Genomic DNA, 54,880 nt, shown 5'->3' on the forward strand with positions numbered 1-54,880 from the left:
ACCCACACGATCATGGCCCGTGAGATCGCCGAGCAGCCGGAGGCGCTGGCCCGTACCTTCGAGTCGCTGCTGCCGCTGCGCGCGGAGCTGAAGGCGCTGGCCGCGGACCGCCGCGTGGTGCTGTTCGTCGCCCGCGGGTCGTCGGACAACGCCGCGATCTACGGCCGGTACCTGCTCGAGGTGCACGCCGGCGTCCCGGGCGGGCTGGCCGCGCCGAGCGTCGCCACGCACTACCACTCCGACCTCGACCTGTCCGAGGCGCTGGTCGTGTCGGTGTCGCAGTCCGGTGAGACCGAGGAGATCGTCGAGACCCAGGCGTGGGCCGCCGCGCACGGCGCCCGCACCATCGCCGTCACCAATGACGGCGACAGCGCGCTGGCCGGCGCCGCCGACCTCGCGCTGGTGACCCGCGCCGGCGCCGAGAAGGCCGTGCCCGCGACGAAGTCGTACCTCACCCAGCTGGCCGCGATGGTGGTGCTGGCCGACTCGCTCGCCGCGAAGCCCGGCACGCTCGACCCCGAACTCGACCGCGTGCCCGACGAGGTGCAGCGGCTGATCGAGCGACGCGAGGGCATCGACGAGGCGGCCGAGCGGCTCGCGTCCACGCCGGAGACGCTGGTCAGCGGCCGCGGCATCACGTTCGGCACCGCGCTGGAGGCGGCGCTGAAGCTGGAGGAGACCTGCCTGCGGCCGGTGCGCGGGCTGTCCTACGCCGACCTGCGGCACGGCCCGATCGCCGTCGTCGACGCCGAGCACGTCGCGCTGCTGGTGTCGGCCGCCGACGGGCCGATGGTGGCCGGCATGACCGAGCTGGCGCACGACCTGCGCCGCCGTGGCGCCGCCGCGACCATCGGCATCGGCGGCGACATCGGGTTCGCCGACGCCGTCGACGTCTCCGTGCCGGGGCCGGCGCTGCGTGAGCTGGTGGCGCCGCTGGCACTGGTCGTGCCGGCCCAGTTGACCGTCGAGGCGCTGGCGCGCAGGCTCGGGCTCGACCCGGACGCGCCCCGCGGACTCTCGAAGGTCACCCAGACCGACCCGGCCGGCAGCTGAGCCGGCCGCTCGCATCGTCAATCGGAGGGGACACATGGACAAGGCCGAGCAGATCCTGAAAGCGCTGGGCGGCGCCGGCAACATCGTCGAGATCGAGCCGTGCGCCACACGGCTGCGCACCGAGGTCCACGACGCCGCGCTGGTCGACGAGAAGGCACTCAAGGCGGCCGGCGCGTTCGGCGTCATCTCGGCCGGCCAGGTCGTCCAGGTCGTCGTCGGGCCAGAGGCTGACACCATCGCCACCGACATCGAGGATCTGATGTGACGCAGTTCGACGTGCTGTCGCCGGTGCCCGGGCGGGTGATCGAGCTGGCCGACGTGCCGGACCCGGTCTTCGCCCAGGCACTGGTCGGCCCCGGGCTGGCAGTCGACCCCGACCGGTCCGGCCCGGTGACGGCGGTCGCGCCAGTGCCGGGGCGGCTGGTCAAGCTGCACCCGCACGCATTCGTCGTCCAGACCGACGACGGCGCGGGCGTGCTCACCCACCTCGGCATCGACACCGTCCAGCTGGCCGGCGAGGGTTTCCGGCTGCACGTCGCCGAGGGCGACGTCGTGGCCGCCGGTGCCGCCGTCGTCACCTGGGACCCAGCCGCCGTCGAGGCGAGCGGCCGGTCGCCGGTGGTGCCGGTCGTCGCGCTGGAGGCCACGCCCGGCCAGCTCGGCGGGTTGCGCGCCGCCGGCCCGGCCGAGGCGGGCGACGTCCTGTTCACGTGGGCGCGGTGAGCGCCGGGCTCGACGCGGCGCTCATCGGCCGGCGGGCCGCGCTGCTGGACCTCGACGGCACCCTGGTCGACAGCGAGCCGGCCAACCAGGCCGCCTACCGGTCGTACTTCGCCGCCCGCGGCTGGGACGTCGGCCCGGACGTGCTGCGCGCGTTCGCCGGCCGCCGCGGCGCCGAGGTGTTCGCCGAACTCGACGGGCCGTGGACCGGGGAGGACGCCTCCGCTCTGGTCGACGATGTCGTGGCGCGGCTGGACCACCAGTCGCACCCGCCGCGGCCGGTGCCCGGCGCGGCCGAACTGATCCGCCGCCTGCACGCGGCCGGCATCCCGGTCGCGCTGGTGACGTCGGCCGGACGGGGGTGGGCGGAGCGCGCGGTCGGCGACGTCCTCGGCGTCCGCGACCTCTTCGCCGCGTTCGTCACCGCCGAGACGACGTCCGCGGGCAAACCCGACCCGGCGCCCTACCTCGCCGGCGCCGCCGCCCTCGGCGTCGACCCGTCCGACGCCGTCGCGCTGGAGGACACCGTCGCGGGCGTGCACTCGGCGCTGTCCGCCGGCGTCGGCCTGGTCATCGGCATCGGCACCGGCGCCCCGTCCGGCCTCCTGCTCGACGGCGGCGCGGGGCGGGTGGTCTCCGGACCGGCGGAGCTGCTGCGGTCCTGACCACGCGGTTTGGCCGACGTCCGGGCGGGTATGGGCTCGGGCAGACTACGGAGGAGGTCGGGAGCCATGTTGATCGTGCTCGCACTGCTCTTGTTCGCCGTCGCCGGCGCCGCCGTGTACGTGATCGCGGCGGACGGCACCGGTGACGTGCTGCTGGACTCGCTCGGCCTGAACGCCACCATCCCGGTCTGGGGCGTGTTCGTCGCCGGCGCCGTGACGGTGCTCGTGGTGCTCGTCGCGGTGGCCGCGCTCGCCGCCGGCCTGCGGGCCGCCCGGGCACGGCGGACGGAGATCCGCTACCTGCGTCAGAAGGTGGCCCACCAGGACCTGGCCGACGACCGCTCCGGCGCCGACCGCCCGGCGACGACGATGCCGGCGGCAGGCGCCGAGCTGGGCGGCCCCGGCCGGGCTGGCGTCGGCACTGCCGATGGTGGCGCAGGTGCAGGTGGTGGCGCTGGGACTGGTGCCGCCGACGCGCCGGCCGGCGAGGACGGCAGGACCGGCCGGCTGAGCCGCTGGCGCCGTCGACGGACCGACGACAGCGACACCGGCCAGTCGACGTCGAGTGTCAGTGCCCGCCCGTAGGGTGGGACTCCCTCCCAGCCGGGCGGGCCATGCACCCGGCTCCGAACGTGACCTGGCGCGGCGTCGGTAGCGAGGCGCACGTCGACGCCGGCAGGGCAGGACGAGCGGCGCCTGGGCCGGGGCGGGAGCGGGCGACAGGCCCGGCTTGCGGCGTCAGACCGGCCGAATGGGGCGGGCTGACGCCGCGCGAGATGGCGGTTCTGCGCCCGGGCCTGACACGAGCCGGGCACAGGGGTCCACACCGGCCGATCCACCCGCTAGGCTCCGACGACCATCGGCCGCCGGCAATGGCGCCGGCGGCCGATGCCCGCGACCGTGCCCGAGACCGGTAACGACGCCCGCGGCCGGTGACCACGACCGACGCCCGCGACCGACGTCGACGGCCGATGACCCGCGACCGCGGCTACGGGCGGGGCGCCGGCTGCAGTCCGCCGGGCAGTTCGTAGCCGTCGTCCCAGAGGAAGCGGCCGGCGGAGTCGTCCCAGATGAGCTGGAGGACGGGCACCGGGTCGGCCGGGCCGCGGTGGTAGTAGCGCTGCGCCGACCCGAGTACCGGCGGCTCGTCGCCGTCGTGGAAGGGGAACAGCTGCAGCCGGTGCGACCAGCCGGACAGGCGCAGCGGCCGGCCCGGGCCGAACCGTTCGCCGTCGCGGACGCGGTCGCCGAACTGGTTCAGCACCCAGGCGCTGGCCTGGAGGTCGAGCCCGTACACCAGCAACTCGGGGTGGCCGAACCCGTACAGCCCGACGGTGTAGGCGAACGGCGGAGCGCCGGCCGCGTACTGGACCGCCCAGCCATGCCGGCGTACGGTGTCGCGCAGCCACGCGTCCTCCTGGTCCTGCCACTGCTGCAGCTGAAGCGACGTGCACGCATCCAACGCCATGGTTCGACCTCCGGGGAAAAGACTCACTGGAACAGGAGTTCGAACACTAGCAGCGGCCACCGACAACGTCCGAGTGAATGCCTCGACGAACACAGGCCGCGAAACTGGGCCGCGCCGGCATGTCGAGAACGTCGCGCCGGCTCCGTCCCAGGGGTGAGCGGCCACGACGAGGCCGCGTCACGAGAGGACACCATCATGCAGCCGAACGAGATCGCCGAGATCCTGAACCGCCCGCTCAGCCAGGAGTTGCTGGCCCGCGACATCACCCGGCTGGCCTACGTGGCGGCCGACGGCACACCGCGCACCGTCCCGATCGGGTTCACCTGGAACGGCACCGAGATCGTCATGTGCACGACGACGAACGCGCCGAAGCTGGCCGCCCTGCGGCAGAACCCGGCGGTCGCGCTGACGATCGACACCGAGGTGCACCCGCCGAAGATCCTGCTGCTGCGCGGCCGCGCCGAGCTGGACCTCGTCCAGGGCATCCCGGAGGAGTACCTGGAGATGAACGGCAGCTACGAGATGACGCCCGAGCAGCGGGTCGTGTGGGAGGCCGAGGTCCGCTCGCTCTACGACGCGATGGTGCGCGTCGTCGTGACGCCGACGTGGGCGAAGCTGATCGACTTCGAGACGACCCTGCCGAGCGCCGTCGAGGAGCTGGTGCGGCAGCGGGCCGAGCGCCAAGGAGCCCCCGGCTTCTCCATGATCATCTAAGTTTTGGGGCGTGATAGCGCCGCAAAACTTGGATGATCATGAAGTGCACCTGAGCGCTCACTCCTCGCCGGCCAGCGAGAGCACCCGCAGCCGCTGGCCGGCGTACCAGGTGGCGCCGACGATGACGACGGCCAGCAGGACCCCGGCCACCGCGAGCCGCACGTCGGACGACACGAGGTCGCGGGTGCTGATCGCCTCGGTGAGCGACAGCGACCACTGTTGCACGCTCAGCGTCCGCGCGCCGGGGACGAACGAGCCGAGCAGCCCTTCCCAGATCAGCGCGTACGCCAGCCCGTACACGACCGCGTGCCGGGTGACGACGGACAGCAGCAGGAAGATCGCGCTGTACGCCACCGACGCGACCAGCGCCGCGGCGCCGAAGCCGAGCGCGATACGGCTGGCCGTGCCGGACATCACCAGGCCGGCGACGAACGTCGGCACGGCGGCGAACAGCACCGTCGCGCAGGCGGCGACGAGGAACTTGCTGAGGATGATCCGCGGCCGTGCGATCGGCTTCGACAGCACGTAGACGATGGAGCCGTCGTCGATCTCGGGGCCGATGACGCCGGTGCCGACGATCAGCCCGAACAGCGGCACCAGCGCGGCCACGGCGACGGCGCCGAGGAAGTCGGCGGTGATCTGGTGGTCGACGCCGACGGTGACGCGCAGCAGCACCGCCATGGCGAGCAGCAGCACCGACATCAGCAACAGCAGCCAGGCCCGCCGGCCCCCGAGCAGCGCTCGGTAGGTCAGCCGGACAACGGTCCCGTTCATGCCAGTACCCCTAACTCTTCACCAGGTAGGAGAAGACGCTCTCGAGCGACTCGTCGGTGGGCGAGACCTCGAAGAGCCGGATGCCCGCGGCGCGGGCGACGCGTGGCAGCAGCTCGGTGAACTGCAGGAACGTCACCGTCTCGACGCTCAGCACGTCGCCGTCGAGCTGGACGCCGGCGGTGGAGCCGTCGGCGATGAGCGCGGACGCGAGCGCGCGGTCGTCTGAGGAGCGGATGACGTACAGGTGCGGCCGGTCGGTCATCAGCCGGCGGATCTCGCGGAAGTCGCCGGACGCGGCGTGCCGGCCCGCGACCATGACCTCGATCTGCTGCGCCAGCTGCTCGACCTCTTCGAGGATGTGTGAGCTGAACAGCACCGTCCGGCCCTCGACGCCCATCTGGCGCAGCAGGTCCATGAGGTGCAGCCGCTGCCGCGGGTCCATGCCGTTGAACGGCTCGTCCAGCAGCAGCACGGACGGGTCGTGCACGAGCGCGGAGGCCATCTTGACCCGCTGCTTCATGCCCTTGGAGTACTCGCCGACCTTGCGGCCCTGGGCGAACTCCATCTCGACGGTGGCCAGCGCCCGTTGGGCGGCGGCGCCGGGGTCGGGCAAGCCGTGCAGTTCGGCGTTGGCCAGCACGAACTGCCAGCCGGTGAGAAAGTCGTAGGCGGCCTCGCGCTCGGGCACCAACCCGATGGTGCGGTAGATCTCGGGGTTCTTCCAGACGGTGACACCGTCGAGCGTGACGGTGCCGGCCGACGGCGCCAGGAACCCGCCGAGCAGGTTGATGAGCGTCGACTTGCCGGCGCCGTTGGGGCCGAGCAGCCCGGTGATGCCGGGGCCGATGGTCATGGTGACGTCGTTGACGGCGACGACATTGCCGTACCAGCGCGAGACGGTGTCGACCGACAGGACGCTCATCAGATGGAGACCTTCCGGTAGCGCAGGTTCAGCAGGGCCCAGCAGGCGCCGATGGCGGCGAACGTCACGAGCACGAACACCACGCCGCCGGCGTCGCCCGGTGGCGGCGCGACGGCCCGGCCCGAGGCGTCCAGCACCCAGACCTGGAAGCCGTCGACGAGCGTGACCGGCGACAGCAGCCCCAGCCAGCCGGCCAGGTCGGCGTTGCCGACCTCGTAGCGGATGATCCCCTGCAGGGTGCTGATGGCGGCGAAGCTCAGCGCGAAGACGGTGATGATGGCCGCGACGCCGAGCCCACGACGCGGCGTCAGCGACGCGACGACCAGTCCGACGCCGGCGAACACCACCGCGAACACCACCGTTCCGAGCAGCGCCAGCAGCAGGTCGCCGGTCTCGCGGCCGGCCGGGAACTCGGCCAGCAACGCGCCGACGTACATGATCAGCAGCGGCGCCGTCAGCAGCAGGAACAGCGCCGTCGCCAGTCCGCCGAACTTCGCCAGCACGTAGTCGGAGCGCTCCAGTGGGCGTGAGAAGTACAGCGGCACGGTCCTGAACCGCAGGTCGCGCGAGAGCGACACCGGCGCCTGTGCGGCCACGAAGATGGTCAGGATGGCCTGTGTCGTGAAGGTGTAGGCCGAGTACGGCAGCACGAGCTCACTGGTGATGCCAGCCCCGACGTTCGCGATGACGGCGATGATGAACGCCACGAGGCACATGACGCCCAGCAGCATCATCGGCAGCACCTTCGACCGGCCGGACCGGCCCAGCCCGTACGCGCCGCGCAGGCTGTGCGAGTACAGCGCCCGGGCGACGCGGGCGCGGCCGAGCCGCGGGCCGTCGTACTTGCGGTAGCCGATGTCGTGGATGACGCCCGTGCGGGCGGTGGGCTCAGACATCGGCCTGGTCCTCTCCGAAGACCTCGGAAATGTGGTGCCGGCGTTGCTCCAGCCGGATCAGCCCGACGCCCTGGGCGGCGACGGCGTCGCGGACGAGGTCGTACGTCTCGTCGTCGTCGAGTGACAGCACCAGCTGGTGGCCGTCGCGCTTCACCGTCAGCCCGGCCTCGGTGAGGGTGGCGGCGACGGCGTCGGTCTCGGCCGACACCTCGACGACCAGGAACTGGCTGGTGCGGGTGAAGTCGGACGTCGACGACGACCGGAGCAGCGCGCCCGCGTCGATGACCACCACGTGGTCGGAGATGCGCTCCAGCTCGCCCAGCATGTGCGACGTCACCAGGACCGTGATGCCGAACTCGACCCAGATGCGCCGGATCAGCGCCAGCATCTCGTCGCGGCCGACAGGGTCGAGCCCGTTGGTCGGCTCGTCGAGCATGACGATCTCGGGGTCGTGTACCAGCGCCTGGGCCAACTTGACCCGTTGCTTCATGCCGGTGGAGTAGCCGCCGATGGGGCGGTACCGCTCTTCGTAGAGGCCGACGTGGCGCAGGGTGTCGGCGGTCCGTTCGCGGGCGGCGTCGGCCGGCAGCCCGGACATGCGGGCCATGTGCACGACGAACTCGGTGGCGGAGACGTCGGCGGGGAGGCAGTCGTGCTCGGGCATGTAGCCGACCCGCTCGCGGATCTCCGGGCCGTCCTTGATGACGTCGAGCCCGAAGACGCTGGCCCGTCCCGACGTGGCCGGCGAGAGCCCCAGCAGGATCTTGATCAGCGTCGACTTGCCCGCGCCGTTGGCGCCGACCAGGCCGACGACACCCGGCTCGACGTCGATGGTGAGCCGATCGAGCGCGGTGGTCGCCGGGAACCGCTTCGTGAGTTCCTCGGTCTGGATGACAGGCACGGATCGACGCTACCGCCGCGGCGAGGTATCGCGCGTCGGGCGGTGGTACGACACGCGAGGTCGTCCCCGAGCACGATCATCCCGGAGGCGCCGGGGCGGGCGACCCTGAGACCGTCTCAGGGTCGCGGCGTCAGAGCCGGTCGGCGGCCTTGCGGGCGGCGATCTGGACCGGGTCCCAGACGGACGAGAACGGCGGCGCGTAGGCGAGGTCGGTCATCGCCAGTTCGCCGACGGTCAACTCCGTCCACAGTGCCATGGCGCACACGTCGATGCGCTTGGCCGAACCGTCGCGGCCGACGATCTGGGCGCCCAGCAGCCGGCCGGTCGGCCGTTCGGCGACCATCTTGACGGTGATCGGCTGGGTCCCCGGAAAGTAGCCGGACCGCGTGGTCGACTCGATGGTGACGGCGACGTGGTCCAGCCCGGCCGCGACGGCGTCGCCCTCGGTCAGGCCGGTGCGGGCCAGCTCGAGGTTGCACACCTTCGTCAGCGCGGTGCCGACGACGCCGGGGAACCGCGCCGAGCCGCCGCCGAGATTCGTCCCGAGCACCCGGCCCTGCTTGTTCGCGTGCGTCCCGAGCGGCACGTGCACCCAGTCGCGGCGGACCCGGTCCCACGTCTCGACGCAGTCGCCGGCCGACCACACGCCGTCGGCGACCCGCTGGGTGTCGTCGGTGCGCAGCCCGCCGGACGGGCCGAGTGGCAGCCCGGCGGCCCGGGCGAGGCCGGTGGCCGGACGCACACCGGTGCCGAGCACCACGATGTCGGCGGGGAACGTCCCCGCGTCGGTGACGACGGCCGTGACGGCGCCGTCCGGCCCGGTCTCGAACGCCGTCACCGCGGCCGACGTGACGACGTCGATGCCCATGCCCTCCATGGCGGCGTGCACCTGGGTGCCGAGGTCGGGGTCGAGAGTGTTCATCGGTTCTTCGCCGCGGTCGACGACGGTGACCGCGAGGCCGCGGCGGACCATCGCCTCGGCCATCTCGAGGCCGATGTACCCGGCGCCGACGACGACCGCCCGCTTGGGTGGCCGCGCGAGCGACTCCAGCACCGCGGCGCCGTCGTCGAGCGTCTGCACGCCGTGGATGCCGGCCGCGCCGGCGCCGGGGACGTCCGGCCGCACGGGCGCGGCGCCGGTCGCGATGACCAGCTCGTCGTAGCCGAGCCGCTCGGTCCGCCCGGCCGCATGGTCGACCACCTCGACCCAGCCGGCGTCGGTGTCGACGGCCACCGCCTCGGTAAGCAGCCGGACGTCGATGCCGTTGGCGCGGTGCTCGTCGGGCGAGCGGGCCACCAGCGCGCCTGGCGAGGGGACGTCGCCGGCGATCCAGTACGGGATGCCGCACGCGGAGTACGACGTCCAGTGCCCGCGGTCGACCGCGATGACCTCCAGCGAGCGGCCGGACGCCTTCGCCGTCCGCAACGCCTGCGACGCCGCGCTCATCCCGGCGGCGTCCGCCCCGATCACCAGCACGCGGTCAGACATCGGCACCTCCGGGGACGACGTGCCGGCGGACCCAGGCGTGCATGGCGATGGCCGCCGCCGCGCCGGCGTTGATGGAACGGGTGGACCCGAACTGGGCGATCGAGAGGACGGCGCCGACGTGCTCGCGGGCGGCCTCGGACAGACCCGGACCCTCCTGCCCGAACAGCAGGACGCACGCGCGGGGCAGGTCGAAGGTCTCCAGCGGGACCGCGCCGGGCAGGTTGTCGATCCCGATCACCGGCACCCCCTCGGCGCGCGCCCAGGACGCGAGCGCGGCGAGATCGGTGTGGTGCCGGACGTGCTGGTAGCGGTCGGTGACCATGGCGCCGCGGCGGTTCCAGCGGCGCCGCCCGACGATGTGCACCTCGGCGGCGAGGAACGCGTTGGCGGTGCGGACGACCGAGCCGATGTTGAAGTCGTGCTGCCAGTTCTCGATGGCGACGTGGAACGGGTGCCGGCGGCGGTCGAGCTCGGCGACGATGGCGTCGTTGCTCCAGTAGCGGTAGGCGTCGACGACGTTGCGGCGGTCGCCGTGCTCGAGCAGCTCGGGGTCGTACCGCGGGTCGTCGGGCCATGGTCCCGGCCACGGCCCGACGCCGGGCTGGTGGTCCGGCGTGGACTCCTCCGCCGCCGGGGCCGCCTGGTCGCTCACACCCCCACCGTAGTTCGTGCCGGACAGCGGGCCGGTCAGTCCCGCGCCGCGCGCAGCTTCTCCAGCGCCTTCACCGTCAGCTCGTCGAGGTCGAACGTCGTGGACTCGGGGGTGACGGCGACGAACATGCCCTCGGAACCGTCGATCAGGTAGACGACGTGGTCCAGCGTGTCCGGCGCGCCGGCCGCGCTGGTGGTGCTGTCGAGCGCGATCACGTGGTCGGCGTCGACCGGCGGCCCGCCGGTGACCTGGGTCTTGATCGTCAGGTCGACCGGCTGGCCGGCCATCTCGCCGCTGACGGTGACCTCGCGGCAGCGCTGGTAGTAGTCCTCGATGGCGGTGATGTCGTCGACGGACGCGCCGGTGTACACGGCCTGCACGAAGACGTCGTCGCCGGACACCGCGGCCATGCCCTCGGACTCGATGTCGTGGCGGCGCAGCGGGTCGGCCGGGTCGTCCTGGCAGTCGGCCGGCTCGTAGGTGACGTTCTCGAGCAGTTGCGCCATGCTCTGGATGGTCCCCGTCAGCTCGAGGGCGTCGACAGGCAGCAGCTCGACGCCGTCGGGGAAGTCGTCGGCGGTGAGCAGGGCCGCGTCCAAGTCGACGCCGCCGCTCCCGCAGGCGCTCAGCAGGACGGCGGTGGCGACCAGCGCGGTCCGGGCCGTCGTGCGCATCGCCTGGTCACACTACCGGCCGCGCCGGGCCGCCCGCACGGCGACCCGGCGCGACGCGGCTGGTGTCAGCCCTGCGCCTTGAGCTTGTCCAGGGCGGCGGCGGCCAGCGCGTTCAGGTCGAACGTGGTGGACTCCGGGTTGCCGGCCACGTAGACGCCGCGGTCGCCGTCGATCATGTAGATGATCCGGGTGGGGACCGCCGGCATGGCCGCCGACTCCGTCACCGTCTCGACCGCGATGACCTGGTCGGCGTCGACCTCCGGCGCGTCGACGGTGGTCGTGCGGATGGTCATGTCCAGCGTCTGGCCGCCGGCCTCACCGCTGACGGTGATCTCGCCGCAGCGGTCGTAGTACTCCTGCACGCCCGCGACGTCGTCGGCGCTGGCGTTCGTGTAGACGGCGTTGATCAGCGCGTCCGTGCCCGAGGTGGCGGTCATCCCGGCCGCCTCGGCGCCGTCCTTCTGCAGCGGGTTGGTGTCGTAGGCCTGGCAGTCGGCCGGCTCGTAGGTGACGCCCTCGAGCAGCGCCGCCATGCTCTCGCCGGCGCTGTCCAGCTGCGCGACGTCGAACGCCGACACCGTCGCCCCCTCGGGGAGGTCCTCGGCCGACAGCAGCGCGCCCTCCAGGCCGGAGCCGGCGGCCTCGCCGTCCTCCTCGGCGGCGTCGTCGGCAGGGGTCTCGTCGGCGGCAGGGGTCTCGTCGGCGGCGGCGGTCTCGTCGCTCGCGGCGGTCGCGTCGTCGCCCGCGTCGTCGTCACCGCCACACGCGGCGAGGAACAGGGTGGCGGCCACAAGCGCAGAAATTCCGAGCTTTCGCATGGTTCGTCTGATTCCTTGACAGAAGGGTGTGCGTGTTGTCACGCAGGGGAACGGCGGCAAATGTACCGACCGTCGGGCACCCGCGTGGGCGGTGCGGGAGATTCCCGCCGGACGGACGATGCAGCGGATCGGCCACCCCGCCACGTCTGAGAGACATGGGCGTGGACTTCCACGAGTACGTGGTCACGCGGCGGCAGCCGCTGCTGCGTCTGGCCTACCTGCTCACCGGCGACCCGCACCTCGCCGAGGACGTCGTCCAGACGGCGCTGCTGCGGGCGTTCCGGCAGTGGCGACGGGTGAGCCGGGCCGACCAGCCCGACGCCTACGTGCGGCGCATGGTCGTCAACGCCTACGTCGACGGGAAGCGGCGGCGCAGCTCCACCGAGGCGCCCACCGCGCCGGTCGACCTGCCCGCCGTCGCGACCGGGGCCGACCACAGCGACGCCCACGCCGAACGGACGGTCATGTGGACCGCCCTCGCCGGGCTGCCTCGGGTGCAGCGGGCGGTGCTGGTGCTGCGGTTCTACGAGGACCTCGACGACGCCCGCATCGCCGAGCTACTGGGCAGCACCCCGTCGACGGTCCGGTCGAACGCGTCCCGGGCCCTGGCGACGCTGCGGAAGGAGTGGACCCGTGTCTGACACCGACCTCGAGACCGCGCTGCGGGCCACGCTGGCCGGCCGCGCGGCGGACGCCCCGGCGGGCGACGACCTCGCCGACACCGTCACCCGGGTGGGCACCGCGCGACGACGCCGGCGGCGGCTCGCGGGGGCGGCGGCGGTGATCGCGGTCGGCGCCGCGGCCGGGCTGGCTGGACGGGGCATCGTCCCGGTAGCCGGCGACGCCGAGCCCGTGCCGGCGGACACCCCGGCGGTCGGCAATCTGGTCACCTGCGGAGGCACCTGGCCCGCGTTCGACCCCGCACTGCTCACCGAGCGGCCGGCGCTCGACCCGGAGAGCGACCTCGGCACCGCCGTCCGTACGACGGCGCGGCCGCCCATCGCCGCGCGGCTGATCGACAGCTGGACGCTGGTCGACCACGTGGGATCGACTGCCTACCTGCTGATCTGGCTGGACGAGAGCGCTGAGGCCCGCAACATCGCGCCGAACGGCGTCGTCGAGGCGACCTACGAGCAGGCGGGCGACGGAAGCTGGTCGGCCCGAGGTACCGGTGAATGCCGGCCGGAGCGCTACTTCGACGACGGCCTGGACCCGGTGGAGTGGCGGCTCCCCGGCGACCAGCCCTCGCCCGACGCCACGTCGGTGACGATCCTGGCCCACGAGATCGGCTGTTCCAGCGGCCAGCCCGCCGACGACCGGCTGGCCGAGCCGATCGTCGAGTACCACGAGGACACCGTCGACATCACGCTGAGGATCACGCCGCCCGAGGGCGAGGTCTTCACCTGCATCGGCAACCCGGAGACCGCGGTCACCGTCGAGCTGGACGAGCCGCTCGGCGACCGTGAGCTGCGCGACGGCCTCTGGTATCCGCCGCGACCGGCGACCCCGGAACCCTAGTTTCGCTTGGTCTCCGAAACTCCGACACTCGGACCGAGTTTTGAAGCCGGTGGCGGCGCCTCGCCGGCCCGGCGCAACGGTGTGGGATCACTGTGCTTGCTGGGTGGCGTTGCTGTTGCCAGAGCAACAGTGATCGACCCCACCCGGCGCAGCGGATCCACACGGTGGGGTGGGGATCGTGTAACGGTTCGCCGTTGTCCCGCAGTTCGCCGCTTTGCGGTAGTGGGCGGTCTCCGACGAACGCGGCAGACCCGGGCGCACGGTCGGCCAGCCAACGAGAGCCCGGGCCGACCGGGCTGGTCGGCAGTGCCAGGGCAGCCCGCGGCGATCAGCCCATCCCAACTGTGCAGATCACGAGGACTCGTTGCCCTAGAGACCGAGGTCGGCCTGGGAGTAGGCGGCCCGGTACTCCAGCCCGGCCGCCTCGATGCGCTCCCGCGACCCGGTGTCCCGGTCGACGATCACCGCGACGGCGACGACGTCGGCGCCCGCTTCGCGCAGCGCCTCGACCGCCGTCAGCACGCTGCCACCGGTGGTCGAGGTGTCCTCGACGGCGAGGACGCGGCGCCCGGTGACGTCCGGGCCCTCGATGCGGCGGCGGAGGCCATGCTGCTTGGCGTCCTTGCGCACGACGAACGCGTCGAGCGACTGACCGGCGGCGGAGGCGGCGTGCAGCATGGACGTGGCGACGGGGTCGGCGCCGAGCGTGAGCCCGCCCACGGCGTCGAAGGCGAGGTCGGCCGTGAGGTCGCGCATGACCAGTCCGACCAGTGGCGCGGCGGCCCCGTCGAGCGTGATGCGGCGCAGGTCGACGTAGTAGTCGGCCTCCTTGCCCGACGACAGCACGACCCGGCCGTGCACGACGGCCTTCTCGACGATGTGGCGGCGCAGCTCATCCCAGGCACTCACGAGGCACGAGCGTACGGCAGGCTGTTCGGCGTGCAGCCCGGAGCCGTCGTCGTCGTGTCCGGACCGCTCGGCCCGTGGGCCGGCGGGCCGCGACCCAGCAGCGTCCCCTACCCGGTCGTCGTCGCGGCGCCGGTGGCCGAACGCCGGCCGTACGCGGTCAGCTGGCTGGCCGACGCCGCGCGCCGACTGCTCGCGGCCACGCCCGCGTCGCCGCTGGTCCTGGTCGCGCATGGGACCGCCGGGCCACTGCTGCCGGCGCTGGCCCGGGCGCAGCGGGCGGCCGGACGACGCGTCGGCGGCTACGTGTTCGCCGACGCCACGCTGCCGCGGCCCGGTGCGCCGTCGCATCTGGACCTGCTCCGCGCCGCCGACGGCCCCGCCGCCGACGCCGCCCACGACGCCCTGCACGGGAGCGGCGCGGTCTGGCCGCCGGACGCCGCGCACCCGGGCGACCACGACTTCTGGACCGAGCGGCTGCCGCCGGCGCCGGACTGGCCCGACGCGCCGTGCGGCTACCTGCACACCGGCGCCGCCGTCCCCGGCGTCGGCCCGGGCGGCTTCTGGGCCCGGTCGGCGGCGGCCCGCGGCTGGCCGGTGCACACGATGGCCGGCGGCGACGACGTGACGGCCGCGCTGGCCGGGGTGATCGACGCCCTGCCGGGGTGACCCGATCGCGCGGCGGCGTTCGCGATCTACGGCATGGCGCTGGTGGCGTACACGCTGCTGCCGTGGCCGGAGTCGGACTGGTGCGCCGCGCACGAGGCGCCGCCGGTGCAGTGGCGGCCGTTCCACTCGATCGACGACATCGTCAACGACACCTCCGGGCTGTCGCTGCTGGCCCGGCTGGAGAGCGCGGCCGTCCTGCAGGTCGTCTTCAACGTCGTGCTGTTCGTGCCGTGGGGGCTGTTCCTGCGCCGGTTCTTCGGCCGCGGCATCGGGCTGACGGTGTTCGGCGGGGCCGCGGTGTCGGTGCTGATCGAGGTCACCCAGGGCACCGGCGTGTTCGGGCTGGCCGGCTGCGTCTACCGGGTGGCCGATGTCGACGACGTGCTGACGAACACGGCCGGCGCGGCGATCGGCGCGCTGCTGGCGCCGGTGCTGCTGCGCTGGATGCCCGGCCAGGAGCTGCGGCGGACCCGCGGCGAGCCGCGCCCCGTCACCCGCACCCGGCGGCTGCTCGGCATGGTGGTCGACCTCGCCGCGTACACCGCCGTGGCGGCCGTCGTCGCCACCGCCTACCGGGCCTACGTCCTCTACGGCCGCGGCGACACACTGCCTCCGGACGACGCCTGGGGCGACCACGCGGTGCCATCGATGGTCGCGTTCGTGCTGGTGGTACTGGTCCCGGCGGTGTCCGGGTCGGGCGCATCGCTGGGCCAGCGCGCGCTCTGGCTGGCGCCGCGGTGGCCGGACGGCGCCGTCCACCGGTCCCGGGCGCTGGCGCGGTCGCTGTGCGGGTTCGGCCTCTACGGCCTGCTCGACGTGGTCAGCGCGCTGCCACCGCTCGGCGCCGGCGGGACCGACGTCGCGGCGTCGCTGACGAACGTCGTCATCGTCGTGTCCGGGCTGGCGGTGCTGTTCGGCGGGCCGCGCGGGCTGTCGTTCCGGCTGGCCGGCGCGCGGGTGGCCGACGCCCGCACGGAGGCCGCGGAGGTCGCGGTCGCGCGCTGATCAGCGCCGGCGGGCCGGGTGCCGCTGCCCGAGGCCGAGCACCAGGCTCCGTGGCAGCCGCGGCAGCGCGGCCGCCGCCACCTTGTAGATCGCGCCGGGGACGGACACCACCTTCTGCCGCCGCAGGTCCTTCAGCCCGGCGGCGACCACGGCGTCGGCGTCGAGCCACATCCAGGACGGCAGCCCGGACATGTTCAGCTGGGCGCGGTCGTGGAACTCGGTGCGAACGAACCCCGGCGCCAGCGCCATCACCTGGACGCCGGTGCCGCGCAACTGCGGCGCGAGGCCCTCGCTGAACGCCGTCACCCAGGCCTTCGCCGCGCTGTACGTGCTGCGCGGCACCCAGCCGGCGACGGAGCTGACGTTGACGACGGCGCCCCGGCCGCGCTCGACCATGCCGGGCAGTGCGGCGTGCGTCAGCCGCAGCACCGCACGGACCAGCACATCCAGCAGGTACTCCTCGTCGGCGACGTCGTTGCTGAGGAACCGGCCGCGGGACGCGAAGCCGGCGTTGTTGACCAGCAGGTCGACCGGGCGGCCGGCATCGCGTAGCCGCCGCTCCACCGTCTCGGCGCCGGTCGCGAGGTCGGCCGGCAGCACCTCGGCGCCCACGCCGTAGGCGCCGCGTAGCTCGCCGGCGACGGCCTGCAGCCGGGCCTCGTCACGCGACACGAGAACGACGTCGTGGCCACGTGCCGCGAGCGCCCGGACGAAGGCCAGCCCGATGCCCGCTGTGGGCCCGGTGACGAGTGCCGTTGCCATGCGCGGAACCCTACGCCGCCGACCACGATGCGAGACCGGCGGCCGATTCGGCTTACATCGCGACGATCATGGCCCCACATCGGTCATTGCGGTCGATAAGGTCATGATTCGTGAGCGATCTTCCCCACCCCGCCGTAGCCGACGCCGCCCGCTACTTCGACACGTGGGTCGCCTTCCGGCAGCAGTACGACCGCGTCCCCGGCATCCAGGCCGCGGTGCTCCACGAGGACAAACTGTTGCTGTCCACCGCGCACGGGCTCGCCGACGTCGAGCACCACGCCGCACTGACCCCGCAGCACCTGTTCCGGATCGCGTCGCACTCGAAGACGTTCACGGCCACCGCGGTCCTGCAGCTGGCCGAGCGCGAGCAGTTGCGCCTGGACGACCAGGCGGTGCGGTGGCTGCCGTTCCTGCGCGGCACGCCACTGGCCGCCGTGACGGTACGCGAGTTACTCGGCCACGGCGGCGGCGTGGTCCGCGACAGCCGCGACGGCGACTTCTGGCAACTGGCGCACGCGTTCCCCGACGAGGACCGGCTGCGCGACATCCTGCTCGACGACGGCGCCGGCGTGCTGCCCGCGAACGAGCGGTTCAAGTACTCCAACATCGGCTACTCGATGCTGGGCCTGATCGTCGCGGCGGCGTCAGGACAGCCGTATCACGTGTTCGTCCAGGAGAACATCGTCGAGGCGCTGTCGCTGGAGAACACCGGCCCCGAGTACGACCCGGCCCGCGCGGGCGACTACGCCACCGGCTACACCGCGCTGTCCTACGCCGACCACCGCATCCCGATCGACCACGTCGACACCGCGGCGATGGCGGCGGCCACCGGGTTCTTCAGCACCGCCGAGGACCTCGTCCACTACGTCGCGGCGCACTTCCACGGCGACACCCGGCTGGTGTCCGACGCGACGAAGCGGCTCATGCAGCGCGCGGAGTGGAAGGTCGAGGGCCGCGGCGACGCCGAGTACGGGCTCGGCTTCGGCCGCGTCATGGTCGGCGACCGGCTGGTGTTCGGCCACGGCGGCGGCTACCCGGGGCACATCACCCGGACGTCCTTCGACCCGGCCGGCCGGCTGGCCGTCTCGGTGCTCACCAACGCGATCGACGGGCCCGCGCAGGCGCTCGCCGACGGGCTGATCCGGCTGGTGAACCTAGCGCAGGCCGCGAGCCCGCAGCTGGCGCCGTCGTCGGCCGACCTGACCCGGTTCACCGGGCGGTACGCCAGCATGTGGCGGGTGTTCGACGTCGTCGACCTCGCCGGCCGGCTCTACCTGCTGGACCCGACCGACCGCGATCCCACCGAGGAGCCGATGCGCCTCGCCGTCGTCGACGACCACACACTGCGGATCGCCGGCGGCACCGGCTACGCGCCCGTCGGCGAGACCATCCGGTACCGATTCGGCGTCGACGGCGTCGCCTCGGTGCAGGCCTTCGCCATGACCGCGCACCCGATCGACCGCGTGGCCCAGGCGGTGCGCACGCGCGACCGCGTCTCCCCGGGCACGCCGCTGGTCACGAATGGTGCCGGCGACGCTCCCGCGAGATGAGCTCGCAGACGGCCCACAGCAGGGGCAGGGCAAGGACAACGAGGGTCGAGGTCATCTCACTCACCGGGTTCAGAACCGCGAGTGCGGTTCGGGACGGGTCAGGCCGTCGCTCCACTGGCCGGCCCACGCCGCCGCGGGGCAGGGCCAGCTCTCTCCACACTCGCGGCACGCGCGGTGCAGCATCCAGCGACGGCCCGGAACGTGGTCGTGCAGCAGCCGGGAGGCGTAAGCGTCCACCTCATCAGCGGTCCAGTCGACGAGGCCGTACCCGTGCGCTCGGGCCGTGAAGCGGGCCATCTCTCCTCCGTCGTGCCGGGCCTCGGGGAGGCCCGTGCTCCGGGCTCGTCCGCGCCCGTTCGAGGCGGGCGGCGGACCGGGACGTGGCACGGCTACGCCACGGCTTGGATCAGCCGTATCGCTGCGCCATAGCCCTTGGCGAAGTATCGTGCATGATCTGAGCCACCCGCGGGAACAATCTGGGTGTCACGCCCGCCACCTGTGACGCCGTCCGCGACTTTGTGACATCGCCAGGAGATGCCGTGACAGACCATGATCCGGATTCCGCGGCCGCCTTTTTCGGTGGTGAGCTGGCGCGTGCGCGTCACCGTGCCGGTCTCACCCAAGAACAGTTGGCGGAAAAGCTCAACTACTCGCGCGGGGCCGTCGCTAATGTGGAAACTGCGCAGCGGCCTCCGCAGCGAGAGTTCGCGGAACGTTGCGATGAGATCCTGGGAACCGACGGCCTCCTCGTCCGCGCTTGGAAGATGGTGAGCCGCGAGTCGGTGCCCGCGAAGTATCGAGGGTTCATCGAGGAGGAAGAACGGGCAAAGTCGATCCACACCTACGAGCAGACATTCCCGCCCGGACTCCTGCAGACACAAGCGTATGCACGTGAACTCCTGGCGGGCGTCAGGATGGCCTATGACAACCACGTCGACACCCAGGTCGAAGCCCGGATGCGGCGGCAGGAGATCCTCCGCCGCGATGATCCACCGAGGCTACGAGCGGTCATCGACGAGGCCGCGCTCCGCCGGATGATCGGTGGACCGGACGTCATGAGAGATCAACTGCAATACCTGCTCAAAATGGGCGAGATGCGGCATATCACCATTCAGGTGATCCCATTCGTCGCGGGAGCGCACGCCGCGCTGAACGGGCAAATGACGATCTTCGACCGCCTGAACGGGCAGCCGGTGTTGTATTACGAGGGCCCCACCGGGGGTCACCTCATGACGGACAGCGGGGTCGTGGGAGACGCCGTGGACCGGATGGATGTGCTCCGGGCCCAGGCGTTGTCACCAGATGAATCGGCGGATCTGATCCGCCAAACAATGGAGGAACCATGAACGAGGTGTCGGAGCTGGCCGGCGCCGTGTGGCGCAAGTCCAGCTACAGCAACGGCGATGGTGGACAGTGCGTCGAGATCACGTCGCTGTCGGACGGCGGCATGGCTGTGCGCGACAGCAAGAATCCCAACGGTGGAATTCTGAAGTTCACCGCTGGTGAGTGGTCGGCGTTCGTGATGGGCGCGAAGGCCGGCGAGTTCGGCTGAAACCGAGCGACGTCCGACCGCCCCCGCAGCCAACCGGCCGCGGGGGCGGTCCTACCATGCGGGCATGACCGCCGGATCCGTCCCCGCACGCGGGTCGACCGGCCGGCTCCGGGTCACGGCGGTCGCGCCGCTCACCCCGGCGATGCTCCGGCTGACCGTCGAGGTCGAGGAGCCGCACCTGCCGCTGGACCCGTCCTGCCCGAACCAGGTGCTGCGGCTGTCCCCGCCGGCCGACGACGCCGGCGTGCTGAGCGGGGCGCGTCCGGCCAGCCGCACGTACACGATCCGCCGGGCCGACCCGGCGACCGGCCTGCTCGACCTCGACGTCGTCCTGCACGGTGACGGGCTGTTCGTGCGCTGGGCGCGGTCGGCAGCTCCCGGCGACACCCTGGACTTCACCGGCCCGCGGCCGCACGCCGTGCCGTCGCTGACCGCCGACGCCGTCGTCATGGCGACCGACGAGACCGGACTGCCGGCACTGGCCGCCGTCGCCGCGGCCGCGCCCGCCGGGCTGCCGCTCCACGCCGTCGTCGAGGTGCCCGACGCCGCCGAGGAGCAGCCGCTGCCGTCGGCCGCGGACCTGCAGGTCACCTGGCTGCACCGCGACGGCGCCGCGGCCGGGACGACCGGTGCGCTGGAACGCGCGGTCCGGTCGCTCCCCTGGCCCGGCGGCGCCGTCGACATGTGGGTCGCGGGCGAGGCCGGCGAGGTGCGGGCGATCCGCCGCTTCGCCGCCATCGACCGCGGCGTCGAACGCGAGCGGCTGCACGCGTTCGGATACTGGCGCCTCGGCCGGGCCGGCTCCCCCAGCTGACGAGGAGCCGGCCGGGCGGACGGGGTCAGGCCGGGCGGACGCTGAGCTTGTCGGCGCCCTCGTCGAGGTCGACGACGACGGTGTCGCCGTCGCGCACCTGGCCGGAGAGGATCTCCTTCGCCAGCTGGTCGCCGATGGCCGTCTGCACCAACCGGCGCAGCGGCCGGGCGCCGTAGACCGGGTCGTAGCCGGTGAGCGCCAGCCACTCCTTCGCGCTGTCGGTGACCTGCAGCGCCAGGCGGCGGTCGGCCAGGCGCTGCGCCAACTTCACGACCTGGAGGTCGACGATGCGGGCCAGCTCGTCGGTGCCGAGCGGCTCGAACATGACGATGTCGTCGATGCGGTTGAGGAACTCGGGCTTGAACGACGCCCGCACGACCTCCATGACGGCGTCGCGCTTGGCCTTCTCGTCCAGCGCAGGGTCGGCGAGGAACACCGAGCCGAGGTTCGACGTGAGGATGAGGATGACGTTGCGGAAGTCGACCGTGCGGCCCTGGCCGTCGGTCATCCGGCCGTCGTCGAGCACCTGAAGCAGGATGTCGAAGACCTCGGGGTGCGCCTTCTCGACCTCGTCGAGCAGCACGACGGAGTACGGGCGACGGCGCACCGCCTCGGTGAGCTGGCCGCCCTCCTCGTAGCCGACGTAGCCGGGCGGGGCGCCGACCAGCCGCGCGACGCTGTGCTTCTCGCTGTACTCGCTCATGTCGATGCGGACCATGGCCCGCTCGTCGTCGAAGAGGAACTCCGCGAGCGCCTTGGCCAGCTCGGTCTTGCCGACACCCGTCGGGCCGAGGAAGACGAACGAGCCGGTGGGGCGGTCGGGGTCGGAGATGCCGGCGCGGGACCGGCGGACGGCATCGGAGACGGCGGTCACCGCGGTGCGCTGTCCGACGACCCGGCTGCCCAGCTCGTCCTCCATGCGCAGCAGCTTCTCGGTCTCGCCCTCGAGCAGCCGGCCGGCCGGGATGCCAGTCCAGGCCGCCACGACGTCGGCGACGTCGTCGGGGCCGACCTCCTCCTTGACCATGGTGGCGGCGGCCTGCGACTCCGCGGCCTCGCTGGCCGCGGCCAGCTCCTTCTCCAGCTCGGGGATGCGGCCGTACAGCAGCTCGCTGGCGCCGGCGAGGTCGCCCTCACGCTGCGACCGCTCGGCCTGCCCGCGCAGCTCGTCGATCTGCTCCTTCAGCGCGCCGACGCGGTTCAGCCCGGCCTTCTCCTGCTCCCAGCGAGCCTCGAGCGCGCGCAGCTCCTCCTCGCGGTCGGCCAGCTCGGCCTGCAGCGACGCGAGCCGCTCGCGCGACGCGGCGTCGCTCTCCTTGTCGAGCGCCAGCTCCTCCATCTTGAGGCGGTCGACCTGGCGCCGCAGGGTGTCGATCTCGACCGGCGAGGAGTCGATCTCCATGCGCAGCCGCGACGCGGCCTCGTCGACGAGGTCGATGGCCTTGTCGGGCAGCTGCCGGCCGGTGATGTAGCGGTGCGAGAGCGTGGCGGCGGCGACCAGCGCGGCATCGGCGATCTGCACCTTGTGGTGCGCCTCGTAGCGCTCGCGCAGCCCGCGCAGGATCGCGACGGTGTCCTCGACGCTGGGCTCGCCGACGTAGACCTGCTGGAACCGGCGCTCGAGGGCGGCGTCCTTCTCGATGCGCTCGCGGTACTCGTCGAGCGTGGTGGCGCCGACCATGCGCAGCTCGCCGCGGGCCAGCATCGGCTTGAGCATGTTGCCGGCGTCCATGGCGGAGTCGCCGGTGGCGCCCGCGCCCACGACGGTGTGCAACTCGTCGATGAACGTCACGACCTCACCGTCGCTGGCCTTGATCTCGTCGAGGACGGCCTTGAGACGCTCCTCGAACTCGCCGCGGTACTTCGCGCCGGCCAGCATGGCGCCCATGTCGAGCGAGACCAGCCGCTTGCCGCGCAGCGACTCGGGCACGTCGCCGTCGACCATGCGCTGGGCCAGCCCCTCGACGACGGCCGTCTTGCCGACGCCGGGCTCGCCGATGAGGACGGGGTTGTTCTTGGTGCGCCGCGACAGCACCTGGACGACGCGGCGGATCTCGGAGTCGCGCCCGATGACGGGGTCGATCTTGCCCTCGCGGGCCCGCTCGGTGAGGTCGACGCCGTACTTGTTCAGCGCGTCGTAGCTGCCCTCGGGGTCGGGGCTGGTGACCCGGGCCGTGCCGCGCACCTCGGTGAACGCGGCGCGCACCTTCTCGGCCGTGACGCCGTGCTTGGCCAGCAGGTCGCGCACGGGCGACTGCACGTGCGCCAGCCCCACGACCAGATGCTCGGTGGAGACGTACTGGTCGTCCAGCTCGCGGGCGACCTCGCCGGCGTGCGACATGACCGCGTACGTGCTGCGGGCGAGGTTCGGCGACGCGACGGTCGAGCCGGCCGCCTTGGGCAGCCCTTCGAACGCGACATCGACGTCGCGACGGACGGCCGCGAGGTCGGCGCCGGCGGCCTCGAGCAGCGGACCGGTCAGCCCACCGGGCTGGATGAGCAGCGCACGCAGCACGTGCACCGGCTCGACGGCCGGATTTCCTGCGGTCGCGGCGCTGCGCACGGCGACGGACAGCGCCTCCTGAGCCTTGGTGGTGAGCTGGTCGGACATCGATCTCCTCTGGTGTCGGTCTCTTTCCAGAGACAACCGCGACAGAGTTGAGCCTATTCCACTCAACTCTGTGTGGCCAGTCCGAGCACTGGAACAATGACCATGATGCCTGGACGTCTCCCGGCCGCGCTGGCCGCCGCCGCTCTCACCGTCGCCGCCCTGGCCGGATGCTCCGCGCTGGGCGACCGCTCGGTGCCCCGCTCCGACCTCGAGGGCGCGGTGAAGCAGTTGATGGAGGAGCAGTCCGGCCAGCCGGTCGACGCCGTCAGCTGCGACGGCGACCTCGCCGGCGAGGTGGGCGCCTCGGTGCGCTGCACGGCGACGGTGTCCGGCGAGGAGGTCGGGCTCACCGTCACGACCACCGACGTCGACGGCAACGACGTCCGGTACGAGGTGCGCAACGACACCGCGACCCCGACGCCCACGCCGTCGCCGACCGAGCCGGCGCCGTCACCCACCTCGGGCTGACGCCGCCCAGCCGGCCACGTTCGCCCGCACCGCCGCGTCGAAGACGGCCGCCGGGTCGCCCGCGCGCGCGGGCATGAACGCGCCCAGTTCGATCGAGACCAGTCCGTGCACGTTGGCCCACAACGCGGTTGCGATCGACTCCGCCACCGGTTGCTTCGGGAACACGCCCGCGCGGACTGCCCGCCGGACGGCGCCGAGCAGCGGCTCGAACGTCCGCGCACCAGCCCGCGCCGCGCGCCGCCCGACGTCATCGGGGCGCAGCTCGTCGCCGAACATGATGCGATAGCCGTGCGGGTCGGCCAGCGCGTTCTCGCGGTAGGCGTGGCCGAGCCGGACGAGGTCGGCGACCGGATCGTCGCTCTGCCCGACCGCCGCCAGCCGCTGCGCGAACCGGGCGAACACCTGCGCATACAGCGCCGACAGTAGTCCCGGCTTGCCGCCGAACAGCGAGTACACCGCTGCCGTGGACGTGCCGGCCTCGGCGGCCAGCGTGCGCAGGTTTAGCGCCGCGACACCGTCGGAGGACACCGTGGCGGCGGCCCGTTCGAGCAGGCGGTCACGCACCGCGTCGTCGTGTAGCCGAGGTCTGCCCACTTGACGAGTGTAGCCTAACACTGTTTCATAACAGCGTTAGCAAACGAGAGGCGTGGACATCATGCTCGAACTCAGTACCGAGGCCACCCGGCTCGCCGGGGTACTCCTGCTCGCCGCCGTCACCATCGAGTCCGGCGGCTGGTACCTCACCCGGATCGCCCGCGGCAAAGTCCCGGCCACCGACTTCCAGCGCGCGTTCGCCCGGGCCGGTCACGGCCACGCGGGCATGTTCGTCACGCTGGGGCTGATCACCGCGATGCTCACCGACGCGACGACGCTCGACGGGTTCGCGGCGTGGGTGGCGCGCTCGGGGGTGCCGATCGCGGCCATCGTCATGCCGGCCGGCTTCTTCTTCTCGTCGCTGGGCCCCGGCCGCACGACGCCGAACCGGCTGATCTGGCTGGTGTGGATCGGCGCGGTGATCCTGGCCGCCGGCCTGGTGACCCTCGGGGTAGGCCTGCTGACGGCCTGAGTCAGTCGCCGGTGACGAAGCGCGAGCGGTACACCGCCAGCGCCGACGTGAACGCCGGCACCGGCAGGTAGTCGACGGGTTCTTCGGCCGCGCCGGTGATCAGCTCGAGCTGCTGGCGCAGCGTGTGCACCTCAGCCTCGAGCGCCAGGATGCGCTTGATGCCCACGAGGTTGACGCCGTCCTCCTGGGACAGCCGCTGCACCTCGCGCAGCAACTCGACCTCGCGCAGCGAGTAGCGACGGCCACCGCCGGGGGTGCGCCGAGGCGACACCAGCCCGAGGCGGTCGTACTGGCGCAGCGTCTGAGGGTGCATGCCGGCCATCTCGGCCGCCACGGAGATGACGTACAACGGCTCGTCGTCGCTGACCAGCCGGGCGGCGCCGGACAGCGCCACGATGAACCGTCCTCCGGCCTCCATGGTCATCCCTCCTTCGCTGCCAGGCCCATCAGCTCGGCCCGGACGTCGTCGCCCGAGGTGGCCGTCTGGAACTCCTCGAGCGCGTGCTTCGCGTCGCCCTGGAGCGACGGAGGCACCGTCACCTCGACGGTGACCAGCAGGTCGCCGCGGGTGCCGTCCTTGCGGGGCGCGCCGCGGCCGCGGACCCGGAAGGTGCGCCCGTTGGGCGTGCCCGGCGGCAGCTTGAGCGTCACCGCACTGCCACCCAGCGTGGGCACCTTGATGTCGGCGCCCAGCGCCGCCTCGGGGAACGTGACCGGGACGGTGACGGTGAGGTGCTCGCCGCGGCGCCCGAACACCGGGTGCGTGCCGACGTGGATGATGACGTAGAGGTCGCCCGCCGGGCCGCCGCGCTCGCCCGGCACGCCCTTGCCGCGCAGCCGGATGCGCTGCCCGTCGACCACGCCGGCCGGGATGCGCACGTGCATGACCTTGCTCGTGGTGCCGCGGCCGGAGCCGGCGCACACCGGGCACGGGTCGTCGACCACCAGGCCACGGCCCCGGCAGTCCTTGCACGGCTCGGCCATGCCGAACCCGCCGGAGTCGGTGTTGGTGAAGCCGGTACCCGAACACGTGGGGCAGACCCGCGGAACGGTGCCGGCCCGCGCGCCGGTGCCGGCACAGGCCGAACACGCCGACGAACTGGTCAGCTTCAGCGGGATGGTCTTGCCCTCGACCGCCTCGCTGAACGTGACGGTGACCTCGCGCTCGACGTCGGCGCCCCGGCGCGCGCCGGTGCTCCGCGGCCGGTTGCGCTGGCCGAAGATGCCGCCGAACACGTCGCCGATGCCACCGCTGCCGCTACCCGAGAACAGGTCGCCGAGGTCGAAGTTGAACGACCCGCCACCCCCGCCGGCCGGCGTGCGGATGCCGCTGCCGAACAGCGTGCGCGCTTCGTCGTACTGCTTGCGCTTGGCGGGATCGGACAGCACGGAGTACGCCTCGGAGACGTCCTTGAAGCGTTCCTCCGCCGCCTTGTCGTCCTTGTTGCGGTCGGGGTGGAGCTCGCGAGCAAGGGTGCGATAGGCCTTCTTGACCGTGGCCGCGTCGGCGTCCTTCCCGACGCCCAGGATCTTGTAGTAGTCCTTCTCGATCCAGTCCTTGGTGCTCACGGGCTCCCCCCTCCTCTCCGTTGACGGAACGTCAGCTCTGGTCGTCCTTGTTCTCCACCGCGTCGTCCTCGGCGGGTGTCGCCGGCAGCGCCTCGGTCGGCTCGGCCACCGCGACTCGCGCGGGCCTGATGACCCGCTCGCCGATGCGGTACCCGGGCTGCAGGATCTGCGTGGCCGTGGGCACCTCGACGTCGTCGGCGTAGCCGTGCATGAGCGCCTCGTGGATCATCGGGTCGAAGGCGTCGCCCGGCTCGCCGTAGCGGACCAGGCCGGCCTTCGCCGTGACCGCCTCGAGCGCCTCGCCGACCGACCGGAACCCGCCGTTGAGGTCGCCGTGCTCGCGAGCCCGGCCGATGTCGTCGAGCACTCCGAGCAGCTCGGCCAGCACCTCGGCCTTGGCCGCCTCGCGGTTGACCTCTCGGTCGCGCTCGACCCGGCGGCGGTAGTTGACGTACTCGGCCTGCAGCCGCCGCAGGTCGTCGAGCCGCTCGGCCGCCTCGGCCTTGGCGGCGGCCAGCTCTTCGCCGGCCACCGCCGCCGCGGGGTCGGACGCGGGAGCCGAGGCCCCCGCGTCCGGACCGGCGGCATCGTCGGCACGCCGCTCGCCGGTCTCGGGATCGATGCGGCGCCGGTCGCGGATGACGGGCTTCAGCTCTTCGGGGTCGTCCCCCGACCCCGCGGGTCGCTGCGCATCGGTCACTTGGTGTCCTTCTCGTCGTCGACGATCTCGGCCTCGACGACATCCTCCTCGGCGTTGTCGCCGGTGGCGGACGCGTCGGCGCCGTCGCCGTCGCCGTCGGCCGGGCCGGCCTGAGCGCCGTCGCCGGACGGAGCCTGCGCGTTGGCGTAGATGGCCGCGCCGAGCGCCTGGAAGGCGGTCTGCAGCCGCTCGGTGGCCGACTTGATGGCCGCCTCGTCGTTGCCCTCGAGCGACTTCTTCGCCTCGGCGAGGGAGGTGTCGACGTCGTCGCGGACCTCCTGCGAGAGCGTGCCGACCTTCTCGGTGTTGTCGGCGAGGAACTTCTCCGTCTGGTAGACCAGCGACTCGGCCTGGTTGCGGTTCTCGGCGGCCTCGCGGCGCTTGTGGTCCTCCTCGGCGTACTGCTCGGCCTCGCGGACCATCCGCTCGATGTCGTCCTTGGGCAGCGATGAGCCGCCGGTGATCGTCATCGACTGCTCGCGGCCGGTGCCGAGGTCCTTCGCGGACACGTGCACGATGCCGTTGGCGTCGATGTCGAACGTGACCTCGATCTGCGGGACGCCGCGCGGCGCCGGCGGCAGGCCGGTGAGGTCGAACGTGCCGAGCTTCTTGTTGTACGCCGCGATCTCCCGCTCACCCTGGTACACCTGGATGCCCACGGTCGGCTGGTTGTCGTCGGCGGTAGTGAAGATCTCCGAGCGCTTCGTCGGGATGGTGGTGTTGCGCTCGATCAGCTTCGTCATGACGCCGCCCTTGGTCTCGATGCCGAGGGACAGCGGGGTGACGTCGAGCAGCAGGACGTCCTTGACCTCACCCTTGAGCACACCGGCCTGCAGGCTGGCGCCGACGGCGACGACCTCGTCCGGGTTGACGCCCTTGTTCGGCTCCTTGCCGCCGGTCAGCTCCTTCACCAGGTCGACGACGGCGGGCATGCGGGTGGAGCCACCGACCAGCACGACGTGGTCGATCTGGTCGACGGAGATGCCGGCGTCGCGGACGACGTTCTGGAACGGCGACTTCGTGCGGGCCAGCAGGTCGGCAGTCATCTGCTCGAACTGCGCGCGGGAGAGCGTCTCGTCGACGTGCACCGGGTTCTTCTCGGCGTCCTGCGCGATGTACGGCAGCGAGATGGACGTCTGGGTGCTGGACGACAGCTCGATCTTCGCCCGCTCGGCGGCCTCGCGGACGCGCTGCATGGCGATCTTGTCCTTGGAGAGGTCGATGCCGTGCGCGGCCTTGACCTGCGCGACCAGCCAGTCGACGACCTTCTGGTCCCAGTCGTCGCCACCGAGGTGGTTATCCCCGCTGGTGGCCTTGACCTCGACGACGCCCTCACCGATCTCGAGCAGCGACACGTCGAAGGTGCCACCGCCGAGGTCGAAGACCAGGATGGTCTGGTCGTGCTCGCCCTTGTCGAGGCCGTACGCCAGCGCGGCCGCGGTCGGCTCGTTGACGATGCGCAGGACGTTGAGGCCCGCGATCTCGCCGGCCTCCTTCGTCGCCTGACGCTGGGAGTCGTTGAAGTACGCCGGCGTGGTGATGACGGCGTCGGTGATGGTCTCGCCCAGGTACGCCTCGGCGTCGCGCTTCAGCTTCTGCAGGACGAACGCCGAGATCTGCTGCGGCGTGAAATTCTTGTCGTCGATCTTCTGCGACCAGTCGGTGCCCATGTGGCGCTTGACCGAGCGGATGGTGCGATCGACGTTGGTGACGGCCTGGCGCTTGGCCACCTCACCGACCAGGACCTCGCCGTTCTTGGCGAAGGCCACCACGGACGGGGTGGTCCGGGACCCCTCGGCGTTGGCGATGACGGTGGCCTCGCCACCCTCCAGGACGGCGACGACGGAGTTCGTCGTGCCCAGGTCGATGCCGACGGCTCGAGCCATGGCAGATACCTCCAGTGTGTTCCTCAGCAGTGTTGAGTCAGTATGGCTCAACCTACAACCTTGAGCCACCTTGGCTCAACTTCTGACATACCGCACAACGAGCGAACCGCTCTGAGGATTCCCTCAGTTTCTGCGCGTACGCTGACCGCCATGTTCCCGGAGTTCCAGGACGACGACGCACCCCGCCGCCCAGACGTGCGCAAGAAGGTCGTGGCCGCGGTCCTGATCCTCTGCCTGGTCGCAGGCGTGGCGCCGTTCCTCGCCGCCCTGATCTTCTAGTCGCATGGCCGTTCAGGAGGACGCCCGGCCGGTCGCCGTCCGCAGCCGCCTGCTCGGCGTCGACGCCGCCCGCGGCATCGCCCTCCTGGGCATGATGTCAGTGCACATCCTCCCGGGCGTCGGCGAGGACGGCGGCCTGACCGCGTCGCGGCTGATCGCGAGCGGACGGTCGTCGGCACTGTTCGCGGTGCTGGCCGGTGTCGGGCTGGCGCTGGCCACCGGCGGGCGCACGCCGCCGCGGGGCCGGCCGCTGGCCGCCGCGAGCGCCGGCGTGGCGCTGCGCGCCCTCGTCATCTTCCTTGTCGGCCTCTGCCTCGGCGCCTTCCCGTCCGGCGTCGCCGTCATCCTCGCCTACTACGGGGTGCTGTTCCTGCTGGCCATCCCGTTCCTCGGGCTCGGGCCGCGGGTCCTGCTGCCGCTCGGCCTGCTGTGGGCCGTCGGCGCGCCGCTGCTGAACCACCTGTGGCGCATCGACCGGCCGCCGGCGTCGTACGACACCCCCACGTTCGAGTCGCTCCAGCAGCCCGGCGACCTGCTGCGCGAACTGCTGGTCAGCGGCTACTACCCGGTGTTCCCGTGGCTGGCGTACGTGCTGGTCGGGCTGGGCATCGGCCGGCTGGCGCTGTCGTCGACGCGGGTCGCGACGGCGCTGCTGGCCGGTGGCGCCGCGCTCGCGGTGGCCGCATGGGTGACGTCGACCGTCCTGCTCGACAACGGCGGGCTGGAGCACCTGGTGGCCGCTGGGCTGGGCGGGCACCCGGCCAGCCCGTTCGACTTCGCCGGCGTGGTCAACCACACGTCCTTCTACGGCACCACACCCGCGACCAGCTGGTGGTGGCTGATCGTCGCGGCCCCGCACACCGCGACGCCGTTCGACCTGCTGCACACGATCGGCACCAGCGCGGCCGTGCTCGGGCTGATGCTGCTGCTCGCGCCGCGGGCCCGGCTCCTGGTGTGGCCGCTGGCGGCGATCGGCGGCATGACGTTCACGCTCTACACCCTGCACGTGGTGCTGCTGTCCGGGCCGATCCAGGGCCACGACCTGTCCACCTACCTGACGCACGTCGCGATCATGTTCGCCATCGCGATGCCCTGGCGCGCGTTCATCGGACGCGGCCCGCTGGAGGCGGTCGCGGCGGGGCTGGGCCGGGCCGGGCGGGAGGCCGTGCTGTCACCGTCGCCGCGGCGATAGGGGGTGGCTGACGGATATTGGTGGATGCGGGCGGCGTCCAGTCGTCGGTCCAGCAAGGCGGAGGAGGAGGTCGATGCGGAGCCATCGACTGACGACGACAACGCCGCTGGTCGGCGTCTGGGCGTCGACCCGCGCCGCCGAAGATCCGTCAGCCACCCCCTAGCTCCGTCAGGTCGACGGCGGCGGCCATCGCCGCGTACCCGGCGTCGCCCGGGTGCAGGTGGTCGCCGGAGTCGTAGTCGGCGCGCAGGCGCAGCGGCTCGTCCGGGTCGCGCAGGACGGCGTCGAAGTCGAGGACCGCGTCGAACGCGCCGGACTCGCGGATCCACTCGTTCACCGCCGCCCGCACGGCCTCGCGTTCCGGCGTCCACGTGCCCCAGCCCTGGAACGGCCCGATCGTCGCGCCGACCGCCCGCATGCCCTGGTCGTGGGCGCGCTGGATGATCTGCTCGTACGCCGCGATCAGCTGCTCCGGGTCGTACTGCGAGTTCGGCTGCTGGATGTCGTTGACGCCCTCGAACACCACCACGGTGCCGGCGCCGGTCTGCGTCAGCACGTCGCGGTCGAACCGGGCCAGCGCGTTGTCGCCCTGCCCGGGGCTGTTGGCGTGCAGCAGCAGGCGGTTGCCGCCGATGCCGGCGTTCAGGATGCCGAACCGGAGCGGCCGCGGCTGCTGGAGCATGCGGTCGGCCAGGTAGTCGGGCCACCGGCGGTTCGCGTCGCGGGTCGAGCCGCTGCCGTCGGTGATGGAGTCGCCCAGGAACACGACGGCGCCCGGCGTCGCGCCGCGCACGTCCAGCCCGTCCAGGAACCAGAACGACGTCGTCGCCTGCGGGAACGACGATCCCGACGGCGCCGTGGTGTGGTCGCCGGTCGCGATCCAGCCGGTCGAGTGCGCCGCCGAGTGATACGTCGCGGGACCGGTCGGGCCGGGCACGTACAGGCTCACCAGCACGTCGCTGTCGTCGGCGATCCGCAGCGCGACGGGGTCCGAGACCAGCTCGGCGCCGGCCGGGATCGTCACGTCGGCGTCGCCGGAGAACGTCACCGCGCTCACCGTCGCCGGGTCGACGTCGCCCGGGCCCTCGCCCGGCAGCGCGAGCGTCGCCGCGCCCACGACCAGCGGTTGGGTGCCGTACACGTTGGTGAGCCGGAGCCGGACCTGCGAGCCGCCGACGGAGACGTGCATCCGCTGGCGCAGCGTGGTGTCGGTGAACCCGGCCAGCGCCTGGCCGTTCTGCGGACGGGCGACGGCGGTGGCCCAGGTGCCGACCCAGTCTCCGGTGGAGGCGGCCGCCGGGGCGGCCTGGACCGGCGGGGCATCGGTGGAAGGGACGGCGGTGGTGGCGCCGGCGATGAGCACGGCGCCCGCGGCTGCTGCGGCCAGTGGTCCGGCCCAGCGTCGAAGGGAGGTCGGCAGCGAACGGGGCAGCGGCATCGGCGTCTCCTCGTCGTGTCGGCCGCGCCCGGCAGGGGGTGACCGGGCGCGACACTCGTGACGGTATGTCGCCATCCGCGCCGGCCACCAGCGCGCTGCGGCGAACGGCCGTTTCGGTGCGGCAAGCGGTTTCCGACCCGGCCGGCGACGCGGGCCGGCAGCCGGCCGAGCCAACGGTAAATGCGCGGCAAACAGCCCAATTTACCGGTTCGTTATTGCAGCGTCAATAGAATCTTGGACCGCAACATGAGCATTGACCCTCGGGATTCCTGTCGCTAGGTTACGTGCACTCCCACATCAGTTTGTCCGGCGATTCGCAGGGCACAGGATGCGTCGCCGGGCACTATTCCACCGGAGGTCCCGACGATGTCAATGAAGCGCGCTCTGACGGGTGTGGCCGCAGCCGCCCTCGCAGCAACAGTGCTGGTCGTCGTGCCAGGCGAGCGAGGAGCGAGCACCGCGGACGCCGCTGCTGATGACATTCCCACCCCCACGGAATTCTTCGGATTCGCCATGGGCACCAGCGGAAAGCTGGCGCCTTTCGAGCAGATCAAGGACTACTTCGAGCTGATTGCCGAGGAATCGGACAGCGTCGAGTACGAAGTCGCCGACACCACCACGATGGGCAACGAATACCCGATCCTGCGGGTGAGCTCGGCAGCGAACCTGGCCCGGATCGACGAGATCCTGGCGGCGAACGAACGGCTGGCCGACCCGCGCGCGGACCTCACCGAGAGCGAGGCCCGCACGCTGGCCGAGCAGAGCGTCCCGGTCTACTACCTGGAAGCGACGCTGCACTCCACCGAGGTGGGCAACCTGCCGGCGCTGGTCGACGTGATCCACCGGCTGTCGACCGAGCGGTCGGAGTTCGTCCAGGACATCCTCGACAACCTGGTGATCCTGGTGGTGCCGTCGGCCAACCCGGACGGCCAGCACCTGCTGGTCGACTATTTCAACGAGACCGCCGGGACCAGCTACGCGCGCACGTACCCGGACCTGTACCACAAGTACGTCGGGCACGATAACAACCGCGACTGGATCTTCTTCACGCAGGAGGAGTCGCGCATCCGCACCCGGCTGGAGCAGCAGTACCGGCCGGTGGTCCTGCACTTCATGCACCAGGCGGGCAGCAACAGCCCGCGCATGTGGGTGCCGCCGTTCGACGAGCCGCTCGGCCCGAACATCGACTCGATCCCGATCTCCGCGTCGAACGCGCTGGGCGCCGAGATCGCCAACGCCGCCGCCGAGGCCGGCCTGCCCGGCGTCAGCACCGACGATGCGTACGGCATCTTCTGGAACGCCGACGTGTTCGGCACCGGCCCGCACCGCGGCGCGTCGCTGTTCCTGCACGAGATCGCCTCGGTGCGCGACCTCGCGCTGCCGTTCTCGAACCCCGACGGCACCCCGCCCGGCGCCCGCGACCGCACCATGCGCACGTTCGACCCGTACACCGAGAAGACGTGGACGCTGGAGCAGATCGTCGAGTACGCGAAGCTGTCGATGTACACCGCCCTGGACAGCGTGGCCAAGGACGCCGACGACTGGCTGTTCAACAACCTGTACCAGGTCAACCGGAAGAATATGGAGCCCGACGGCGGCCCGGAGACGTACCTCGTGCCGGCCGGCCAGCGCGACCCGTTCGCCGTCAAGCAGCTGGTCGAGATCTTCGACATCGCCGGCGTCGAGGTCGACCGCGCGCTGTCGACGGTGCGGGTGGGCCGGCAGACGTACCCGGCCGGCACGCTGCTGGTGCAGAGCCGGCAGCCGATGGGCAGCTGGGTCGACCAGGTGCTGGAGGTGGACCAGTACCCGGACCAGGCGCGCAAGTGCGCCAACTGCCCGCTGATCATGCCGTACAGCGAGACCACCGACCATCTCGGCATGCTGCTCGGCCTGACGGTGCAGCCGGTGGACGGCGCGCGAGTGGCCCGCACCGAGCGGATCACCGCCGCCGACATCACGGCGCCGGCGGTGCCGAACGCGCCGGCCAACGGCGCCTACCTGGTGCGGCCCACGACGTACGGGCTGACGCACGCGATCGCCCGGCTGCAGGAGGACGACGTCCCGGTGTTCCGGGCGGCGGCGGGCTTCACGGCCGGCGCCACGACGTACGAGCCCGGCACGCTGATCGTCCCCGCGACGGCGGCCGCGCGCGCCACGCTGACCGAGGTGTCGCAGCTCACCGCGCTGCCGGTGACGACGGCTCCCCAGGTGCCCAGGGTCGACGCGCTGCAGCTGAAGCCGGACACGAAGATCGGGCTGATCCGCGGCGCGAACAACATGCCCGGTGGCTGGCTGATGTGGCTGGCCGACACGTACGGGCTGAACTACGAGGTGGTCGAGGCCGACGACTACGCCGACCTGGCGCAGTTCGACACCATCCTCGTCGCGCCGGGCGTCACCAAGGCCCGCATCGTCACCGGGGTCAACCCGGCGCTGGTCCCGGAGGAGTTCCACTGGGCCCGCGGCGTCGGCGAGGCCGGCTGGCAGGCACTGGCGACGTGGGTGCGCGACGGCGGCAACCTGGTCGCCGTCGGGTCGGCGGCGGAGACGGCGCGCGACCTGCTGGCGCTGCCGATCACCAACGCGACGCCCACCGACCGGGCCGCGTTCAGCGCTCCGGGCACGCTGCTCAACGCACAGTTCGACCCGGCCGCCCCGGCCACCTGGGGCATGCCGGCGAACTGGCCGGTCTGGTACAACAACAGCCCGGCGTACCGGGTGGCGGCCGGCGCCGGCGCGACCGTCGGCTCCACGTACCCGGCCTCCGGCGAGCTGCTGGCCAGCGGGTACGCCCACGGCCAGGCGGCACTGGCCGGGCTGGCGAACGTCGTCACGGTGCCGGTCGGCGCCGGTGAGGCGACCGTGGCGAGCGCGGACATCACCTTCCGCAGCTGGCCGCGGGCGACCTGGACGATCGTGTCCAACGCGCTCTACAACGGCCCCGGCAGCACGGTGCCGGCGGCCGAGCTGGCGGCCCGGGTGACCGGCCGCTAGGTTCTCGTCCCGCCCCCGCGGTCCGGTGTTCCGGACCACGGGGGCGGTTCACATGGCTACTCGTCGGCGCCGGGGGCGCGGGCGCCGAGCTCGGCGTCGAGACGCAGCAGGCCGGAGCCGTCGTCGCCGATGAGGTGCAGCCGGCCGAGGATCTCGGAGACGGTCGACTCTTCCTCGATCTGCTCCTCGACGAACCAGCTGAGCAGCGGCAGGCTGTCGATGTCGCCCTCGGCGACGGCCAGGCGGTACAGCGACCGGATGGACTCGGACACCCGCTGCTCGTGCGCCAGTGACGCCTCGAACGCCGTCACCACCGCCGCGCCGGGGTCCTTCGGCGCCGCGATCTCGCCGATCTGCGGACGGTTGCCGCGGTCGGTGACGTGCTGGATGAACTTGGCCGCGTGCACGCGCTCTTCGTCGGACTGGATGCGCATCCACGATGCCATGCCCGGCAGGTTGGCGTCCTCGAGCGCGATGGCCAGCTGCAGGTACGCGATGGACGACTCGAGCTCCAGCGTGATCTGCTCGGAGAAGGCCTTGGCAAGCGTGTCGTTGAGCTTCATGTGCACGACGTTAACGCAGCTCAGAGCACTTTTCCACGAAGTCCTGCCTACCCTTGCGAAGGTTCGCCGAACCTGTCCGCGAGCGAGACGGCCACCGGGACGGCCACGACCAGCGCCATGATCGCCGCCCCGGCCACCAGGGCCGAGAAGCCGCCGGACGCCACGACCAGCCCGGCGACCGGCGCACCGCCGCCCGCGGCCAGGCCCATCGCCACCTCGCCGACGCCCTCGGCTCGCGGCCGGTCCGCCGGCGACGCGCCCGCCGTCAGCAACGCGCTGCCGGCCAGCACGCCGGCGTTCCAGCCGAGGCCGAGCAGGGCCAGCGAGACCACCAGCGCGACCCCGTCGTCCGCGCCGGCGGCACCCACCACGCCGGACGCGACCAGCAGCACGGCGGCGGCCACCGTCACGGCCGCCGGGCCGACGCGGTCCAGCAACGAACCCGAGACGATCGACGGGACGAACATGCACAGCGCGTGCACGCTGACGATGCCGCCGATGACCGCGGGCCCGTGGCCGTGCGCGACGAGGTGCACCGGCGCCACCGCCATGACCCCGACCATCACCAGGTTCGTGCCGGCCAGCAGCGCGACCGCGCGCCACGCCACCCTCGTCCCCGTTGATCTTGGAGAAACGGGCCCATCGCCGGACGATTTGTCCGATAGATGGCCCACTTTCTCCAAGATCGACTTCTGGGTGGAGAGGAGGGCCGCGGCCGCGACGAAGGCGACGACGGCGATCAGGTACAGCCCGGTGAGCGGCGGCAGCCCGACGGCCGACGCGACCCACCCGCTGGACGCCAGCAGGTTCGGCCCGGCGACCGCGCCGGCCGCGACCGCGAACAGCACCAGGCCCAGCGCCCGGCCCCGCGCGGCCGGCTCGGCGGCGTCGGCCGCGGCGTAGCGGGCCAGGAAGACCGACGCGTTGCCGACGCCGAAGACCGCGCTGCCGGCCAGCAGCAGTCCGAGGCTGCCACCGACGGCCGCCGCCACGACGATCAGCGCACCGATCGCGCCCGCGACGTAGCCCAGGGCGAGCCCGGCGGGCCGGCCGACGCGGGCGCTGCCCCGCGAGATCAGGACGGCGCCGGCGGCGGAGCCGGCCACGTGCACCCCGACCGGCAGTCCAGCCGTCGCGGGGTCGCCGGTCAGCTCGACGGCCAGCAGCGGTCCGGCGAGACCGCCGGCGGCCAGGCCGACGCTGCCGACGGCGGTCGCGGTGGCCAGCAGCGCCAGCCGGGTGCGGATGACGGGCATCGTGCTGAGGGAGATCGTCATGTCCCCACGATCGGCGCCGTCGCCCGTGAGCGTCCAACACCTGTTCGAGCGGCATTGACCGCCCCAGGTTGTCAATCGGTACGGTAGGCGAGTGCCCGACGTCGACACCCGGCTGCTGCGGCATTTCGTCGCCGTGGCCCAGGAGCTGCACTTCGGCCGGGCCGCGGCCCGGCTGTTCGTCGCTCAGCAGGCGCTCAGCCGCGACATCGCCCGGCTCGAACGCGACCTCGGCGTCCGGCTGTTCGACCGCACCACCCGCAAGGTGACGCTGACGCCGCCGGGCGAGCGGCTGCTGGCCCGCGCCGCCGAGCTACTGGCCCAGCACGACGCGATGCTCGCGGAGCTGCGCGACACCACCCGGCCGCTGCTGGTCGACGTCATGCACGACCGCTCGACGGCGCTGCGGGTGCTCGAGACGGCGCGGCCGCTGGCCGCGGGGACGGAGCTGGAGGCGCGCTTCCACGGCGGCTGCGACGCCGCCGTCCGCGGCCTGCTGGCGCACCGCGTCGACGTCGTGTTCGGCCGGCTCAGCGGGGTGCGGGTCGCGCTCCCCCCAGAACTCACTCGTCGATTGCTGCGATTGGAACCACTGGGCCTGATGGTGCTCGACGACGACCCGCTCGCGCGCCACGACACCGTTCCGCTGGCCACCCTGCGCGGCCGCACCGTCGACACCAGCGGCGGCAACCCCGAGGCGCCGGAGTGGGTCGAACTCGGCGCCGAGCTGGTGCGCGCGCACGGCGGCACCGTCGCGCCGGACCACCATCCCGGCATGGCCGCCGTCGCCGCCGCCCCGCCGGAGGAGACCACGCACCACCTGCGCGCCACCGGCTGGCCGGTGCTCACCAAGACCGACGCGGCGCCGATTCCGGGCACCGTCGTGCGGCCGCTGACGGACCCGGTGCCGCTGTACCCGTGGACGATGGCGCACCGGGCCGCGCTCCGTCATCCCGGCCTCGACGCCCTGCACCGGGCCCTGGACCGGCTGATCCCGGCCGAGGGCTGGCTCGACCCGCCGGCCGGCGCCTGGCTACCCGCCGCCGACCGCGCGCTACTGCCCGGCGGCTAGCCCCGGCCGGCCGCCGACCCAGGTGTCGGCGATCAGCGGCACGCCCGGCCGGTAGGCGAGGTGGATGTACGAGGGCACGTCGAGCACCGCGAGGTCGGCGCGGGCGCCGGGCGACAGCCGTCCGACGTCGGTGCGGCGCAGGGCCGCCGCGCCGCCGGCCGTCGCCGACCAGAGCGCTTCGGCCGGGGTCATGCGCATCTCGCGGACCGCCAGCGCGATGCAGAACGGCATCGACGACGTGAAGCAGGAGCCGGGGTTGCAGTCGGTGGCCAGCGCGACGGTGGCGCCGGCGGCCAGCAGCCGGCGGGCGTCGGGGTACGGCGAGCGGGTGGAGAACTCCACCCCCGGCAGCAGCGTGGCGACGGTGTCCGAGCCGGCCAGCGCGGCGACGTCGGCGTCGTCGAGGAAGGTGCAGTGGTCGGCGCTGGCGGCGCCCAGCTCGCAGGCCAGCTGGACGCCCGGGCCGTGGCCGAGCTGGTTGGCGTGCATCCGCGCGCCCAGCCCGCGGCTGAGGCCGGCCGTCAGCACCGTGCGGGCGGCGTCGGCGTCGAACGCGCCGGTCTCGCAGAACACGTCGATCCAGCGGGCGTGCGGCGCGCAGGCGTCGAGCATGGGGCCGGTGACGAGGTCGACGTAGGCCGCGGGGTCGGACGCGTACTCAGCGGGGACGACGTGCGCGCCGAGGTAGGTGGTCTCGTCGGTGTGCTCCGCCGCCAGCGCCAGGGCGCGGGCCTCGTCGGCCACCGTCAGGCCGTAGCCACTCTTGATCTCGACGGTGGTGCTGCCCTGCCGGCGCATCTCCAGCACCAGGCGGGCGAGGTTGAGGGCGAGCAGTTCGTCGGGAGCGGCCCGCGTGGCGGCGACGGTCGTGCGGATGCCGCCGGCGGCGTAGGGCTCGCCGGTCATGCGCGCGGCGAACTCGGCCGAGCGGTCGCCGGCGAACACGAGGTGGGCGTGGCTGTCGACGAAGCCGGGCACGACACAGCGGCCGTCGAGATCGATGCGGGCGTCGGCGCTGGGTGCGGCGGGGGCCGGGCCCACCCAGAGGACCTGACCACCGGAGTCGGCGATCAGGGCGGCGCCGGAGATCTCGCCGAGCGGCGAACCGTCACCGTACGCGGGGTCGTTCGTGACCAGCAGCCCGATGCCGTCGAGGAGAGTCGTCGCCACGACGTGAGCCTAGCCTGCGGCTCAGGCGGAACTGGCGGCCAGGACGCCCCACGCGACGAGCTTCTCGCGTAGTTCGGCCGGCGGGATCTCGTAGAGCAGTGCGGCCAGCGAGATGTCCTCGGACCGGATGGTCAGCACCGGGCTGCCGAAGTCGTTGCGCTGCCGCTGGATGGACGCCACGAAGGTGGCCAGCCGCTCGGCCTCGGGCGGTGCGTTGCGCAGCGCGTCGAGATCGAGGACCAGCTTGCCCTCCTGTGACGGGATACGGGACTTCGCGCCGTCGGACACCAGAGTGTCGACCGGGACGCCGTAGAACTCGGCGAGCTCAGCGATGCGCCGAATCGACGCCACGCGGTCACCGCGTTCGTAGGAGCCGACCACGACAGCGCGCAGCCGGCCACCGGACTTCTCCTCGACGGCCTGGAGCGAGAGCCGCCGGCGCTTGCGCAACGCGCGCAACCGTGCGCCCACGACCTTCGCGAAGTCCTCCTCCGTCGAGCCTGGACTGCCGTCGTTCATCGTCGAGCTCCCCAAAGGTGCCTCGTCCTCCGTACTGATCCGCCCGCACCAGCACGCCCGCGCCGCCCCCCTGGCAGGGTCCCGGACAACGCCCAGGACAGATCAGAGAATACCGGGCAATCGTGGCCGATTGATCACCGGCCGTCCGAGACTTTGTTCAGCTGGCATGCTAGGAGGTCTGGCAAGGACACGCCAACGGCACGTGTTCCACGTCACACCAGGCGAAGCGGGACTCCTGGATTCCGGGCCTGCTCCAGCACCACCTGGGCAGGCAGCGGCTTGGACATGAAGAACCCCTGCGCGCGGTAACAACCGAGGTCGAGCAGCGTCGTGACCGCCGCTGGATCCTCGACGCCCTCGGCCACCGTGGTCAGGTTGAACGCCTCGGCGAGCCGGACGATCGCGGCGACGATGGCGCGATCACCACTGCTCTCGGCCAGCGCCGAGACGAAGCTCCGGTCGATCTTCAGGATGTCGACCGGGAGCTGTTTCAGCTGGGCCAGCGAGCTGTACCCGGTGCCGAAGTCATCGATGGCGAGCGTGACGCCCAGCCCGCGCAGCCCGTTGAGGGTGGTCTGGACGTCGTCGATCTCGCGCATCACCGTGCTCTCGGTGATCTCGATGCCCAGTTCGGCCGGCGCCAGCCCGTACCGGCTCAGCAGTGTGGCGACGAAGCCGACGAAGTCGGCGCTGATCAGCTCGCCGGCGGAGATGTTCACCCGGACCAGCGGCGGCGGCACCGGCGATGTGCGCTTCCACGTGGCGAGCTGCCGGCAGGCCTCCTCGAGCACCCAGCGGCCCAGCTCGGCGGAGAGGTTGATCTCTTCGACGACGGAGATGAAGGCGTCGGCCGCGAGCAGCCCGCGCTCCGGGTGCTGCCAGCGCACCAGCGCCTCGACACCGGTCATGCGGCCGTCGCGGAGGTCGAACTCGGGCTGGAAGTACAGCCGCATCTCGTTGTGACTGATGGCGGAGCGCAGCCGCAGCTCGAGATCGGCGCGGACGAGGAGCTTGGATCGTAGGTCGTCGTTGAACACCACCACGGAGTCTCCACCACGCTCTTTGGCCTCGAGCAGCGCGACGTCCGCGTTGCCGAGCAGCTCGTCGACCGTGCTGGGCATGTCCCCGTTGAGCACGACGCCGATGCTGGCGCTGCGGCTGATGGCGTGGCCACCCACCTCGAGCGGCTCGGCGACGCGGTCGAGGATGCGCCGGGCGGCCCGCTCGGCGGCGGACGTCGACGCGATCTCGTGCAGCACGATGACGAACTCATCGCCGGCCAGCCGCGCGACCACGTCGTTCGGCCGGACGGAGTCGCGCAGCCGTTCCGCCACGGCCTGGATGAACTGGTCGCCGACGGTGTGGCCGAGCACGTCGTTGACCGTCTTCAGCCGGTCCATGTCGGCGAAGAGCACGGCCAGCGGCGCCCTGGGATCGGCCGCCAGCACCTCGTTGAGATCTTCGACGAACGCCCGGCGGTTCCACAGCCCGGTCAGCTCGTCGTGGTACGCGTGGTGGTGCAGGCTCTCCTCGGCCGCGACCCGGGCGTCGAGCTGCACCAGCAGCGAGGCGATGGCGCGCAGCGCCCGCACCTCGGGCCGGGTCCAGATGCGGTCGCCGAAGTGGATGAGTCCGAGGACGCCGCGGGTGGTGTCGTCGTGGATGAGCGGCACCATGGCCAGCGAGACCTCGGGCACGCCGGACCCGGCGCGGACCCGCTCCTGGTACTCGAACCGCCCGTCGGACGGCCGGGTGATGAACGGCTCGCGCTGATCCTTGATCATCGCGAAGATCGGGTCCTCGGCATCCCACGGCACGATGCCGAGCGGATCGGGCTCGGGCACGTCCATCCGCCGCGGCCACTCGTCGACCAGCACGCTGGCCTGCAGCTCAGGGTCGTTGTGCCGGAGGAAGCAGGTGTCGGCGTCGAAGTACCGGCCCAGCTCGCTGATGACCCGGTACAGCGTCTCGGCGAGGTCCCGGACGGTGACGCCCATCAGCTCCGCGGCGATGTAGGCGACGAGCGCGTCGAGCCGGCCGTGCTGATCGGTGATGTCACCCGCCTCCATCACCGCCATGCACAACTGCGCCGACACCGACAGGAGCTCGTGGTCCCTCGGGGTGTACGAAACGCCGTCGAGCCGCATGAGGCAGATGCAGCCGACGAAGTCGCGATAGGCCACCTTGACGGCGAGGACGGTGTAGCCGGCCGGCAGGATGTGCTCGACCGGGTCGGTGCCGGACTGGCCCGCGACCTCGGCCGTGACGGCGCGCAGGCCTTCACGCATGACGGTGAGGTCCTGGCCCTTGACGCCGGCCGAAGCGGCGCTTCCCCAGGACACCAAGGGCATGCCGCCCTTGACGGCGAGGACATCGGCCGAGATGGAATCGGTGGCCCGTGTCAGCGCCTCGAGGAGCGGCTGGATCGTCTCCGGATCCATCTTCATAGGTTGCTCCCTGCCTCCAGGGCGTCCCGGACGGTGCGGTCGGCAGACAGGCGGCGGCTCCGGACGCTGACGCTAGGAGCGTATCCGATCCGCATCACCAGTGCGACGTACCTCTGCCCAAGACCGGCGATATCGGCGAAATCGCGGCGTAGGCGGCGAAGTCGGTCGGCATACCGCGGCGACAGCTCCTCGAAGTCGGCGTCCTCGACCCCGAAGATGAACACCGGCGACATCGGATGCACCGCCAGCCCCAGCCGCTCGGCCTCGATCCAGACCCGCTCGACGGCCTGGCCGCCGCGCACGTAGTCGGCCGGCGACGACCCCGGGACGGAGACGACGGCGAGCCCGGCGGCGGCGGCGATGCGGTCGCGGGTGGAGTCGCCGAGGGACCGGCCGAGGTCCTGCTCGGCGAGGATGGCCATGACGTCGGCCCGGCGGGCGACACTCAGCTTGGCGAGATCGGAGCGGTCCAGTTCGAGGGTGCGGACGTCGATGCCCCAGTCGAGCGCGTCGATGCCGGGCCAGCGCAGCTCGCGCATCATCTCCCGGTGCAGGTGCTCGGTGAGGTAGCGCAGCCGGTCGGACTCGCCCAGCAGCTCTGCCAGCTCGTGCAACTGCTCGCGCCCCGTGACGAGGTGGACGTCGCCGCCCTCGGCCGCCGCGGCCGCGCGCAGCACCTCCGCCGTCCGGTCAGGCAGCGGCGTGGGCTCGTTGACGTGCCGGTTCGAGACCCGCCGCAGCATGGCGTCGTACAGGCCGGCCAGCTCCGGGTCGGCGCCGGTGCCGAACCGCAGGCCGGCCACGCGGTCGCCGCCGTCGCGGATCTCGACATCGCCGAGCAGCCCGTGCCGGGCGGCGGCGACCCGCGCGTTGAACAGCGCCGCGCCGATGGCCACGTGGCTGCCGCGGAACGCGACGTCGAGCGTGGACGTCTGCGTCGGGTCGAGGTCGATGTCCAGCCCGTCCGGGCCGATCGTGAAGGTCCACGGCTGCGTGTTGCCGCCCGACGGTGCCAGCCGCGCGGCGTGCACGACGGCGGCGCGCGGGTCGGCCGGCACCGGCTCGGGGTCGAGGACGAGGTCGACGCCGAAGTTGGCGTCAGGGGCCGACGGCGGCTCGGCCAGCTTGGACAGCATGGCGTCGAGGTCCACCCGAACCCGTCCGGACGGCACCGGCGCGCCCAGGGCGAGCCTGCGAACGGCGGCGGCCACCGTCGCGGCGCCCAGCGTGATGTCGCCGCCCAGCTGCGGCCAGGTGTTGAGGCTCTCGTCGACCTCCGCCATCGAGGCGGCCATCGGCGCCGACAGTTCGGCCGGCTCGAGCACGCGCAGCACGTACGGGACCCGGTCGTGCGTCGACAGGCCCGCGAGGTCGGCCGGGCGTGCGTCGCCGAGCAGCCCGTGGAACAGCGGCCGGTTCGGCTCGAGGTCGTACCGCTCGACGTCGAGCAGCCCACGATCACTGGTCTCCATGATGACCGGCAGGCCGTGCCGCCTCGCGCCGTCACGCAGCGCCAGCTTCAGGTCGAACGAGTCGCACTCCTCGACGACGATGTCGAGGCCGTCCAGGAAGTCGTCGATCGACTCCGGGGTCAGGCCGGACGGCTCGATGCTGACCTCGATGTACGGGTCCAGCTCCGCGATGCGGCGGGCCGCCACGACCGCCTTGTTCACGCCGAGGTCGAAAATCGTCCCCGGGATGCGGTTGAGGTTGGACAGCTCGATCTCGTCGAAGTCGGCCAGCCGGATGTGCCCGCAGCTGCGCTCCAGCGCCAGCGTGTGCGCAATCGCGTGACCGACACTGAGGCCGACGACGCCGACGGAGAGCCGGCGCAGCCGTTCCTGCTCCTCGGCGGTGACCTTGTTGCGGTTGCGGTTGGTGCGCAGCGTCTGGAACGCCTCCGGCCCGAGCAGGTGCACCAGGGTGCGCCGCCACGGGTAGAGGTACCACCGCGCCGGCTCGCCGAGAATCTCCGGTGAGGGCGCGGTGAGCAGCCGCGCGAGGTCGCGCCGCTGCTGGTCGATCGTCTCGACGACCTGCACCGTCGGATCGGCCATCAGGCCGGACAGCAGGTCGGGGTCGTCCACAAGTTCGGGGCGCCAGCGGACCCCGTTCGCGGCATCGGTCATCGTGTGCCCGGAACCTCCGTGCCCGTCGCGGTGCGGAACTCGTTCTCGAACAGCCGCCGCTGTTCGTCGGTGGCCCGCCCCACCGCCTTCTCGGCGTCCCACGTCAGCATCGTCGTGCGGTAGCGATCGTCCGGGTAGCGGGCCGGGATGACGCCGGGCAGTTCCTCGGCGCCGGAGTTGGACCAGCGCGGCGCCGCGTGCTCCGCCGCGGAGCAGTAGGCGTGGCGCACCCCGAGCAGCCGCATGGCGTGCACGAACGCCCTCGACATGAGGTCGGCCAACGCGGACTTGTGCTCCGCGGTGGCGTCCACCCAGACACCCTTGAGCTCGATGACGCCGTCCGGTAGCGCGGCCTCGATCCAGTCGCTGGCCAGCGACGCCGACACCGGCTCGCTGACGAACTCGCGGGGCGCGTAGGCGTCGCGCACGGAGCGCAGCGGGCCGTTGACGTAACAGCCGGCCCAGACCTTCCCGCTGTCGTCGGACACGATGGCGAACACCGGTGAGCTGGACTCCTGCGTGGCCACGGGCAACGCGAGCGCCTGCTCGACGTGAAAGCGCCGGTAGCTGGCCCGGGCGCCGTCGGCGTAAGCGGTCCAGTGATCGAACCGCCGGCTCGGCGTATAGAAGCGCATCGTCATGCCCGATGCCTCGTCCCGGAAGCCGTACAGCTCGCGGGTGGTGGGCGCGGCAGGCTTGAGGGGGCTGGTCATGGCATCCACACCTGGCTTCACGGCTCCGTCCGGTCTGCTCAATCTGTACCGTATGCGCCGTTCACGCTATAGATGCATAATGCCCGACTCGGCGCGAGGGTAACGCCGGAATGGAGAACGCGACGGGTGCCTGCCCCCCAACAGACCCGTCGCGTCTCCACCTATGCGGCGGCAGGACCAGCCCGCGGAAACCTGCCGCCGCCCCGTTTGGGACGTGGTGCGAACGTCCCCGGACGCGCGCACCACGTCCCCTTTTCACGGCACGGCCTGTGCAGGGCGGAGGGCCGTACCGGTCCAAGGTCACGGCTCGAGGCCGTGAATCGCACCTGCGATGCTTCCCGGCCGCGAGGCGCCACTTCCGTGACATCCCCATCCCTCGCGACCAATCCAACGTATTGGACTGGAGCACCTATTTGCCGGTGCGGATGATTAGAAGAATAGACAGGGAAAACAGATCTCGCAACAACTACTTTGCGTAACAAAATGTGACGCAGAGTAGCGGTTCGATCTTGGGCCGAGGCGTGACGCTCAGTGATCAAAAACTCACGCTACGTCACTGCTCCGCAGCTCAGCGGCCTGCCGCCCCCGAACGGCGCTAGACGCCGGACGCGGCCGCCGGTCCGGACGATAACGCTGTGCAGCGATTCCGCGGAACCGAAACGCGCGATTTTCCCAGCGATCCGGCGGCGCTATTCCGATCACCCATCCGGCGCCCATTCAATTGACACCCGAACTTCGTCACAAGGCACGAGTCACCCGTGGCGGCCTCCGCCACCGGGCACGACGGCCGCGCGGACCCGCCGCACCGCATCATGATCGGCACCTTGCCCGTCGTCATCGAACCGGTCAGACTTCTCCGGAAATGTCTACCCCTCCGGCCTCCTACCGCCACGTCCTCGCCGTGGCGGAGTTCCGCTGGCTGTGGCTGGCGCACCTGTTCTCGGTGATCGGCGACCAACTCGCCCGCGTGGCGCTGACGCTGCTCGTGTTCGACCGGACGGAGTCGGCCGGGCTGGCCGCGCTCACCTACGCGCTGACGTACCTCCCGGACCTCGTCGGCGGCGCGACGCTGGCCGGACTGGCCGACCGGTTCCCGCGGCGCGACGTCATGGTGGCAGCCGACCTCGGGCGGGCGGCGCTGGTGGCGACGATGGCGATTCCCGGCGTCCCGCTGGCCGGGCAGGTGTGCCTGCTGGCGCTGGTGCAGTTGCTGGCGGCGCCGTTCTCGGCCGCGCGCCAGGCGGCGCTGCCGGACATCCTGCGCGGCGATCGGCTGATGCTGGGCCTGGGGATCATCTCGATGACCTACCAGGCCTGCCTCGTCGTCGGGTTCGCCGCCGCGGCGGCGCTGGTGGCGGAGTTCGGCGTGCACACGGCGCTGCTCGTCAACGCGGCGACGTTCGTGCTGTCGGCGCTGTTGATCGCCCGCGGCCTCGGCCCACATCAGCCCGCCGCTCCGCCCGGGGGCACCCGAACCGCGAACCCCGGACAGTGGGCGACCGTCCGGGCCGGCTGGCGTGGCGTGGCGCGCGACCCGCGGCTGCTCACGCTGCTCGCCATCGCCTGCTGTTCGGGCTTCTACGTCGTGCCGGAAGGGCTCGCCGTCCCCTACGCGGCCGAACTCGGCGCGGATTCAGCCGCGGTCGGCTGGCTGCTCGCGGCCAATCCGGTGGGCACGTTTCTGGGGATGCTCTTGCTGCGACGGGTGCGGGTCGGCTCCAGACTCGTGCTGATGGGCCCGCTGGCCGTCGCGAGCAGCGCGATCCTCATCCCGACCCCGCTTGCGCCGGCCCTGGCCGCCTCGGTGGTGCTGTGGACGCTGAGCGGGCTCTTCTCGGCGCACGACATGATCACGCAGGCCACCTACGTCGAGGCGACGCCGCCGCACCTGCGCGGCCAGGCCGTCGGCCTTGCCATCGCAGCGCTGCGGGCGGCACAAGGCGTCGCCATCATCGCAGCAGGAATCCTCGCCCAGTTCGTCCCACCATCGACGGTAATCGCCGTCGCGGCGGTTCTGGGCACGCTCGCGGCAACCGCCGCTGCCGTGCGGTGGTCCCGCCTCGGGCCCGCCAGCACCCACCACCGCACACCGGGATCGAGCCGATGACCACGGCTCACCGGATGCCCCGTCGATGTCAGATGAGGGCAGTGTCAGTTCCAGGTGGTGTCACGCATCGGTTGGTCCTCCTCCACACGTCCGCCGGTTCGGGGGTCAGGTCTGGTTCGGGGGTCAGGTCTGGTTCGGGGGTCAGATGTGGTTCGGGGGTCAGGTCTGGTTCAGCTCCAGGTCGTGTCACGCATCGGGTCGGTCCTCCTCCACACGCTCGCTGGTTCGGGGGTCAGGTCTGGTTCAGCTCCAGGTCGTGTCACGCATCAGTTCGTCCTCCCTCCACACGTCTGCCGGTCCAGGGATCCGGTTCGGGACTGGTCTGGTCTGGTTCAGCTCCAAGTCGTGTCGCGCATCGGTCGGTCCTCCTCCACACATCCGTCGGTTCAGGGCTGGTCTGGTCTGGTTCAGCTCCAGGTCGTGTCACGCATCAGCTCGTCCTCCCTCCGCTCGCTCGCATGCCGGTCAGGTCAGGTCAGATCTGGTTCAGCCCCAGGTCGTGTCACGCATCAGCTCGTCCTCCTTCCGCTGCTCCACCCCGCGAGGGGCCAACCGGATCGTCCCATTTCAGTTCCTATTGTCCGCATCTGACCCGGGGGCAGATGCGGACACTTCGGATATGCTGTGCCTCCAAGATCAGCAGGCACAGCGGTTTGCACGGCTAAGGGCGGGTGCAAGGGCTTGACTCGAAGACTCTGGAACTGGTGCCGTAACGGGTCACTGTGGCAACTGCCCAAGCCGCTGGTGATCCTGATCCTCGTCGTGGTGGCCGCATCGATCCTGGTGAGTTCCGCGACGGCCATGCTCGTGCCGGTGGGAAGCGACGATCTCGTCCGGTTCGGCGTGCTGCTGGGCTGCTCATGGCTGGCGATCGAGCTGACCCGGCACATCGAGCGTAAGCGCGAGTACTGGCGAAGCCCCACATCGGGCTATATCGACACGAAGTCCGTATGGAGCTTCGCCGCCGTCATCGTGCTGCCGCCGCTGCTGGCCTCGCTGATGGTGGTGCTGACGTACTCCCTCGCGTGGTGGCGCATCAAGCCGCACGCGCGCCCCGGCCTGCCGCATCGGTGGATCTTCTCCTGCGCCACCGTGCTGTGCGGCACGCAGGCGGCCGTCGTCGTGCTGGATGTCGGCATGGCGGGCTACCCCGGCGCTCCGGGCGCGGCGAGCCTGGAAGGACTCGCCGACTTCGGGGTCATCGCGGCGGCCGGCGTCCTCCGGTGGGCCATCAACCTCGGCCTGGTCATGGTCGCCATCGCGCTGGCCAGCCCGACCGCCCGTGCGCGGGACCTCTTCTCCAACATCGGCGAGCAGGTCCTCGAGGCCGGTGCTCTCGGCCTCGGCCTCGTCACCGCCGCCGTCGTCGTGAACAACCCGTTCGTGCTGCCAGGCGTCGTCGTGGCCATGGTCGCCCTGCACCGGGGCCTCCTCGTGCACCAGTACCAGCAGGCGTCCCGGTTCGACGCCAAGACCGGCCTCACCACGGCCAAGTGGTGGCACGAGTACGCGGATCAGGCGCTCGCCCAGGCCCGCAGTCGCGGCCGCACCATGGGCCTGCTGATCATCGACCTCGACCACTTCAAGGCGATCAACGACACCTACGGTCACCCGTTCGGCGACCGCGTGCTGCGGTCCGTGGCCACGGAACTGCTCGCCGAGGTGCGCGACGAGGACGCCTGCGGCCGGTGGGGCGGCGAGGAGTTCGTCGTCGCGCTGCCCGACGTCGGCGACGAGCGCAACGTCCTGCGGGTGGCCGAACGCATCCGCCGCCGCATCCAAGCGGTGGTGCTCGAGCCACCCGGGCGCGACGACCCCGCCGAGACCACCACCATCACCGCGTCCGTCGGCGGCGCCATCTTCCCGTCCGCCGGCATCAACACCCTCGACGAGTTGCTGCTGTCCGCCGACACCGCGCTGTACGCGGCCAAGAACGCCGGCCGCAACACCGTCCGCATGACCCGTGCCAGCACGCCGGCAATGCCCGAGCAGCGGACCCGGGCGCTGCCGGCCGAACCGCCGACGTCGGCAGGGTGACCCGCGGGCGGGCCGCCGGCGCCGCTCCGGGATGATGGCCCGATGCGCGCATTCATCGGGGCCGCCACCTCGGCCGGCCAGGGCGGACCAGCGGCCGGCATCACCGTCGCCGACATCGAGAAGGGCGTGGTGACGCCGGTCGGCGAGCCGGCGCTCCGCGGTGTCGGCAACCCCATGTACCTGGCCTTGTCGGACGACGGCCGGGTGCTCTACGCGATCCACGAGGTCGACGACGGCGCGGTCAGCGCGTGGGCGGTCGGCGACGGCACGCCCCGGCCGCTGGGCGAGGCGCGTCCGACCGGTGGCAACGGGCCGTGCCACCTCTCCGTGCACCCGAGCGGACGGTACCTGCTCACCGCCGACTACGGTTCCGGCTCGCTGAGCGTGCACCCGATCGGCGCCGACGGCTCTCTCGGCGTCGCCACGCACGTCGTCCAGCACGAGGGCAGCGGACCCGACCCGCAGCGGCAGGACGGCCCGCACGCGCACATGATCGTCACCGACACCGAGCGCGGCCACGTCCTGGCCGCCGACCTCGGCACCGACACCGTCTACCGGTACTCCCTCGACGACGCGACCGGCCGGCTGTCGCTGGTGGACGAGATCGCGGTCGCGCCCGGCTCCGGGCCCCGTCATCTCGTCATCCGCGGCCGGTACGCGTACGTCGTCACCGAGCTGGCCTCGACGGTCACGGTCGTCGACCTGACGACGGCCGAGGTGGTCGCCGACGTCGCGACGCATGTCGACGACGGCCGCGGCCCGAGCTACCCGTCGGCCATCCGGCTCGGCGCCGACGGCCGGTTCCTGTACGTGGCCAACCGGTTCGTCGACGACATCGCCGTGCTGTCCGTCGACGGGCCGGACGTCGCGCTGGTCGCGACCGTGCCGTGCGGCGGCGGCCATACGCGCGACCTCGAGCTGGGCCCGTCCGGCGAGTACCTGTACGCCGCCAACCAGTTCACCGACCAGGTGGTGTCGTTCCGCATCGACCGGCAGACCGGACTGCCGGAGCCCACGGCGCACGTGCTCGACACGCCGAGCCCGGCCAGCATCCTGTTCGGCTGACCGGGACTCGGACGGCTGGTCGCTCGGGTTCGTGACGACCTGCAGCCCGGTGAGGACCATGACCATGGCGCTGTTGATGCTGTTCTGGCAACACAAATGGCGCCATGATCATGGTCCTCGCGGCGGACGAGGTGCGTCCGCGCCGGGCGAGGAAACCTTCCGGCGCGTCCTTTTGCACGATCCCCACCTCACTGTGTGAGATCGCTGCGCCGGGTGGGGTGGATCACTGTCGCCCTGGCAACAGCGACGCCACCCGACAAGCACAGTGATCTCACCCAGTGGCGCGCCGCACCGCGACGCCAGCTACGACCGCGAGCGCTGCCGCCGGGCCCGCCGGACGCCCGGAAGGGTGGCCGGCCGGCCGGGCGCGGTGTCGTGCGTGGCGGCCGGGCGGTGCGCCCCGCCGGGAGCGAGCCGGCGACGGCCGCGGCGACCGGCCCCGGCCGGCTCGGGCACGTGCGCCTCGACCGCGGCCGGCGGCGGGGTCTCGCCGGTGATCGGCGGGTCGGGCTCGAGGCCGGAGATCTGCTTCGGCCTCGCGACCAGGAACATCGCGCCGACGGCGAGCACCGACATCGCGAACATGACGGCCGCCATGGGCACCGCCGAGCCGGTGCCGAACGCCCCCACCAGCGGCGCGCTGACCGCGCCGACGGCGAAGTTCATGGCGCCCAGCAGTGCGGCCGCCGTCCCCGCCGAGCGGCTGTGCCCGGCCAGCGCCAGCACCGGGATGTTCGGCATGGTGAAGCCGACCGTGGTGAGGATGACGAACAGCGGCACCGCGATGCCGTAGATGCCCAGCAGCCCGGTGGCCGCGAACAGCACCATCAGCGCGGCCGCCACCGAGGCGGCGACCAGTGCGCCGACCAGGATCCACTGCGGCCGCACCCGGCGCACCAGCCTCGCGTTGAGCTGCGTCGCGGCGATGAGACCGAGCGAGTTGACGCCGAACAGGATGCCGTAGGCCTGCTCGGACAGCCCGAACACGTCCTGGAAGACGAACGACGAACCGGCGATGTAGCCGAACAGCGCGGCCATCATCAGCCCGCCGGTCAGCATGAGACCGACGAACGTGCGCTCGCGCAGGATCGAGCCGTACGTGCGCAGGGTGTCGGCGACCCCGCCGGAGCGGCGGCGGTCCTCGGGCAGCGTCTCCTGCAACCCGAACACGACGACGGCGACCAGCCCGAGTCCGAGGGCGGCCAGCACCCAGAAGACGCCGCGCCAGTCGGTGAACTGCAGCACCTGGCCGCCCAGCGTCGGCGCCAGCACCGGTGCGACGCCGGTGACCAGCATCAGCCGCGACAGCAGCCGGATGGCGGGCATACCGGTGTAGAGGTCGCGGACCACGGCCATGGACACGACGGCGCCGGCCGCGGCGGCCATGCCCTGCAGGACCCGGAACACCCCGAGCATCTCGATGGTGGGCGCGACGGCGCACAGCAGCGACGCCACGACGTGCACTAGCGTGGCGGCGATCAGCGGACGGCGGCGGCCGACGGCATCGGACCACGGGCCGAGGATGAGCTGGCCGACGGCGAAGCCCAGCAGCGTTCCGGTGAGGGTCAGCTGGACCTGGGCCTCGGTGGCGCCGAGGTCGCCCGCGATGTCGGGAAACGCGGGCAGGTAGAGATCGATGGTCAGCGGTCCGAGTGCGGTGAGCGCGCCGAGCACGAGGATCCGGCGGATCATCGTGCTGCGGGACAGGCCGGTGACGCCGTCGGCGTCCGGCACGGCGCGGGTGCGCGCGGGCAAGGGCGGCCTCTTCCAGAGGTAGTACGTGAGGGGGAGCAAGAACGGCGCGCGACTGCTGCGGCGCGAGACACCGACATGCTCAACTGTGCCAGAGGCGCCTGACATTCCGACAGGGAGTTTCGTGTGACGCGGAGTACAGCCCGCGTCAGCGCAGCAGCGGCGCGACCGCCTTCCAGCCCGGGTCGGGCCGGCTCTGCACCGCGGCGGTGCCGTGCGTCCACTGCGTCAGCACCGCGCCGACCGGCGCGGGATCGACCTCGAGGCCGTCGACGTAAAGGTGCACGATGATCTTTCCCTCGCCGGTGACGCGGCCGACGTGGACGACCTGCGGGCCCTCGCCGCCCAGTTCCGCGATGGCCTGCTGGACCAGCCGCTCGGCGTCGTCCATCAGCGCCTCGTCCGGCGGCATGCCGTCGGCGCCGGGCGCGTAGTCGAGCACGAGCGCGACGTGGGTGTCGGCCAGCGGCCGCTCGACGCGGTCCAGCGGACGGCGCACCAGTGCGACGATCGGGCCCTTGCGCCCACTGCCGCGCAGCAGCGCCCAGACGTCGTCGGACGGGCGCAGCTGGTCGACCACGGTCCCCAGCATCGACACCGGGATGGCGTCGAGCGGTGGGTCGGCGGCGACCTCGACCTCGCCGATCCAGCGCTCCGCCTCGTCCTCGCCGAGCGCGGCATCGAGGCCGTGGAAGGCGACCGAGAGCCGGTGCTCCTTGTCCAGCAGCGGGAACAGCGGGTGGTGGATGACGACGTCCAGCCGGCTGCGCTGCGGGTCGACGCGGGTGCCGGCAACCAGCTCGCGCAGCGAGATGTCGTAGTCGTCGACCTTCATGACGACGGAGTCGAACAGGGCGGGGTCGGCCCGGCGCACCGGCGCGAACTCGACCTCGGGGTCGTCGGGGGCGGCCAGCATCCAGCGCTCGGCCAGCCCGCGCAGCTCGGCCTTGCCGCCGCTTGACACCACCAGCATGAACCGCTTCGCCGCGCTCGGTGAGACCTCCCAGTTCAGCGACGGGTCGATGGCGGCCACCGGCGGGCGGAGCAGCTCGATGAGGTCGTCGGAGCGCTTCTCCTCGAACGCCGCGAGGACGTCATCGCGGTGCTCGGTCCACCACGCCCAGAACTGGGTGATCGCGGGCCGGGGGTCATCGGTCACCCTGGTCTTGCGGCGGAAGATCGCCATGTGGAGCTCGTCTCTTACGGCGGCGGCTGATCGCTTCGACGATCAAGGGTCGAGAGGAGCATCATAAGAGTGCGGGATCGACCCGGTGTCCTCCGAAGGAGGTGGGGGTCATGACCATGCCGACTCCCGACATCGAACAACACCCCGACGTCGCCGTCATGAGGCACAGGTACGACCAGATCGCCGAGACTCCCGTCGCGCAGTACGCCGACGGCCTCACCTTCCTGGCCGGCCTCTATCTGGCGATGTCGTCATGGGTGATCGGCTTCACCGACCACTCCGCGCTCACCATGTCCAACCTGTTCACCGGCATCGCGGTCGCGCTGCTGGCGGCCGGGTTCGTGGCCGCCTACGGCCACTTCCACGGCATGGCCTGGGTCGCGCCCGTCTTCGGCGTCTGGGCCATCGTGGCGCCCTGGGCCGTCGACGGCGCCACCCCGGATAACACGGCCATCGTGAGCAACATCATCACCGGCGCCGTCATCGTGTTGTGCGCCCTCGCCATGATGTCCGGCGGCATGCGCCGGACGCGCAGGTAACCGACCCGACCTCGGGCGGCGGCGCTCCTTCCCCGATCCCGTGCGCCGCCGTCCGGGCCTCGTCCACGATGATGGCCCCATGGAGTTCGCCGACGTCGTCGCCCGTCGCCGCATGGTCCGCAACTACACCGACGAGCCGGTCGACCCCGCCGTCGTCGACCGTGTCCTCACCCACGCGCTGCACGCGCCGAGCGCCGGGTTCAGCCAGGGCTGGGCGTTCCTCCGCCTCGACTCCCCCGCCGACGTCGCCCGGTTCTGGGACGCGGCCACACCGCCCGGTGGCGGCTCCGACGGGTGGTCCGCCGGCCTGCGCCGGGCGCCCGTGCTGATCGTGCCGCTGTCGTCGAAGGCGGCCTACCTCGACCGGTACGCGGAGCCGGACAAGGGCTGGACCGATCGGGACGAGTCCCGCTGGACGGCGCCGTACTGGGACATCGACGCCGGCATGGCCAGTCTGCTCATGCTCCTGACCGTCGTCGACGAGGGCCTGGGCGCCTGCTTCTTCGGGATTCCGGCGGACCGGGTGACGGCGTTCCGCTCGGCCTTCGGCGTCCCGGACGACTACAAGCCGATCGGCGTCGTCAGCATCGGCCACCGCGCGCCCGACCGCCGCTCGCCGTCGCTGAAGCGCGGCCGCCGCGACCTGGACGCCGTCGTGCATCGAGGCCGCTGGTCGGCCTGACTGTCAGACGCCGCCGAAGCGGCGCTCCAGCAGGGCGTTGAGCAGCGCGGCCGCGGTGCCGGCGTCGTCGACGGTGACGAGGGTGCGTATGCCGTCGGTCCGCTCGACCAGCAGCGCCTCGCCGCCGCGCAGCACGTAGCCGCGGGCGCCCTTGAGCGGCCCGACGGCGGAGACGCGGTAGCCCCAGCCGCCGAAGTCGCGGGCCGGGCGGACGGTGACGGTGCTGGCCCGCGCGATGCGATCCAGCGACGTGTGCATGCGCGGCCGCCCGAACCGGCCGCGGACCGTGAGCCCGCGTTCGTCGACCGTCACCGTGATGGAGAACATCGCCGCCGCGAGGACGGCCAGCGCCACGCCGATGCCGAGCACCCACCACTGCCGGCCGATGACGCCGACGACCGCGGTGACACCGATGCCGGCGACGAGCACGACGGCGGGCAGGCCGCCGGTGGCGGCGGACCGGGTCCAGACGACCCGCTCACCGGCGCCGACGGCCAGGTGCGGCGCCTCTGTGGCACCGGGCGGCAGCGGCCCGAGCGGCCGGGCGGGCGGCGTCCAGCGTGGCGTCAGCAGCACCGCCAGCACCGCGACGACGACACCGGCGGCCAGCGCCAGCGGGATGGCCTCGCCGGGCAGTTCGACGGTGGCGGCGTCGGCCGTGCCGCGCTGCGGCTCGGTCAGCAGCACGACCAGCGCCGTGACGAACGCCGTCGTGCCGGCCGTGGTGGCGGCGACGATCCGGGTGATGGTGGTGTCGGCGCGGACCGCGAGCACCAGCACCAGCCCGATGACGGCGAACGCGGCGGCGAACCCCACGACCAGCCAGGCCACGGTGGACACCGAGCTGAAGCCGTCGGCCGTCCCGTCGACACCCCAGTGGCTGGCGACCCGCGCCGG

At 72.2% G+C, this 54,880-nt stretch carries 55 protein-coding genes (1 of these 55 cut by a window edge); 26 read left to right on the forward strand and 29 right to left on the reverse strand.

The window, feature by feature from the left end:
• Nucleotides 1-12: 12 nt before the first annotated feature.
• From ACW62_RS14670 to ACW62_RS14690, 5 genes are all read left to right on the forward strand, one after another.
• Nucleotides 13-1,053 carry an SIS domain-containing protein gene (locus ACW62_RS14670; RefSeq protein ID WP_053204924.1) on the forward strand — a complete coding sequence of 347 codons (1,041 nt, stop codon included), beginning with the start codon at nucleotides 13-15 and terminating at the stop codon, nucleotides 1,051-1,053.
• A 34-nt stretch (nucleotides 1,054-1,087) separates the two neighbouring features.
• Nucleotides 1,088-1,318, forward strand: a complete 231-nt coding sequence (locus tag ACW62_RS14675; RefSeq protein WP_053204840.1) for a PTS sugar transporter subunit IIB — start codon at nucleotides 1,088-1,090, stop codon at nucleotides 1,316-1,318.
• Nucleotides 1,315-1,776, forward strand: coding sequence for a PTS sugar transporter subunit IIA (locus tag ACW62_RS14680; RefSeq protein ID WP_240477313.1), 462 nt, complete (start codon nucleotides 1,315-1,317; stop codon nucleotides 1,774-1,776). Before ACW62_RS14675 ends, ACW62_RS14680 begins: the two co-directional genes overlap by 4 nt.
• Nucleotides 1,764-2,438, forward strand: a complete 675-nt coding sequence (locus tag ACW62_RS14685; protein WP_053204841.1) for an HAD family hydrolase — start codon at nucleotides 1,764-1,766, stop codon at nucleotides 2,436-2,438. Before ACW62_RS14680 ends, ACW62_RS14685 begins: the two co-directional genes overlap by 13 nt.
• A gap of 66 nt (nucleotides 2,439-2,504) precedes the next feature.
• Nucleotides 2,505-3,023 (forward strand): hypothetical protein, encoded by a 519-nt coding sequence (locus tag ACW62_RS14690; RefSeq protein WP_053204842.1) that lies wholly within the window; start codon nucleotides 2,505-2,507, stop codon nucleotides 3,021-3,023.
• A 403-nt stretch (nucleotides 3,024-3,426) separates the two neighbouring features.
• Here ACW62_RS14690 and ACW62_RS14695 read toward each other — a convergent pair whose 3' ends face one another.
• Complete coding sequence (locus ACW62_RS14695) at nucleotides 3,427-3,906, reverse strand: DUF4262 domain-containing protein (RefSeq protein WP_053204843.1); 480 nt, start codon at nucleotides 3,904-3,906, stop codon at nucleotides 3,427-3,429.
• Nucleotides 3,907-4,101: 195 nt separating this feature from the next.
• Here ACW62_RS14695 and ACW62_RS14700 point away from each other — a divergent pair, with 195 nt between their 5' ends.
• Nucleotides 4,102-4,620, forward strand: a complete 519-nt coding sequence (locus ACW62_RS14700) for a pyridoxamine 5'-phosphate oxidase family protein (protein WP_053204926.1) — start codon at nucleotides 4,102-4,104, stop codon at nucleotides 4,618-4,620.
• A gap of 57 nt (nucleotides 4,621-4,677) precedes the next feature.
• Here ACW62_RS14700 and ACW62_RS14705 read toward each other — a convergent pair whose 3' ends face one another.
• From ACW62_RS14705 to ACW62_RS14740, 8 genes are all read right to left on the reverse strand, one after another.
• A complete protein-coding gene (locus tag ACW62_RS14705; RefSeq protein WP_053204844.1) occupies nucleotides 4,678-5,394 on the reverse strand; it encodes an ABC transporter permease subunit in 717 nt (238 codons plus the stop codon).
• 10 nt (nucleotides 5,395-5,404) lie between these two features.
• Nucleotides 5,405-6,316 (reverse strand): ABC transporter ATP-binding protein, encoded by a 912-nt coding sequence (locus tag ACW62_RS14710; protein ID WP_053204845.1) that lies wholly within the window; start codon nucleotides 6,314-6,316, stop codon nucleotides 5,405-5,407.
• Nucleotides 6,316-7,212, reverse strand: a complete 897-nt coding sequence (locus ACW62_RS14715) for an ABC transporter permease (protein WP_053204846.1) — start codon at nucleotides 7,210-7,212, stop codon at nucleotides 6,316-6,318. Before ACW62_RS14715 ends, ACW62_RS14710 begins: the two co-directional genes overlap by 1 nt.
• Nucleotides 7,205-8,113 carry an ABC transporter ATP-binding protein gene (locus ACW62_RS14720; RefSeq protein WP_053204847.1) on the reverse strand — a complete coding sequence of 303 codons (909 nt, stop codon included), beginning with the start codon at nucleotides 8,111-8,113 and terminating at the stop codon, nucleotides 7,205-7,207. The genes ACW62_RS14715 and ACW62_RS14720 overlap by 8 nt, the downstream gene beginning before the upstream one ends.
• 130 nt (nucleotides 8,114-8,243) lie before the next feature.
• Nucleotides 8,244-9,602, reverse strand: a complete 1,359-nt coding sequence (locus ACW62_RS14725; RefSeq protein ID WP_053204927.1) for an FAD-dependent oxidoreductase — start codon at nucleotides 9,600-9,602, stop codon at nucleotides 8,244-8,246.
• The gene (locus ACW62_RS14730) at nucleotides 9,595-10,254 is read right to left on the reverse strand and encodes a TrmH family RNA methyltransferase (RefSeq protein ID WP_053204848.1); all 660 of its coding nucleotides are present in this window, start codon (nucleotides 10,252-10,254) and stop codon (nucleotides 9,595-9,597) included. Before ACW62_RS14730 ends, ACW62_RS14725 begins: the two co-directional genes overlap by 8 nt.
• Before the next feature lie 35 nt (nucleotides 10,255-10,289).
• The gene (locus tag ACW62_RS14735) at nucleotides 10,290-10,928 is read right to left on the reverse strand and encodes a hypothetical protein (protein WP_053204849.1); all 639 of its coding nucleotides are present in this window, start codon (nucleotides 10,926-10,928) and stop codon (nucleotides 10,290-10,292) included.
• A 65-nt stretch (nucleotides 10,929-10,993) separates the two neighbouring features.
• Complete coding sequence (locus ACW62_RS14740) at nucleotides 10,994-11,719, reverse strand: DUF5642 family protein (RefSeq protein ID WP_053204850.1); 726 nt, start codon at nucleotides 11,717-11,719, stop codon at nucleotides 10,994-10,996.
• 182 nt (nucleotides 11,720-11,901) lie between these two features.
• On the opposite strand from ACW62_RS14740, the gene ACW62_RS14745 reads away from it, so the two are divergent.
• Both ACW62_RS14745 and ACW62_RS14750 read left to right on the forward strand, forming a co-directional pair.
• Nucleotides 11,902-12,387 (forward strand): SigE family RNA polymerase sigma factor, encoded by a 486-nt coding sequence (locus ACW62_RS14745; RefSeq protein ID WP_053204851.1) that lies wholly within the window; start codon nucleotides 11,902-11,904, stop codon nucleotides 12,385-12,387.
• Nucleotides 12,380-13,264, forward strand: a complete 885-nt coding sequence (locus ACW62_RS14750) for a hypothetical protein (RefSeq protein WP_053204852.1) — start codon at nucleotides 12,380-12,382, stop codon at nucleotides 13,262-13,264. Before ACW62_RS14745 ends, ACW62_RS14750 begins: the two co-directional genes overlap by 8 nt.
• A 369-nt stretch (nucleotides 13,265-13,633) precedes the next feature.
• Here the strand turns inward: ACW62_RS14750 and pyrE are convergent, their stop codons facing one another.
• Nucleotides 13,634-14,173, reverse strand: coding sequence for an orotate phosphoribosyltransferase (gene pyrE, locus ACW62_RS14755; RefSeq protein ID WP_053204853.1), 540 nt, complete (start codon nucleotides 14,171-14,173; stop codon nucleotides 13,634-13,636).
• A 30-nt stretch (nucleotides 14,174-14,203) separates the two neighbouring features.
• On the opposite strand from pyrE, the gene ACW62_RS35810 reads away from it, so the two are divergent.
• Nucleotides 14,204-14,839, forward strand: a complete 636-nt coding sequence (locus ACW62_RS35810) for a hypothetical protein (protein WP_053204854.1) — start codon at nucleotides 14,204-14,206, stop codon at nucleotides 14,837-14,839.
• A 24-nt stretch (nucleotides 14,840-14,863) separates the two neighbouring features.
• Nucleotides 14,864-15,844 carry a VanZ family protein gene (locus ACW62_RS14765; RefSeq protein WP_276202954.1) on the forward strand — a complete coding sequence of 327 codons (981 nt, stop codon included), beginning with the start codon at nucleotides 14,864-14,866 and terminating at the stop codon, nucleotides 15,842-15,844.
• Here ACW62_RS14765 and ACW62_RS14770 read toward each other — a convergent pair whose 3' ends face one another.
• Entirely contained in the window at nucleotides 15,845-16,606 is a 762-nt protein-coding gene (locus tag ACW62_RS14770; protein ID WP_053204856.1) for an SDR family NAD(P)-dependent oxidoreductase, read from the reverse strand.
• 110 nt (nucleotides 16,607-16,716) lie between these two features.
• On the opposite strand from ACW62_RS14770, the gene ACW62_RS14775 reads away from it, so the two are divergent.
• Complete coding sequence (locus ACW62_RS14775) at nucleotides 16,717-18,156, forward strand: serine hydrolase domain-containing protein (protein WP_053204857.1); 1,440 nt, start codon at nucleotides 16,717-16,719, stop codon at nucleotides 18,154-18,156.
• A gap of 69 nt (nucleotides 18,157-18,225) precedes the next feature.
• Here ACW62_RS14775 and ACW62_RS14780 read toward each other — a convergent pair whose 3' ends face one another.
• Complete coding sequence (locus ACW62_RS14780) at nucleotides 18,226-18,453, reverse strand: hypothetical protein (RefSeq protein WP_053204858.1); 228 nt, start codon at nucleotides 18,451-18,453, stop codon at nucleotides 18,226-18,228.
• Nucleotides 18,454-18,695: 242 nt separating this feature from the next.
• Between ACW62_RS14780 and ACW62_RS14785 the strand changes: the two genes are divergently transcribed.
• The 3 genes from ACW62_RS14785 to ACW62_RS14795 all read left to right on the forward strand — a co-directional run bounded on the left by ACW62_RS14785 (nucleotide 18,696) and on the right by ACW62_RS14795 (nucleotide 20,522).
• Nucleotides 18,696-19,502, forward strand: coding sequence for a helix-turn-helix domain-containing protein (locus tag ACW62_RS14785; protein WP_053204859.1), 807 nt, complete (start codon nucleotides 18,696-18,698; stop codon nucleotides 19,500-19,502).
• Nucleotides 19,499-19,708, forward strand: a complete 210-nt coding sequence (locus ACW62_RS14790) for a DUF397 domain-containing protein (protein WP_053204860.1) — start codon at nucleotides 19,499-19,501, stop codon at nucleotides 19,706-19,708. The genes ACW62_RS14785 and ACW62_RS14790 overlap by 4 nt, the downstream gene beginning before the upstream one ends.
• A gap of 64 nt (nucleotides 19,709-19,772) precedes the next feature.
• The gene (locus ACW62_RS14795) at nucleotides 19,773-20,522 is read left to right on the forward strand and encodes a siderophore-interacting protein (protein WP_053204861.1); all 750 of its coding nucleotides are present in this window, start codon (nucleotides 19,773-19,775) and stop codon (nucleotides 20,520-20,522) included.
• Between the two features lie 25 nt (nucleotides 20,523-20,547).
• On the opposite strand, the gene clpB is transcribed toward ACW62_RS14795, so the two are convergent.
• Nucleotides 20,548-23,133 (reverse strand): ATP-dependent chaperone ClpB, encoded by a 2,586-nt coding sequence (gene clpB / locus ACW62_RS14800; RefSeq protein ID WP_053204862.1) that lies wholly within the window; start codon nucleotides 23,131-23,133, stop codon nucleotides 20,548-20,550.
• 105 nt (nucleotides 23,134-23,238) lie between these two features.
• Here clpB and ACW62_RS14805 point away from each other — a divergent pair, with 105 nt between their 5' ends.
• Nucleotides 23,239-23,601 (forward strand): DUF4333 domain-containing protein, encoded by a 363-nt coding sequence (locus ACW62_RS14805; RefSeq protein ID WP_169792059.1) that lies wholly within the window; start codon nucleotides 23,239-23,241, stop codon nucleotides 23,599-23,601.
• On the opposite strand, the gene ACW62_RS14810 is transcribed toward ACW62_RS14805, so the two are convergent.
• A complete protein-coding gene (locus ACW62_RS14810; RefSeq protein WP_053204864.1) occupies nucleotides 23,584-24,195 on the reverse strand; it encodes a TetR/AcrR family transcriptional regulator in 612 nt (203 codons plus the stop codon). The two genes, ACW62_RS14805 and ACW62_RS14810, sit on opposite strands and share 18 nt — an antisense overlap.
• Nucleotides 24,196-24,256: 61 nt before the next feature.
• On the opposite strand from ACW62_RS14810, the gene ACW62_RS14815 reads away from it, so the two are divergent.
• On the forward strand, nucleotides 24,257-24,667 hold the full coding sequence (locus tag ACW62_RS14815) for a hypothetical protein (protein ID WP_053204928.1): 411 nt from the start codon (nucleotides 24,257-24,259) through the stop codon (nucleotides 24,665-24,667).
• 1 nt (nucleotide 24,668) lies between these two features.
• Here the strand turns inward: ACW62_RS14815 and ACW62_RS14820 are convergent, their stop codons facing one another.
• The 4 genes from ACW62_RS14820 to dnaK are packed head-to-tail and all read right to left on the reverse strand — an operon-like array spanning nucleotide 24,669 to nucleotide 28,822.
• The gene (locus ACW62_RS14820) at nucleotides 24,669-25,091 is read right to left on the reverse strand and encodes a heat shock protein transcriptional repressor HspR (RefSeq protein WP_053204865.1); all 423 of its coding nucleotides are present in this window, start codon (nucleotides 25,089-25,091) and stop codon (nucleotides 24,669-24,671) included.
• Nucleotides 25,088-26,236 carry a molecular chaperone DnaJ gene (gene dnaJ, locus ACW62_RS14825; protein WP_053204866.1) on the reverse strand — a complete coding sequence of 383 codons (1,149 nt, stop codon included), beginning with the start codon at nucleotides 26,234-26,236 and terminating at the stop codon, nucleotides 25,088-25,090. The genes ACW62_RS14820 and dnaJ overlap by 4 nt, the downstream gene beginning before the upstream one ends.
• Before the next feature lie 31 nt (nucleotides 26,237-26,267).
• Nucleotides 26,268-26,936, reverse strand: coding sequence for a nucleotide exchange factor GrpE (grpE, locus tag ACW62_RS14830; protein WP_053204867.1), 669 nt, complete (start codon nucleotides 26,934-26,936; stop codon nucleotides 26,268-26,270).
• A complete protein-coding gene (dnaK, locus tag ACW62_RS14835) occupies nucleotides 26,933-28,822 on the reverse strand; it encodes a molecular chaperone DnaK (RefSeq protein WP_053204868.1) in 1,890 nt (629 codons plus the stop codon). Before dnaK ends, grpE begins: the two co-directional genes overlap by 4 nt.
• 150 nt (nucleotides 28,823-28,972) lie before the next feature.
• Between dnaK and ACW62_RS36190 the strand changes: the two genes are divergently transcribed.
• Nucleotides 28,973-29,101 carry a hypothetical protein gene (locus ACW62_RS36190; RefSeq protein WP_276202953.1) on the forward strand — a complete coding sequence of 43 codons (129 nt, stop codon included), beginning with the start codon at nucleotides 28,973-28,975 and terminating at the stop codon, nucleotides 29,099-29,101.
• 4 nt (nucleotides 29,102-29,105) lie between these two features.
• A complete protein-coding gene (locus ACW62_RS14840; RefSeq protein ID WP_053204869.1) occupies nucleotides 29,106-30,293 on the forward strand; it encodes a heparan-alpha-glucosaminide N-acetyltransferase domain-containing protein in 1,188 nt (395 codons plus the stop codon).
• A gap of 148 nt (nucleotides 30,294-30,441) precedes the next feature.
• On the opposite strand, the gene ACW62_RS14845 is transcribed toward ACW62_RS14840, so the two are convergent.
• Entirely contained in the window at nucleotides 30,442-31,731 is a 1,290-nt protein-coding gene (locus ACW62_RS14845; protein WP_157574758.1) for an SGNH/GDSL hydrolase family protein, read from the reverse strand.
• 513 nt (nucleotides 31,732-32,244) lie between these two features.
• Between ACW62_RS14845 and ACW62_RS14850 the strand changes: the two genes are divergently transcribed.
• Nucleotides 32,245-34,728, forward strand: a complete 2,484-nt coding sequence (locus tag ACW62_RS14850) for a M14 family zinc carboxypeptidase (protein ID WP_053204871.1) — start codon at nucleotides 32,245-32,247, stop codon at nucleotides 34,726-34,728.
• 56 nt (nucleotides 34,729-34,784) lie between these two features.
• Here ACW62_RS14850 and ACW62_RS14855 read toward each other — a convergent pair whose 3' ends face one another.
• Nucleotides 34,785-35,291, reverse strand: coding sequence for a ferritin (locus tag ACW62_RS14855; protein WP_053204872.1), 507 nt, complete (start codon nucleotides 35,289-35,291; stop codon nucleotides 34,785-34,787).
• Nucleotides 35,292-35,338: 47 nt separating this feature from the next.
• Nucleotides 35,339-36,568 carry an MFS transporter gene (locus ACW62_RS14860; protein ID WP_053204873.1) on the reverse strand — a complete coding sequence of 410 codons (1,230 nt, stop codon included), beginning with the start codon at nucleotides 36,566-36,568 and terminating at the stop codon, nucleotides 35,339-35,341.
• A gap of 91 nt (nucleotides 36,569-36,659) precedes the next feature.
• Between ACW62_RS14860 and ACW62_RS36195 the strand changes: the two genes are divergently transcribed.
• Nucleotides 36,660-37,637, forward strand: a complete 978-nt coding sequence (locus ACW62_RS36195) for a LysR family transcriptional regulator (RefSeq protein WP_053204874.1) — start codon at nucleotides 36,660-36,662, stop codon at nucleotides 37,635-37,637.
• Here the strand turns inward: ACW62_RS36195 and hutI are convergent.
• From hutI to ACW62_RS14890, 5 genes are all read right to left on the reverse strand, one after another.
• The gene (hutI, locus tag ACW62_RS14870; RefSeq protein WP_053204875.1) at nucleotides 37,620-38,807 is read right to left on the reverse strand and encodes an imidazolonepropionase; all 1,188 of its coding nucleotides are present in this window, start codon (nucleotides 38,805-38,807) and stop codon (nucleotides 37,620-37,622) included. The two genes, ACW62_RS36195 and hutI, sit on opposite strands and share 18 nt — an antisense overlap.
• 21 nt (nucleotides 38,808-38,828) lie before the next feature.
• The gene (locus tag ACW62_RS14875) at nucleotides 38,829-39,326 is read right to left on the reverse strand and encodes a helix-turn-helix domain-containing protein (RefSeq protein ID WP_053204876.1); all 498 of its coding nucleotides are present in this window, start codon (nucleotides 39,324-39,326) and stop codon (nucleotides 38,829-38,831) included.
• Nucleotides 39,327-39,538: 212 nt separating this feature from the next.
• Entirely contained in the window at nucleotides 39,539-41,773 is a 2,235-nt protein-coding gene (locus ACW62_RS14880) for a putative bifunctional diguanylate cyclase/phosphodiesterase (RefSeq protein ID WP_083459762.1), read from the reverse strand.
• Entirely contained in the window at nucleotides 41,770-43,902 is a 2,133-nt protein-coding gene (locus tag ACW62_RS14885) for an Rv1355c family protein (RefSeq protein ID WP_053204877.1), read from the reverse strand. The genes ACW62_RS14880 and ACW62_RS14885 overlap by 4 nt, the downstream gene beginning before the upstream one ends.
• Nucleotides 43,899-44,615, reverse strand: a complete 717-nt coding sequence (locus ACW62_RS14890) for a hypothetical protein (RefSeq protein ID WP_053204878.1) — start codon at nucleotides 44,613-44,615, stop codon at nucleotides 43,899-43,901. Before ACW62_RS14890 ends, ACW62_RS14885 begins: the two co-directional genes overlap by 4 nt.
• 862 nt (nucleotides 44,616-45,477) lie before the next feature.
• Here ACW62_RS14890 and ACW62_RS14895 point away from each other — a divergent pair.
• From ACW62_RS14895 to ACW62_RS34055, 4 genes are all read left to right on the forward strand, one after another.
• Entirely contained in the window at nucleotides 45,478-46,722 is a 1,245-nt protein-coding gene (locus ACW62_RS14895; RefSeq protein WP_053204879.1) for an MFS transporter, read from the forward strand.
• A gap of 681 nt (nucleotides 46,723-47,403) precedes the next feature.
• Nucleotides 47,404-48,759 (forward strand): GGDEF domain-containing protein, encoded by a 1,356-nt coding sequence (locus ACW62_RS14900; RefSeq protein ID WP_205629362.1) that lies wholly within the window; start codon nucleotides 47,404-47,406, stop codon nucleotides 48,757-48,759.
• A 42-nt stretch (nucleotides 48,760-48,801) separates the two neighbouring features.
• A complete protein-coding gene (locus tag ACW62_RS14905) occupies nucleotides 48,802-49,824 on the forward strand; it encodes a lactonase family protein (protein ID WP_053204880.1) in 1,023 nt (340 codons plus the stop codon).
• Nucleotides 49,825-49,882: 58 nt separating this feature from the next.
• Nucleotides 49,883-50,023: a hypothetical protein gene (locus tag ACW62_RS34055; RefSeq protein ID WP_157574759.1), complete on the forward strand. Its 141-nt coding sequence runs from the start codon at nucleotides 49,883-49,885 to the stop codon at nucleotides 50,021-50,023.
• A gap of 104 nt (nucleotides 50,024-50,127) precedes the next feature.
• On the opposite strand, the gene ACW62_RS14910 is transcribed toward ACW62_RS34055, so the two are convergent.
• Nucleotides 50,128-51,579: a multidrug effflux MFS transporter gene (locus tag ACW62_RS14910; protein WP_205629363.1), complete on the reverse strand. Its 1,452-nt coding sequence runs from the start codon at nucleotides 51,577-51,579 to the stop codon at nucleotides 50,128-50,130.
• Between the two features lie 145 nt (nucleotides 51,580-51,724).
• On the reverse strand, nucleotides 51,725-52,762 hold the full coding sequence (locus tag ACW62_RS14915; protein ID WP_053204881.1) for a hypothetical protein: 1,038 nt from the start codon (nucleotides 52,760-52,762) through the stop codon (nucleotides 51,725-51,727).
• Nucleotides 52,763-52,872: 110 nt separating this feature from the next.
• Between ACW62_RS14915 and ACW62_RS14920 the strand changes: the two genes are divergently transcribed.
• Together ACW62_RS14920 and ACW62_RS14925 are read left to right on the forward strand one after the other, a co-directional pair.
• Nucleotides 52,873-53,301 carry an SPW repeat protein gene (locus tag ACW62_RS14920; RefSeq protein WP_053204882.1) on the forward strand — a complete coding sequence of 143 codons (429 nt, stop codon included), beginning with the start codon at nucleotides 52,873-52,875 and terminating at the stop codon, nucleotides 53,299-53,301.
• A gap of 79 nt (nucleotides 53,302-53,380) precedes the next feature.
• Entirely contained in the window at nucleotides 53,381-53,983 is a 603-nt protein-coding gene (locus tag ACW62_RS14925) for a nitroreductase family protein (RefSeq protein ID WP_053204883.1), read from the forward strand.
• A 3-nt stretch (nucleotides 53,984-53,986) separates the two neighbouring features.
• On the opposite strand, the gene ACW62_RS14930 is transcribed toward ACW62_RS14925, so the two are convergent.
• Nucleotides 53,987-54,880 carry the 3' portion of a DUF1648 domain-containing protein gene (locus ACW62_RS14930; protein WP_053204884.1) on the reverse strand. 129 nt of this gene lie beyond the right edge of the window, so only the last 894 of its 1,023 coding nucleotides appear in the window; its start codon lies off the right edge, out of view — the gene reads right to left on this strand; it ends in the stop codon at nucleotides 53,987-53,989.

Source organism: Jiangella muralis, assembly GCF_001270745.1.
GTDB classification, from domain to species: Bacteria; Actinomycetota; Actinomycetes; order Jiangellales; family Jiangellaceae; genus Jiangella; species Jiangella muralis.

What these genes read in the sequence shown, in the direction of transcription:
- ACW62_RS14670 (WP_053204924.1), top strand. Translation starts at nt 13, where the DNA reads ATGGCCCGTGAGATCGCCGAGCAGCCGGAGGCGCTGGCCCGTACCTTC.
- ACW62_RS14675 (WP_053204840.1), top strand. Translation starts at nt 1,088, where the DNA reads ATGGACAAGGCCGAGCAGATCCTGAAAGCGCTGGGCGGCGCCGGCAAC.
- ACW62_RS14690 (WP_053204842.1), top strand. Translation starts at nt 2,505, where the DNA reads ATGTTGATCGTGCTCGCACTGCTCTTGTTCGCCGTCGCCGGCGCCGCC.
- ACW62_RS14695 (WP_053204843.1), bottom strand. Translation starts at nt 3,906, where the DNA reads ATGGCGTTGGATGCGTGCACGTCGCTTCAGCTGCAGCAGTGGCAGGAC.
- ACW62_RS14700 (WP_053204926.1), top strand. Translation starts at nt 4,102, where the DNA reads ATGCAGCCGAACGAGATCGCCGAGATCCTGAACCGCCCGCTCAGCCAG.
- ACW62_RS14705 (WP_053204844.1), bottom strand. Translation starts at nt 5,394, where the DNA reads ATGAACGGGACCGTTGTCCGGCTGACCTACCGAGCGCTGCTCGGGGGC.
- ACW62_RS14710 (WP_053204845.1), bottom strand. Translation starts at nt 6,316, where the DNA reads ATGAGCGTCCTGTCGGTCGACACCGTCTCGCGCTGGTACGGCAATGTC.
- ACW62_RS14715 (WP_053204846.1), bottom strand. Translation starts at nt 7,212, where the DNA reads ATGTCTGAGCCCACCGCCCGCACGGGCGTCATCCACGACATCGGCTAC.
- ACW62_RS14725 (WP_053204927.1), bottom strand. Translation starts at nt 9,602, where the DNA reads ATGTCTGACCGCGTGCTGGTGATCGGGGCGGACGCCGCCGGGATGAGC.
- ACW62_RS14735 (WP_053204849.1), bottom strand. Translation starts at nt 10,928, where the DNA reads ATGCGCACGACGGCCCGGACCGCGCTGGTCGCCACCGCCGTCCTGCTG.
- ACW62_RS14745 (WP_053204851.1), top strand. Translation starts at nt 11,902, where the DNA reads ATGGGCGTGGACTTCCACGAGTACGTGGTCACGCGGCGGCAGCCGCTG.
- ACW62_RS14770 (WP_053204856.1), bottom strand. Translation starts at nt 16,606, where the DNA reads ATGGCAACGGCACTCGTCACCGGGCCCACAGCGGGCATCGGGCTGGCC.
- ACW62_RS14780 (WP_053204858.1), bottom strand. Translation starts at nt 18,453, where the DNA reads ATGGCCCGCTTCACGGCCCGAGCGCACGGGTACGGCCTCGTCGACTGG.
- ACW62_RS14790 (WP_053204860.1), top strand. Translation starts at nt 19,499, where the DNA reads ATGAACGAGGTGTCGGAGCTGGCCGGCGCCGTGTGGCGCAAGTCCAGC.
- ACW62_RS14795 (WP_053204861.1), top strand. Translation starts at nt 19,773, where the DNA reads ATGACCGCCGGATCCGTCCCCGCACGCGGGTCGACCGGCCGGCTCCGG.
- clpB (WP_053204862.1), bottom strand. Translation starts at nt 23,133, where the DNA reads ATGTCCGACCAGCTCACCACCAAGGCTCAGGAGGCGCTGTCCGTCGCC.
- ACW62_RS14805 (WP_169792059.1), top strand. Translation starts at nt 23,239, where the DNA reads ATGCCTGGACGTCTCCCGGCCGCGCTGGCCGCCGCCGCTCTCACCGTC.
- ACW62_RS14815 (WP_053204928.1), top strand. Translation starts at nt 24,257, where the DNA reads ATGCTCGAACTCAGTACCGAGGCCACCCGGCTCGCCGGGGTACTCCTG.
- ACW62_RS14820 (WP_053204865.1), bottom strand. Translation starts at nt 25,091, where the DNA reads ATGACCATGGAGGCCGGAGGACGGTTCATCGTGGCGCTGTCCGGCGCC.
- dnaK (WP_053204868.1), bottom strand. Translation starts at nt 28,822, where the DNA reads ATGGCTCGAGCCGTCGGCATCGACCTGGGCACGACGAACTCCGTCGTC.
- ACW62_RS36190 (WP_276202953.1), top strand. Translation starts at nt 28,973, where the DNA reads ATGTTCCCGGAGTTCCAGGACGACGACGCACCCCGCCGCCCAGACGTG.
- ACW62_RS14840 (WP_053204869.1), top strand. Translation starts at nt 29,106, where the DNA reads ATGGCCGTTCAGGAGGACGCCCGGCCGGTCGCCGTCCGCAGCCGCCTG.
- ACW62_RS14845 (WP_157574758.1), bottom strand. Translation starts at nt 31,731, where the DNA reads ATGCCGCTGCCCCGTTCGCTGCCGACCTCCCTTCGACGCTGGGCCGGA.
- ACW62_RS14850 (WP_053204871.1), top strand. Translation starts at nt 32,245, where the DNA reads ATGGGCACCAGCGGAAAGCTGGCGCCTTTCGAGCAGATCAAGGACTAC.
- ACW62_RS14855 (WP_053204872.1), bottom strand. Translation starts at nt 35,291, where the DNA reads ATGAAGCTCAACGACACGCTTGCCAAGGCCTTCTCCGAGCAGATCACG.
- ACW62_RS14860 (WP_053204873.1), bottom strand. Translation starts at nt 36,568, where the DNA reads ATGACGATCTCCCTCAGCACGATGCCCGTCATCCGCACCCGGCTGGCG.
- ACW62_RS14875 (WP_053204876.1), bottom strand. Translation starts at nt 39,326, where the DNA reads ATGAACGACGGCAGTCCAGGCTCGACGGAGGAGGACTTCGCGAAGGTC.
- ACW62_RS14880 (WP_083459762.1), bottom strand. Translation starts at nt 41,773, where the DNA reads ATGAAGATGGATCCGGAGACGATCCAGCCGCTCCTCGAGGCGCTGACA.
- ACW62_RS14885 (WP_053204877.1), bottom strand. Translation starts at nt 43,902, where the DNA reads ATGACCGATGCCGCGAACGGGGTCCGCTGGCGCCCCGAACTTGTGGAC.
- ACW62_RS14890 (WP_053204878.1), bottom strand. Translation starts at nt 44,615, where the DNA reads ATGACCAGCCCCCTCAAGCCTGCCGCGCCCACCACCCGCGAGCTGTAC.
- ACW62_RS14895 (WP_053204879.1), top strand. Translation starts at nt 45,478, where the DNA reads ATGTCTACCCCTCCGGCCTCCTACCGCCACGTCCTCGCCGTGGCGGAG.
- ACW62_RS14905 (WP_053204880.1), top strand. Translation starts at nt 48,802, where the DNA reads ATGCGCGCATTCATCGGGGCCGCCACCTCGGCCGGCCAGGGCGGACCA.
- ACW62_RS34055 (WP_157574759.1), top strand. Translation starts at nt 49,883, where the DNA reads ATGACCATGGCGCTGTTGATGCTGTTCTGGCAACACAAATGGCGCCAT.
- ACW62_RS14915 (WP_053204881.1), bottom strand. Translation starts at nt 52,762, where the DNA reads ATGGCGATCTTCCGCCGCAAGACCAGGGTGACCGATGACCCCCGGCCC.
- ACW62_RS14920 (WP_053204882.1), top strand. Translation starts at nt 52,873, where the DNA reads ATGACCATGCCGACTCCCGACATCGAACAACACCCCGACGTCGCCGTC.
- ACW62_RS14925 (WP_053204883.1), top strand. Translation starts at nt 53,381, where the DNA reads ATGGAGTTCGCCGACGTCGTCGCCCGTCGCCGCATGGTCCGCAACTAC.